This window comes from Lamprobacter modestohalophilus (genome assembly GCF_016583905.1).
Classification (GTDB): domain Bacteria; phylum Pseudomonadota; class Gammaproteobacteria; order Chromatiales; family Chromatiaceae; genus Lamprobacter; species Lamprobacter modestohalophilus.
Window position 1 is genome coordinate 1 of sequence record NZ_NRRY01000042.1, and the last position, 46,822, is coordinate 46,822.

The following is a 46,822-nucleotide window of genomic DNA, read 5'->3' on the forward strand; positions in this document are numbered from 1 at the left end:
CTCGCGGGTCGCTGAGGGGAGCAAAGTGCTCGACAAGACTGGCAGACATGGGAAACTCCTAGGGTTCGTTTCCCGATAGACTGCCGCAACTGATTCTATTCGCAAAATTTTATACGCGCTCGCCCTGGCTGCTCAGTGAATTGACCAGCACAGATGGGTCATCCTAAACAGCGCATTTGAACCGCAGATTGGGCTGATGGGCTGATGCGGCAAGCGCGATCTCGCGCTCATACGCCGAGCGGAATCGAGACGGTGCCTCCAAACGGAATCGCGACGGTGCCTCCAAACGGCATCGAGACGGTCCCGCGCTAGAATGGCTCGTCGGTCACGATCGGCTTACGCTCGATCTTCGCCCGCGCCTGCATCGCTGCGAGCACGGCGTCGACGTCAGCCGCCGCTAGCGCCCGCGTCAACATGCGCGCCTCGGCCTCCAGCTCAGTCGGGTCGAGCTGAGATGGATCACCCTCCTTGACCTCAGATACGACGACGACATAGGCGTCCCCGGAGTCGCTCGCGGTGGTACTGCCGACCCGTAACGCAGCATCGGCGGCGGGCGGCGGCAGCGAGAAGGCCAGCTGCGTCACCTCGGGCGGAGGCTCGGTCGCGACGCGTCCGATCTGGCCGGCATCCACCACATCGAAGCCTTCCGCAGCCGCGGCGAGTTCCTGTCCGCCCTCGACCCGCGCAACGATCGCTTCTGCCTCCGCCTTGGCCGCATCGGCCGCCTGCTGCGTCTCGAGCAGCGTGACGATCTCGTCGCGCACCTCCTCAAGCGGGCGCACCGATGGCTCGCGATGCTCGGCGACGCGCAGCACCAGCGCCTGCATGGCTTCAGGATCAGGCTCGAGCAGCTCACTATTGTTTCCGAGTGCCAGCACCTCCTCACTGAATGCGGCGCCAACCACGCGTGGATTGGCAAACAGACCTTCGCCGCCGCTCCGATCGATCCAATCGCTAAGTTGGACCTCTAGGCCTAAGGTCTCGGCCGCGGGGATCAGGCTGTCCGGAGACTCATAGGTCAGCGTAGCGAGCTGCTCGGCCTGCTCGAAGAACGCGGCCTCTGAACTGCCGCTGTTGAGATCGGCGATCAGTTCCTCTTTCACCGCCTCAAAGGGCTTGGGCTCGCCCCCGCGCACCTCCAAGACCTCGACCAGATGGTAGCCGAAGCGGCTGCGTACTGGCTCGCTCAAGGTCTCGGGCTGGATGGCGAAGACCGCCTGCTCGAAGGCAGGATCGAGCGCATCACGGCCGACCCAGCCGAGCTCGCCGCCCTGCCCGGCACTGCCGGGGTCCTCCGAGACCTCGGCGGCGACGGCAGCGAACGACTCACCCGCAGTGATCCGCTGCTGGACCTCTTGCAACCGCTCGCGCGTCTCATCAAGCGCATTCTGATCGGCATCGACTGGAACGCTGAGGAGGATATGCCGGACCTTACGCTCCTCGGGTGCCGTAAACGCATCGAGCTTGAGCTGATATTGCTCACGTAAGCTGGCCTCATCGAGCGACTGATCTGGTCTGGAAAGGTCAGCGGCATCCAAAAACAGATAACTGACCCGCACCTGCTCCGGGGTCGCGAACTGGTCTTGGTGCCCGTCGTAATAAGCAGCAATGGCCTCATCCGTCGGCGGCTCGACCGTCTCCGTGAACGTCGACTGCGGCACAGTGGCGTAAGCAACGATGCGTTCTTGATGCACCAAGCTCGCGCTTCGCTCGGCTAAGGCATCGGTAACGAAGGCAGTCTCACGGATCGCCCGCGGCAATTGACTGAGGAGTAACTCGCTGCGCAAGGAATCCTCATAGGCTGCCGGACTCAGCCCCTGCAGTCGGAGCACCCGCTCATACTGCGCATTGGAGAAGGCGCCATCCTGCTGGAATGCCGGCTCGCTGAGAATCGCTGCGCGAATCGCCTGGTCTGAGGTCCTCAGTCCCATCGCCGCCGAATCCTCCAGCAGCAAGGTTTCGCGGATCATCCGCTCGAGCACCTGCTGGCGTATTCGCTGATCATCGAATAGCGCCGGATCATAGGCATCGCCCAACCGATCGCGCAGTTGGATGCGCGTTCGATTAACGTTCTGATTAAAGGCGCGCTCGGTGATTTCGGCGCCGTTGACACTGGCGACAACAGGCTCAGCTCCGCCCCCAAAATAGGAGTCGATACCCCAGAAGGCGAACGGGATCGAGATCAGGATGATGATGGCCCAGGCGACCCAACCCTGTGCGCGTTCTCGAATCTCCTGCAACATAGCTCGTAGGACTCAACGTGCGAGGGAATGACCGGACAAACGAAAACGGGGTACCCAGAGTGGATACCCCGTATCGGAGAGATGGCGGAGTGGACGGGACTCGAACCCGCGACCCCCGGCGTGACAGGCCGGTATTCTAACCAACTGAACTACCACTCCACGAAACTGTGACGCCAAACTGACCTCGGGGTGCCGATGATGGTGGGTGCTGCAGGGATCGAACCTGCGACCCTCGCCTTGTAAGGGCGATGCTCTCCCAGCTGAGCTAAGCACCCCCGACGAAGCACTCCCGATACCAGGAGCCCAATCGCAGGGCAGTTGACGAGACTTTGGATAATCGAAGCATGCATCCGAAGGACGGCATGCAACTCATCCGAAGTAAGCGATCATTGTATCGCGTCCTTGAGCGCTTTACCAGCCTTAAAAGACGGGTTTTTCGATGCAGCGATCTGGATAGCAGCGCCGGTCTGCGGGTTGCGGCCGGTTCTCGCAGCACGCTCTTTGACCGCAAAGGTGCCGAAACCGATGATCGAGACTGTCTCACCATTCTTCAGGGTGGATGCAACGGAATCTGTCAACGCATCCAATGCACGCGCTGCTGCCGACTTCGAGATATCCGCCGCCTCAGCCATCGCGTCAACAAGTTCTGATTTATTCATTGTTCCCCCTGATTGGCGCCAGGCCTTGGCGCCAAGATATGTTGCGAAATTGCCAAAGATGCCACGACCCAGGCCTGAGGCCCGAGCCGTAACCGTTTAAACTACTGAGACGTCGACCTCAGCCGCCGATTGTTAAGGACCACCCAAGAGGTGTCAACCCGAAAACCAGCAACCACGCATGTTCGGCGCAAATGCTCAGTGCAAATGTCGGGCGCAAATGCTCAGTGCAAATGTCGGGCGCAAATGTCCTGCGCAAACCATCGACACAAACGCTCAACACGCATCGCGACGCCCTTGGCATCGCCATCAAACGCTCGAGCGCCGGTCAGTGGTGGGTGCGAACGCCAGATTCGACACTCTTGCCGTCCTCGACAGGGGGCGCGGCCTCTTGCGGCGCATCGTCTTCTTCCTGCCGCGGCGCAGGACGCGCGGCAAGCGCGAGCTCAAGCACCTCATCGATCCAACGGACCGGACGAATATCGAGGCTCTGTTTGATATTCTTCGGGATATCAACCAGATCACGCTCGTTCTCATGCGGAATCAGCACCTGCTCGATGCCGCCGCGATGCGCCGCGAGCAGCTTTTCCTTGAGCCCGCCGATCGGCAGCACTTCACCGCGCAGTGTGATCTCGCCGGTCATCGCCACACTGGAGCGCACCGGCACCTTGGTCAGCGCGGACACCAGCGCGGTACACATGGCAACGCCCGCGCTCGGCCCATCCTTCGGCGTCGCACCCTCGGGCACGTGAATGTGCATGTCGTACTTCTGGTGGAAGTCGAGATCGATACCCAGCGACTCGGAGCGCGAGCGCACCACCGTCATCGCCGCCTGGATCGACTCCTGCATCACGTCACCCAGCTGCCCGGTAAAGGTGAATTTGCCCTTGCCAGGGACCAGTGCCGCCTCGATGCGCAGCAGTTCGCCACCGACCTCGGTCCAGGCCAAACCGGTGACCTGGCCGATCTGATCGTGCTCGTCGGCGAGGCCGAAGCGGAACCGACGGACGCCCAGGTACTTGTCCAACAGTTTGGCGGTGACGGTGATGGTCTTCTCGCGCTTGGTGACCAAGATCTCCTTGACCACCTTGCGGCAGATCTTCGAGATCTCGCGCTCAAGATTCCGCACCCCGGCCTCGCGCGTGTAGTAGCGCACGAGATCGCGTAAGGCCGCCTCGCGGATCACCAACTCGCCGCTCTTGAGCCCGTTGTTCTTCATCTGCTTCGGGATCAGATAGCGCTCGGCGATATTGATCTTCTCATCCTCGGTGTAACCCGAGAGCCGGATCACCTCCATGCGATCGAGCAGCGCCGGCGGGATATTCAGCGTGTTGGCGGTAGCGACGAACATCACCTCCGAGAGATCGAAATCGACCTCGAGGTAATGGTCGTTGAAGGTGTTGTTCTGCTCCGGGTCGAGCACCTCGAGCAGCGCCGAGGCTGGATCACCGCGGAAGTCCATCGCCATCTTGTCGATCTCATCGAGCAAGAAGAACGAGTTCCGCGAGCCAGCCTTGGAGAGATTTTGGATGATCTTACCCGGCAGTGCGCCAATATAGGTGCGTCGGTGACCGCGGATCTCGGCCTCATCGCGCACCCCACCTAGCGACATGCGCACGAACTTGCGGTTCGTCGCCCGGGCGATCGATTGCCCAAGCGAGGTCTTGCCCACGCCAGGCGGTCCGACCAGGCACAGGATCGGTCCCTTCAGCTTACGCACGCGCTGCTGCACGGCGAGATACTCGGTGATGCGCTCCTTGACCTTCTCAAGCCCATAGTGATCCGTATCCAGGACCTTCTCGGCAACGCTGACGTCGTTGCGAATCCGAGTGCGCTTCTTCCAGGGCACCGAGACCAGGGTATCGACGTAGTTGCGCACCACGGTGGCCTCGGCGGACATCGGCGACATCAGCTTGAGCTTGTTCAGCTCCTGAGTCGCCTTGTCCTTCACATCCTTGGGCATCCCGGCCTCTTCGATGCGCTTGCCAAGGTCTTCGAGCTCGTTCGGCGCATCCTCAAGCTCACCGAGCTCCTTCTGGATCGCCTTCATCTGCTCGTTCAGATAGTACTCGCGCTGATTCTTCTCCATCTGCCGCTTGACGCGACCACGGATGCGCTTCTCCATCTGCAGGATGTCGTTCTCCGACTCCATCAGCCCCATCAGATGCTCGAGGCGCTGCTGTACATCGACCATCTCGAGCACGCGCTGCTTCTCATCGAGCTTCAGCGACATATGTGCGGCCATGGTATCGGCCAGCCGGCTCGGCTCATCGATGCTAGCCAGTGAGGTCAGCACCTCCGGCGGCACCTTCTTGTTGAGCTTGACGTATTGATCGAACAACGCCACCGCCGAGCGCATCAGCACCTCTTGCTCGCGCTCGTCGGCTTCAAGCGTTTCACCGAGCGGCGTGACCGTCGCGCTGAAGGTATCGTTAGTCGACAGATAGCGGCTCGCCTTGGCGCGCTGATGCCCCTCAACCAAGACCTTGACGGTTCCATCGGGCAGCTTCAGCAACTGCAACACGTTAGCAAGCGTGCCGATGTGGTGAAGATCTTTCACCGAGGGATCATCGACATCGGCGTTCTTCTGGGCGACCAGCAGGATCTGCTTGTCGCTGGTCATCGCCGCGTCCAGCGCCTTGATGGATTTGTCCCGGCCGACGAAGAGCGGAATCACCATGTGCGGATACACCACGACGTCGCGTAGCGGTAGCACCGGGATCACTTGCCCCGATGTCAGTGCGTCTAGCGCCTGAGAGTCCAAATCAGTCTTGCCCATATTGCTGTGCTCGTCATCTAACGCTCCTCGAGGCAACCGACCGCAGCGTTGAGGCGGCGGAATCGAGAAGGCGGGTTTCGCATAAACGCCCTACTGGGAGGGAGGTTAGGGCAGCGTTCAATCGGTTCAATCGCTGCGGCTCAGACAGCAGGCGCAGAACGGGCGCCTATCGAGGCGCCACCCCGGGAACTGCGCATCGAGCGAAAAGTGATCGTGAGCGACGCGGTTGGACCTCGCTCAGACTCAGCGGGCAAACGCACCGAGATGGCCAAGATACAGCGAGCTGGCCAAACGCACCAGAGTAGACGAGGGATCAGGCCCGCAGCGCATCCGCTCCGCCGCCGCTCGCCTTGATCGCGCATCGCCATCCCCGTGGATGAAGCGGCTGCTCCATGCCAACATTGATAGCGCGCCGCCACCTGTACGATGAGGCGGCGGTCTCACGCTAACCACGTCAGTACGACGCTCGTCAGTCTGACGCGGCGATACGGGGTTGCTCGCCACCATCGTAGATCACGAGCGGCGGGGTCTCGCCATTGACGACCGAGGCGTCGACGACCACCTTACTGACATCATCGATTGACGGAAGATCATACATGGTATCGAGCAACACCTGCTCCATGATGGTCCGCAGCCCGCGCGCGCCGGTCTTGCGCTCCATGGCCTTGGTGGCAATGGCGCGCAGTGCGTCATCGCGCAGCTCGAGCTCGCAACCTTCCATCTCGAACAGGCGCGCATACTGCTTCGTTAGCGCATGCTTGGGCTCGGTCAGGATACGGATCAGCGCCTCTTGATCAAGCTCTTCGAGCGTCGCCATCACCGGCAGTCGGCCGACGAACTCAGGGATCAGTCCATAGCGAATCAGATCCTCGGGCTCGACGTGGCTCAGCAGCTCACCGATGGCCCGATCGTCATTCTTACTATGAACCTCGGCCGAGAAGCCGATCCCGGTCTTCTTCGAGCGATCCCGGATCACCTTATCCAGCCCCGCGAAGGCTCCGCCGACAATAAACAGGATGTTGCTGGTGTCAACCTGCAAAAACTCCTGCTGCGGATGCTTGCGTCCACCCTGCGGAGGCACCGAGGCGATGGTGCCTTCAATTAGCTTGAGCAGCGCCTGTTGCACGCCCTCGCCAGACACATCGCGGGTGATCGAGGGATTGTCAGACTTACGCGATATCTTGTCGATCTCGTCGATGTAGACGATGCCGCTCTGCGCCTTTTCGACATCGTAGTCGCACTTCTGCAGTAGTTTCTGAATGATGTTCTCGACATCCTCACCGACATAGCCGGCCTCAGTGAGGGTCGTCGCGTCGGCAATCGTAAAGGGCACATTGAGCAGCCGCGCCAGGGTCTCGGCAAGCAAGGTCTTGCCAGAGCCAGTCGGACCGATCAACAGGATGTTGCTCTTCGAGATCTCGATGTCTTCCTTGGCGTCAGAGACCTCAAGTCGTTTGTAATGATTGTAAACTGCAACCGAGAGAACCTTCTTCGCCTTCTCTTGGCCAATCACAAACTCATCAAGCGACTCGTTGATCTCACGCGGCTTTGGCAGACGGCTGGTCGCCTCACCGAGACCTTCTTGCATCTCTTCCCGGATGATATCGTTGCACAGCTCGACACACTCGTCGCAGATAAAGACCGACGGACCCGCGATCAGCTTGCGCACCTCGTGCTGACTTTTACCGCAGAACGAGCAGTACAGAAGCTTTCCTTCGTCGCTCTTTCCATGGGTGTTGCTCATAGATCATCTCTCCGGGCTAGGCGCTGCGGGGGCCGGAAGGCAAGGTAATGGGATGGATCAGGCTGAAGCGAGTCGGCCACCGCGCTTAACTCGATCATAACCCGTCAAGTGGAGATGGCAACCGCACATCTAGACCTGCGTCACGATATAAGTCATTGCAAGCGGGATACCAACTCCTCACCAAGCCGCAGCGGATAAATATGTCCTTCCGCTACAGCAAGACGCTAAGGAGCCTGTCAGCCCCGACCTCAGTCAGTGGGCTTAGACCGCGTATCCAAAACCCGGTCGATCAGGCCGTAGGCGACGGCATCCTCGCCGCCCATGAAGCGGTCTCGCTCGGTATCGTCGGCGATGCGCTCGATGGGCTGCCCGGTATGGTGGGACAGGATCTGATTCAGCTGTTCGCGCGCATGCAGAATCTCGCGCGCGTGGATATCGATATCGCTCGCCTGACCTTGGAAACCGCCCAAGGGCTGGTGGATCATGATCCGCGAGTGTGGTAGGCAATAGCGTTTGCCCGCCGTTCCGCCGGCGAGAAGCAGCGCGCCCATGCTCGCCGCTTGGCCGATGCACATGGTGCTGACCTCCGGGCGGACAAACTGCATGGTGTCATAGATACCCAGCCCTGCGGTCACGGAGCCGCCAGGTGAGTTGATGTAGAAGTGGATATCCTTGTCTGGATTTTCCGACTCCAAGAACAACAACTGCGCAACAACGAGGTTGGCGACGTGGTCGTCGACCGGGCCAACCAGAAACACCACGCGCTCCTTCAGGAGGCGGGAAAAGATATCGAACGAACGCTCGCCGCGTGCAGTCTGCTCAACCACAATGGGGACGAGCCCTAGCGCATGCGGGTCGGTGCGCCGATCGGTATTGTCGATGTACATGTTAATCAGGAGCTAAGCTGGTTTAGGAAGAAACTGTTTGGGAATCAATAGGAGACGCCCCGGCTACTGCTGAGAGGTCAGCTCGCTGAAGCTGATCGGGTCGTCGGTCACCTCGATCTGCTCGAGCACGCGCTCAACGACCAGATCCTCGAGGACGACGGACTCAACCGTCGCCAGGCGCTGACGATCAGCGTAGTAATAGTCGATCACGGCTTGGGGATCATCGTAGGTCGCCGCCATTTCTTCAACCGATGAGCGAACACGCTCCGGGTCAGGCGTCAGTTCGTTAGCCTTCACGACCTCGCCGACGATCAGACCAAGCGCAACCCGACGCTGCGCATTATCGGCAAAGATCTCATCCGGCAGCTTGAACTCAGAGCCAGCCCCCAGGTTTTGGGTCATCTGCCGACGCAGCGACTCGATCTCGTCAGTGACGAGGGCTGATGGAACCGTGATGGGATTCGCCTCGAGCAGCAGATCCATGACCTGGTTTTTGATCCGAGCCTTAACCCGCTCCGATCGCTCACGCTCGAGGTTGGCCCGCACATCGGCGCGGAAGCGCTCGAGATCACCGTCGTCGACGCCGAACTCAGCGACAAACTCCGCATCAACCTCGGGCAAGCTCGGCTGCTCGACCGTTTTCACCCTGACCTTGAACTGCGCAGGCTTTCCGGCCAGGGTTTTCTTCGGATACGCTTCCGGAAAGGTGACATCAATTGAGCGCTCATCGCCCGCACTTGCGCCAACCAATTGCTCTTCGAAGCCAGGAATGAAACGGCCGGCGCCGATCTCGATCTGCACGCCCTCGCCCTGTCCGCCTTCGAAGGCCTCGCCATCAACCTGGCCGTCGAAATCCACAGTGAGGCGATCGCCGGTCTCGGCCGCACGCTCAACCGCTTCCCAGCGCTTACGCTGCTGGCGCAGGCGCTCGATCGTCTCCTCGACGTCGGTATCGGTCACCTCGACCTGCGGGCGGGCCAAGGTGCGACCTTCAAGTGACGTTAGCGTCACCTCGGGAAGCACCTCAAACTCGGCGACGTAGGCGTAGCGTCCGACGGCCTGGTCGAGGTCAGGCTCGATCTCTGGACGCCCAACTGGCCGCAGCTCGGATTCAGCGATGGCCTGCGGGTAACTGGCCTCGACGCGCTCACCGAAGACCTCCAGGCGCATCGAGTCTCCATAGCGCTGACGCAACACGCGCAGCGGCACCTTACCCGGCCTGAAACCAGGCATGCGCGCAGAGCGAGCGATGTTTTGCAGCCGTTTTTCGATCTCCTGCTCGATATCCTCAGCAGGGAGCTCGACCTTCAAACGTCGCGTGAGACCGTCCCCAGTCTCGACCGATACTTGCATTGTTAGTCTCCAGCCATGGTGCCTGCGGCACCAGGAAAACAGGCGAAAATAGCACTAAAGGCGCCATGAGACCAAGCTCAGACGCCACAACCCATGAACCCCGCTACCGCAGGGGTGAGAATCTTGGCAGGATCTGCCGCTGCCTGCCAGCGAACACCAACCGTGGTGGACGACGCGAATAACCGCTTGGACCAGCGCAGAACCAAGACCTAGCCGGGACCGACCACCTGAAGTGCGGGCCTAGCGCGTAGTCGCTTTGCCGCCTCGTACTCTTCATCGGTCATCTGGCTGCCAACGATATTGCGCAGCAGCTCGGCATCCCTGTCGCCCTGATCAATCGCAAGCGACAGCCAATAGTGCGCCTGTGCCAGGTCGATCGTAACGCCACGCCCTTCGGCATAGATCAGGCCAAGGGCATAGAAGGCGTCCACCTCGCCTCGCGCTGCCGCTTCTCGCACCCGCAGAACGGCGGCTGGGTCGTTGCGCAGTAGGATGAGATCTTTGAGGTAGCTATTATCTGCCATGGTCGCTCGCTGCCCGTCGATAAAGACTGAGCGGTGCACATGAAAAGCACATGAAAAAAGGCGGGGAAACCCCGCCTTACCTCGTCGCTCGCTTAGGGCCGGGCCCTGGGCCAGTCGCCCGTGTGCGGTGACCGGCCGCAAGCCCGCGGCGAGGTTTGCTCAGCCTTTAGCCCACTTCGAGAAGTTATCGGTACTCTTCTCCTCGCCATCGCTGTAACCAGCTTCATAGGCCTCAGTCAATCGCTGCTCCTCACGCTTCGGATTCTGCAGGAAACCGCATTGCCAGCCCTGAATGTATTCGTCATCGACGCCGAGCTGTTCCATCTTGGTGACAGCGTCGTAGTAAAACTGGTTCATCGTCCACTCTCCGGTCAGCTGTTGAGATTCGGTTGCAAATCTTATGGTTGCGGCAGCCATTAAACACTGGGCTGCCGCCTGATCCAAGCCCTTGACGGGAGCGCGTCGGACCGGTTGCCGAAGCGCCTCGCGCGCAGGGGATCTCCACAATGCGCGCTCGCCCGAATCTGGCTTAACGGATAAGAATACCGCTTATTTCTAATGCGCACCAGCACCAGAGGCCCGTCGGCCGGTGCACTGCGGATCCCCGCAAAGACACCTTAAGGCTCACCTTAAGGCTCACCTTAAGCGGAATCGCTTGCGATTAGGCGTTGGACAACCCAACCTCTGACAAGGATGAAGCCGCGCCGGGCGATGCAACGGCATCTGCCCGGACCTCTGCTCGCGGCACTGACCCCCGATTGACGACAGGAGAACCCCCAACGATGCGTCCCGCCCAGTTGTTATCCGTCCTCGAGCGCGAGCTCACCAGCGCCGCGGAGGGGCATCACACGCCGGTCATGCTCTGGGGCCCACCGGGTGTCGGAAAATCCCAGATGATTGCGCTGGTGGCGGAACGCCATCAGGTGCCAGTGATCGACATCCGACTCTCGCAGATGGAGCCGAGTGACCTGCGCGGCATCCCGTTCCGGGTCGATCAGCACGTCGAGTGGGCGATACCCGCGCTGTTGCCCAGCGTCGAACGTCACGGAGAAGCCGGAATCCTCTTTCTCGACGAGATCACCTCAGCGCCCCCAGCGGTTTCGGCCGCAGCCTACCAGCTGATCCTCGATCGCCGACTCGGCGAGTACCAAGTCCCGAAGCACTGGGCGATCTTCGCCGCCGGCAACCGGCAGGGCGACCGCGGCGTCACCTATAGCATGCCAGCGCCGCTGGCCAACCGCTTCTCGCATTTCGAGGTCGACACGCACCTCGACGACTGGGTCGCCTGGGCCTATGCGAACGGCATCGATGAACGAGTCATTGCCTTCCTGCGCTTCCGCCCCGAGCTGCTGTTTGATTTCGATCCGGCCCACAACCCAGTCGCCTTCCCATCGCCGCGCTCCTGGGAATTCGCACATCGCGCCCTGCAAAAGTTTCAGAATGATCCGCAGCTGCTGCAAGGAACACTGCAGGCCTGTGTAGGGCCGGCAGCCGGGATTGAGCTCGCCGCTTTCGTTGCGAGTATCGATCAGATGCCAGATCTCGACGCTATCTGTCGCGGTGAGGCAGTGCCCGTGCCGAGCGAGATCGATCTTCAGTACGCCATTGCCGCAGCACTGGTCGGCAAAGCAATCCGCGCCCGCGGCAGCGCTGATCAAGAGACCGTCATCGGCAACATCCTGGTCTACGCCGGTCGCTTTCCACAGCGGGAGATGGGAGTCATGTTGGTCTCTGATCTCCATCGCGCCATCGGCAGCGACCTGTTCGAGGTCCCAGCCTTTGCCGACTGGGCGAATGCCATCGCCGATGTCATGCTCTACAACTAGACCTTTAGAAACCGTCTATCAACTTCTTCCCGATTTGAGGGCCTGTGTTGGGCGATAATCAGGAAGTAGAAAATGGACAGCCACTTAGAATAGACCTCTAGAATTTAACGGCTTGTACCGGGACATCTATGGCTGCAGATTTCATCGGCGACATCCACGCGCATCCTCAGGGCGAATGCCCGAGCGAGGTCAGCCCGAGCCTCGACGCGCAAGACCTGCAAGCGATCGAGACCAAGCTCTCGTCCGCGCGCACCCGGCTGATCCTCGATAAGCCGTTCCTGGGCGCGCTCGTGCTGCGCCTGCCCATGCAGGCCGCTAGCCAGGACTGGTGTCCGACGACGGCCACCGATGCCCGCACCTTCTACTACAACCCGACCTATATCGATGCACTGACGCTCGATGAGACCCAGTTCATGCTAGCGCACGAGGCGCTGCACTGCGCCCTCTCGCACTTCGCGCGCCGGCAACATCGCATCAAGCATCGCTGGGATCTGGCCTGCGACTATGCCATCAACCCACTGCTGGTCGATGATGGCCTGAAGCCACCGCCCAATGCCCTGCTGATGCCGATGTATAAGGGCATGACTGCCGAGGAGATCTATCCGCTGATCGACGACAACGATCAGTCAGAGACCCTTGACACCCATGCCTATGATCGTGACGCCGATGGCCAGGGCCAACAATCCGGCATGGATGAGCGCGACCTCGATCGTCAACAACGCCAAAGCCAAGCCGAAGAGGGCGAGCAGGGCCAGGGTCCGCCGAAGTCCGCTGAACAGCGCCAGCAGGGTCGAGCGAACGGCGAGCAGGCGCCAGACCCGGAATCCAGCCCAGAAGCAAACTCCGCGCCCCCGCCGCTAACCCCGGACGAGCAAGAAACCCTGCAGGTGCAATGGCAGCAACGCATGGCCGGTGCCGCGCAACAGGCGCTGCAGGCGGGCCGTCTCGGCGGCGAGCTCAAGCGCATGATCGACCATCTGCTGCAACCGCAGCTGCCTTGGCGCATGCTCCTGGCGCGTTACATGAATGGCCTCTCGCGCCATGATTACAGCTGGTCGCGACCGTCACGCCGCGAGGGTGAGCACATCCTCCCGAGCCTGCGCAGTCAGCGTATCGACCTGGTCGTCGCCATCGACACCTCGGGCTCGATCAAGGATGCCGAGGTGGAAGAGTTCATCAACGAGGTCGACGCGCTCAAGGCCCAGGTTCAGGCACAGGTCACCCTGCTGCCCTGCGACAGCGTGCTCTGTCCGGGCTCGCCCTTCCGGTTCGAGCCCTGGGAGCGCTTCGAGCGTCCGCGCGAGCTTCAGGGCGGAGGCGGCACGAACTTTAGGCCGGTATTCCAATGGGTCGAAGATCAAGGACTCAGCCCAGACCTGCTGGTCTACTTCACGGATGCCGAGGGCGCTTTCCCGGAACGCGAGCCCGCCTATCCAGTCATCTGGCTGGTCAAGGGCCGCAGCCCGGTCCCTTGGGGTCAGCGGGTTCAGCTGAATTGAATGAAGAGCGAAGTGAAGGATGAAGGGTGAAGGATGAAGGATGAAGGGTGAAGGGTGAAGGGTGAAAATCATGGCCGCTTTGATGAGGAGAGGGCGAGTTGTTTCTCGACTGAAGCCGATGCTTGGGCGATATGACGAATCTTTTTGATAGGCGCCGACGCCAACTTGAGACGGCCCGACCTCAACATCGGAACCGCCAACATTGGTTCGCCCGACTGCGCGCCCGGTCACTAGCCATAGCCCTCTTGCTGGTTGTCTTGCCCAGCCTCGGACCCGCTGATCCTTTCGCGCTGCCGGATTTCGGCAGCTCAGCCGACACCATCATGTCGCGTGCCGAAGAGCGCGATCTCGGCCAGGAATTCATGAAATGGGTGCGCAAGGCGCTGCCGATCTCCGACGACCCCGTCCTGACCGATTACATCCAGACCCTCGGCCAGCAGCTGGTCGCCTCGAGCGGAAACCCAGGCCACTATGACTTCTTCCTGATCGAAGAGCCTACGGTCAATGCCTTCGCCGGACCCGACGGCCGCATTGGGATCTTTGCCGGCCTGATCCTCGCCTCGCAGACCGAGGGCGAGCTGGCCGCAGTGGTCGCACATGAGCTTGCGCACGTGAGCCAAGACCACCTGATGCGCAGCTTCGAGGCGCAGCGCCAAATGGCCCTGCCCGCCACGGCGCTGTTGTTGGCGGCGGCCGTGCTGGGCGCAACGGTCGATGCCAATATCGGCGCCGCCGGCCTGATGGGTATCCAGGGCGCAGCGGCCCAGCAGCAGATCAACTTCACCCGCGCCAACGAAGAGGAGGCAGACCGCATCGGTATCGATACCCTGGCTCGTGCAGGTCACAATCCCTATGCGATGCCAGGCTTCTTCCAACGCCTTGCCAAGTCCACCCGCGTCTCAGACAGCAAGACCCCAGAGTTCCTACGCACCCATCCGGTAACGACCAGCCGCATCGCCGACGCGATGAACCGCGCTCGCCAACACGGCCTGCGCCAGCGCCCGGACAGCCTGCGTTTCCACCTGGCACGCGCCAACCTGCGCCAGCGCAGCGAATCCAACCCGCAGCGCGCCGTGGATCACTTCGCGAAGACGCTCGAGCAAGGCCGCTACCGCGACGAGACCGCACAGCGCTATGGCTATGCATTGGCATTGACCCGCGCCGGCCAGCTCGAGGCCGCGCGTCGCCAGCTCTCGCCGTTACTCGAGCAGCATCCGAGTCAAACCGAATTCTTGGTGCTAGGCGCCGACATCGACCGCCGTGCCGGCAACCCCGAACAAGCCGTGCGCGACCTTAAGGCGCCGGTTGGCCTGGCACCCGGTCATTGGCCGCTGAATCAGGCCTACGCGGAGTCACTGATGGCGGCCTCGCGGCCAGCAGAAGCGTTGTCTGCGCTACAACGCTTTGTTGCGCTGCGGCCCGGCATCGCACCGATCTACGAGCTGATGGCTGATGCCGCAGGAAAATCGGGGCAGCGAGCCTTGAACTATCGCTACCGCGCCGAATATCTCTATGCCAGCGATGAGCTTGAGCCAGCCATCCGACAGCTCGAGCTCGCACTGCGTCTGGACGACATCGACTTTCATCTCGCCGCCCAGCTGCAGGCTCGCCTGAGTGAGCTGCAAGCCATGGAGCGAGCCCGCAAGGGCCGAGAATAAGTGCAATCGACTTGCATCGACTTGCGAGCACCTGACGATCAACTAGCGCACCGAGTCACAGATCCTTCGGGTTTTCCACAGTCAGCCAGGCCATAAATGCGGTTTTCAGTGTCCGACGGATACGCTAAGCTTAGCCGATCGACGATTTGGAAGACCTAAGCACTCTTCCGCCTCGTCTGGCCGCTCTCGTCATTGCACAGGCAACGGCTGGGAGCGAGACGCTCGATCGGGCATCGCCACAGGCAGGACGCCTAAGCACGGATTGCCAAAGCACGGATTCTTGGCGCGCCCATCGACGCAGAAATAAGATTGACGACCTCCAGCCCCAAAGGCTCCACCCCGTGTTCGATAGAGGAGATGTTCCATGATCGACGCAAAACGTAGAACCCTACTCAAGGGCTCCCTTGGTGCCAGCGCCATCGGCATTGCCGTCAGTGCCGGCCTGCTCACCCCAGGCACCGTGCTCGCGAACTGGCCCAAGGCCGCCTTCGCGGCTACCGAGACCGATGCCGCCCTGAACGATCTACTCGGTAGCGCGTCCACCGAGACGAGCGACCAGGTCAAGATCAAGGCTCCCGACATCGCTGAGAACGGCGCCGTGGTTCCGGTCACCGTCGAGAGCGACGTCGCAGGTGCCAAGTCGATCGCGATCATCGCCGCTGGTAACGGAACCCCGCTGATTGCCTCGTTCGATCTGGGAGCGGATGCCATTCCGTTCGTATCCACCCGCATCAAGATGGCCAAGACCGCTGACGTGATTGCCGTTGTGCAGACCGAGAGCGGCCTACTCAGCGCTGCCAAACCAGTGAAGGTCACCATTGGCGGCTGTGGCGGCTAACGCCAACGCAATCTGGCTTCAACCATCGGATAACGAACTGAGGTAAGACAATGGCAGGTAATATCAAGATCCGCGCCAAGAGCAGTAACGGTGTCACCACCGTGAAGGCGCTGATGAGCCACGAGATGGAAACCGGACTGCGCAAGGACAAAGCCACCGGCGAGCCGATCCCGGCGCATTTCATCCAGGAAGTCACTGGGAAGTGGAATGATCAGGTCGTCATGACCGCCTTCTGGAGTGGTGGCGTCTCGAAGAACCCCTATTTGTCGTTCAAGTTCAACGGCGGCGAGAAGGGTGAATCGGTCGAGATCAGCTGGGTCGACAATCAGGGGCAAAGCGAGAGCGGCACCGCTGAGATCAGCTGATTGCTGAGGAAGCGTCGGGTCGTTCGCCCGACCGCTTTAGAAGATCAGAAAGCCCCGTCATTGACGGGGCTTTTTTTATGCCCTTCGGTTTCACTCAGGCCGCTGATTGGGCCTGACGCTGGCGGCGCGCAATCTCGATTGCAGACGCATCCCGCAAAGATCCGGTGTAGAGCTTCCGCTCGCCAGCAGGGCGGCGACGAAAGCGCCGATAGCTCCATAGATACTGCTCTGGGCACACCGCGATACACTGCTCGATGCCACGATTGAGCGCCGCTGCGGCGGTCACATCGTCCTCACTATCGATGCCCTCCGGCGCCCTCAGGCAATGGATGCGATAGCCACTTGCACGCGGCAATCGCTCCGCGATCATAAAGATCACCGGCGCGCCGCTACGGCGTGCGAGGCGATTCACCAAAAGCATCGTGTAGGCGGACACCCCGAATAGCGGCGCGAACACCGCACCCTTTTCCTCGCGCGGCTCCTGATCCGGCAGAATACCGGCGGTTTCGCCGCGCTCCAGCGCCCCGAGCAGAACCCGAATGCCACGTGCGGTGATCGGCGCCAGGGTTGCGCCGCCACGTCGTCGAGCCTCGACGATCAGGTCATCGAGCAAGCGCTGCGGCTTGTAGAAGATCGCCGTCGGCCCGCAGGTCGAGAGGTAGAGCCCGGCCAGCTCCCAAGCGCCTAGATGCGGCGACAAGACGATCAGCCCCTGCCCCGGCTCGCGCTCAAGCAGTTCGATGCCGCGCACCTCGCGAATGAGTGACAGCGCCTCCGCCGAAGGCCGCAGCCAAAGCGGCGCCGTCTCGAACAGGGTCTTACCCAACTCACGCAGGCTCCGATTGCGCATCCGCACCAGCTCGACTGCTGGCCGCTGCGGTGCGTAAAGGCCAATGTTGATGAGCGCATTACGGCGCTGACGGTTCGGGATCAGTGCGATGCCCCAGCCCACCGCGGCACCCAGACGATGCAGCACCGGCAACGGCACTCTCGCCAGTGCATGCACCAAGGCACGCGCAGCCCGCTCGCGCCAGCTCAGGGCGCGGGCCGGTGTGGCGGTCAGGGTCGAAGGGGACGCAGCTGCGGGGCGCTTCGCTTGCTGACGGCGTTTCACAGTGGCTTCCAATACGTTTCCAATACCGGGTGGGGACGTAGGTCGTTTATCGTAACCTGACAACCAACGCAGGACAGCAGATCAAGATCAACAACCACCAACCGCTGGAGAACTACTCATGGGCGAACGCCTACCAACCCCTCTCTCGCCTGAGCAAGCACACCGCCTACTCCAAGACGACCCCCAGAGCTTACTCGTTGATATTCGATCAACCATGGAGTTCTTGTTTGTTGGCCATCCAACCGGAGCCGTGCATGTACCCTGGATCGATGAGCCGGATTGGACCGTCAATCCGCAGTTCCTGACCGAGATCCGCAAGCGGCTACTCGGCGGTGCCGTCTGTACCCCGGACGATACCTGTGCCTCGGTGGTCCTGATCTGCCGCAGCGGCAAGCGTTCGCTCGAAGCCGGCAAGGCATTGCTAGAGGCCGGGCTGCCGAACGTGTTTCACGTTGATGAAGGCTTTGAAGGCGAGCTCGACGATCAACATCACCGATCAACCATCGGCGGCTGGCGGTATCACGGTTTGCCTTGGGAGCAGTGTTAACGTGAATCTCACGCGAATCATTGTCCGGGGTGGCGCCACGCCATGTACGTTAGGCGCGCCAAGTCACGCCCCGGCTCAGCCAATGCCAACTCAGGCGTTGACCTGATCCACCGGGAGCAGCGAATCGAGCTGGACCTTGGTGCCCTTGACGGCCGCCGCGCCCAAGGGCCGTTTGGCACGGCGAGCGGAGTCAGCCTCGGTCCCTCGCTCGACGAGATCCTGCAAACTGATGTTGTTGAGGTAGCTGTAGATGCGGTCGCTGAGATCCATCCAGAGGTCATGGGTCAGGCAGGGGCCGTCGCTCTTGCAGTTGTGCGCGCCACCGCAACGCGTGGTGTCGACGTTTTCATCAACCGCGGTGATCACCTCAGCGATGTAGATGGAGCGCGCCTCCCGTGCCAGGTTATAGCCACCGCCCGGGCCACGCACGCTGATCACCAGCCCGCGCTTGCGTAACTTGGCAAACAATTGCTCCAGGTAAGACAGCGAAATGCCCTGCCGCTGCGCGATATCCGCAAGCGCAATCGGTCCTTTGCCCTGATGAATGGCTAGGTCGAGCACGGCCGTCACCGCGTAGCGCCCTTTTGTTGTCAATCTCACCTCAACTTCCCCCGTTGATAGTCTCGTTCACTGGCCTTGCTACCTGACATCCTATGATAGCCGACGAATACCATCAATTTTTCTCGGGCTCTGTACTCAGCTCGGCCGGATCGAGCACGCAGTCGTCGAGATCATTGAGATGCTCGAAATGCCGAGTAATGCCCTGCTCCTCGAGCGCCCGCGACATCGCCTCCATGCGCCGGTCCATGATATGGATGTGATCGAGCATCCGATTCACCGCATTCGCGACCGGGTCTGGCGCATCACGAGTGGCACCGTAGGCATCGAAGCCCATCCGCTTGGCGGTGTCCGCACGCCGACGACTAGCCGCATCGGCGGCATGTTCGATCACACGTCCCGGCACACCGACGACCGTCCCACCGGCCGGCACGGGCTTCACCACCACCGCATTCGAGCCGATACGCGCACCGTCGCCGATTGCGATCGGCCCCAGCACCTTGGCACCAGCGCCCACAACCACATCACGCCCTAGGGTTGGATGGCGCTTGCCCTTCTGCCAGCTCGTGCCACCTAGGGTGACCCCGTGATAGAGGGTGCAATCATCGCCCACCACCGCGGTCTCGCCGATCACGACCCCCATACCATGGTCGATAAAGAAACGTCGACCGAGTTCGGCCCCAGGATGGATCTCGATCCCAGTCAACAGCCGCGCCAGATTCGACAGCATGCGCGCGAGCCATTTGAAACCTCGCAGCCAGAGTGCATGCGAGACGCGGTGCATCATCACCGCATGCAGCCCCGGATAGGTCGTCAGCACCTCGAACGCGTTGCGCGCGGCTGGATCGCGCTCGAACACGCAGGCGATGTCTTCTCGCAGCCGCTTAAACATCAGGCGATCTCCTTAAATCTCAGCGTTCCGGTCCCAGCGTTCCGGTCCCAGCGCCCCGGCCCAGTATTCGCGCACCGATCAGCGGCGAAACCGGTCTGGTCGTTTGCGCCCAGCGGCCGCAGACAGAATGCCGCGCAGGATATTCAGCTCGGTCCGATCCGGGCGGGCGCGGTTGAACAGACGGCGCAACCGCAGGCGCAGGGTGCCCGACTGCGCTGGATCAGCGAATCCAATCTGCGCCAACGTCTGCTCCAGATGCCCATAGAAACCGGCCATCTCATCGGCGGTCGCAAGATCCGCTCTCTCGTCTGTCTCGTCTGTCTCGTCTCTCTCGGCTCGTGACAGCTCGAGAGCCGGATTTCGTCCTGGAGCCCTCGCCGGGATCTGTGCCTCGGCCTGCCATTGCAGCGCCGTGCGCCGAAGCTCATAGGCAAAGACTTGGGCTGCGGCGGCGATATTCAGCGAACTGTAATCCGGATTGGTCGCGATCCGCGTTAGGAAATGGCAATGCGACAGCTCATCGTTGGTCAATCCTGAGCGCTCTCGGCCCAACAACAAGGCCACCTCACCCTGCACTGACTCCTGCAACAACTGCGCTGCGCAGCCGGCCGGGTCCACCTCAGGCCAGGCCAGCGAGCGTGCTCGCGCGCTCGAGCCGATGACCAGGCGACAACCGCTCAGCGCCTCGGTCAGCGAGTCGCAGACCATGGCCTGAGCCAGGAGATCATCAGCACCCGCCGCGCGCGCCAGCGCCTCAGCATCGATCGCCTGCTGCGGTCGCACCAGCACCAGTTGCGTCAGCCCCATGGTCTTCATCGCCCGCGCAACCGCGCCCATGTTGGCGCTGAGACTGGGCTCGACGAGCACGAATCGAACGCGGCTCAGCCGCATCTTGCTCGGACGTTCCTCGCTCAGGCCAGCCTCGGGCAATCCACTCTCGCTCAGCCCAGTCTGGTGCAGGCCGCTCTCGCTCAGGCCAGACTCGGGCAGGCCACTCTCGCTCCGCGCAACCTCGTTCAGTCTAGCCTCGCTCAGGCCCATCTCGCTGTTCAGCGCGGCCGACTCCGGGATCGGACGATCAGTCGCTGGCCGCGGCACCAAAGCGGTCTCAGCCATGGGATCTTGGGGTATATTCTGCTCGTTTGCGTCCATCACATCAGTTCTTCAGACTTTTCTTAACTTGTCAATCTACTATCCATGACGCAGATGCATTATCGTTAGCGCCATGGATGCCATGTTAAATATTGCCGTACGTGCCGCCCGTCAGGCTGGACGCATCGCCGTGCGCTCTTATGAGCGCGGCGTCGACCTCCGGGTGAACGAAAAAGGCCGCAACGATTACGTCAGCGAGGTCGACCGCGCCTGCGAGGCGGCCATCATCAACGAGCTGCGCGGCAAATTCCCGAACCACGCCATCCTCGCGGAGGAGAGCGGCAGCAGCAAGGGCCGCGACGGCGGCGACGAGTTCCAGTGGATCATCGATCCGCTCGACGGTACCACCAATTACCTGCATGGCTTCCCGCAATGGTCGATCTCGATCGGCCTGCGCTATCGCGGGCTAATGGATCAGGCCGTGGTCTACGATCCGCTGCGCGAAGAGCTGTTCACCGCCAGCCGCGGCAGCGGCGCCATGCTCAATGACCGGCGCATCCGCGTCAGTGATCGGCGCGGGCTGACCGGCGCCCTGATCGGAACCGGCATCCCGTTTCGCGATCAGTCGCATCTCACCACCTACCTGAGCATGATGGCGGCCATGATCCGCGATACCGCCGGCATCCGTCGCCCAGGCTCGGCGGCGCTCGACTTCGCCTATGTCGCGGCTGGCCGGCTCGATGGCTTCTGGGAGCTTGGGCTCTCGCCCTGGGACTTCGCGGCCGGGGCGCTGCTAGTCGCCGAGGCTGGCGGCACGGTCACCGACCTCGCCGGCGGCGACCGGTTCTTCGAGACCTGCAACCTCGTCGCCGGCGGTCTCAAGGTGCACCAGGCCATGATCGAGCGCCTCAAGCCCTTCCGCAGCGCCGAGCTGGCCGCCTAGGCGATTACTGCGGACGCCTGTGCGCCGACCGACGGCCTCGATGACCCTGAATCTCAGGCGATTCATCTTCCGGGGCGGCAACGCGCCATGAGCACGCGCCATGATGGGATGGTCCGCCCCGCTGCTCCAACGCACACTGAGCGGGCACAATAAGCATTAGCACTGATCTAATCCGGGCAGTCGGCATTCCATCCGCTATCCTTTGACTGGGGCCGCCTACCGCGGCCCTGATCGACTCGCCGCGCTGGCCAGGTCGATGTCCCGGCGGAGAGGCGAATGATCTGGCAGAACCATAATCAACAATCCATCACGGTCGCCGTCAGCGGCTCCGGCGGCTCCGGCGCGCTGACGGCGGGATTCATCCTCCTCGCCGCAGCCCAACGTTGCGGCCGTTACGGCCTCATGATGCGCTCCGCTGGCCCCCAGGTGCGCGGCGGCGAATCGGTTGCAATCCTCCGCGTCGGCCCGAGCACGGTTACCAACATCGGCGATCGAGTCGACCTGCTCGCCGCGCTCGATTGGCGCAACATCGAGCGATTTCAGGACGAACTCGCGCTTGACGCCAACAGCCTGATCCTCCACGACAACGAAGCCGGCGCGGTTCCGAGCGGGATTGCGGCCAGCGGCGCCGAGCAACGCCCCATCGATTTCGGCCGCCGTGCCGCCGAGCACAACGGCGGTCGTGCAAACATGATCGCGGTTGGGGTCTTAGGCGGCGAGATGGGACTGCCCTTACAGGCCCTCCTAGACGCCACCGACGCCGTGCTCGGCAAAAAGGCGCCGGCCGCCGTCGACGCCGCCAAGGCCTGCATCGCAACGGCCCATCGTGGCACGGCGGGGAAAACCGAGAGCGAGCCGAGCACAGCACCGGCAGCCGCTCAACGGTGGCGGCTCAGCGGCAACGCGGCAGCGGGCCTTGGCGCGCTTCGCGCCGAGGTCGGCTTCGTCGCCGCTTACCCGATCACCCCAGCAAGCGAGATGCTGGAATGGCTGGCACCTCGACTCGAGCGCGCCGGCGGCACATTGCTACAGGCCGAAGACGAACTCGCCGCGGTCAACATGCTGATCGGCGCAAGCTTTGGCGGGGTGCCCGCCGTGACCGCCACCTCGGGTCCCGGCCTCAGCCTGATGACCGAAGGGATTGGTTTGGCCGTCGCTAGCGAGACACCGATCCTGGTCGTCAACGTCGCCCGCGGTGGACCCAGCACCGGACTGCCTACCAAATCCGAGCAGGCGGACCTGAATCAGGCCCTGTACGGTCTGCACGGCGATGCGCCGCATCTCGTGCTCGCGCCGCTCGACGTCGGCGACTGCGCCTATACCGTCGAATGGGGCAGCCGGCTCGCCGAGCGCCTGCAGACCGCGGCCATCCTATTATCGGATCAAGCGCTTGGGCAGACCCATGCGGTCATCGATCCGCCGCCACGCTGCCCCCCGGTGCTTGGGCGCAAGTGGGCCAGTGCGACGTCCACACAAGCGCAAACCGATCGGCTAACCGATCGGCGACCCAATCTGCAACCCGATCTGCAACCCGATAGCACGACGCCGACCAACGCCTTCGCACGCTACGCACCCAGCGCCGATGGCATTTCACCCATGCCGTCACCCGGAACCCCCGGCTTTGAGTACACCGCTGACGGACTTGCGCACAACGCGCAGGGTACGCCGTCAAGTAGCGCCAGCGATCATCGCGAACAGCTCAGCAAGCTCATGCACAAGCTAACCGCGCATGACTATGGCGACGCCTGGGCGCGAATCGATCGCGGCAACCTTGCCGATGAACCGGCCGACACCGCCATCAGTCTGCTGACCTGGGGCTCGAGCTGGGGCGCGGTCCAGGAGGCGACGACCAGGTTGCGCGAGCAAGGCCTGCAGGTACAAAGCATCGGGCTGCGATTGCTCGCCCCGCTGCAGCACGACCAGTTGAGCCTCGCGATCGCCGGCACCCAAGTCCTCGTCGTCGAGATCAACGCCACCGGCCAGCTGTTCCGCTATCTCAACGCCGAGCGCGTGCTGCCGCCCAGCGCCCGCGCATTCGCGAGACCGGGGCCGCTTCCGCTGCGCCCTGCTGAGGTCATCGCTCAGCTGCAACGGCTACAACCCGATGCCGACAAAAACCACGCGGGCGGTGGCGATGAGCATGCCGGCGAGTCGCTCCAGGCTGCGGATGTTGGAGGAGGATACTGATGGCCCCGGCAATGATCCCCAGCCTGCGCGCGCGCGACTACCTCTCCGATGTCAAGCCGATCTGGTGTCCGGGATGCGGCCATTTCGGCGTGCTCTCGGCGTTGACCAAGGCGCTTGCCTATCTCGAGCGCCCCAAGCATGAGATCGCGGTGATCTCCGGCATCGGCTGCTCATCGCGCGTGCCCGCCTATCTCGACTGCTACGGTTTCCACGGCCTGCATGGGCGCGCGCTGCCATTGGCGACCGGGCTCAAGGCCGCCCGACCCGACCTGACCGTGATCGCCACCGGTGGCGATGGCGATGGCTTCTCGATCGGCGGCAATCATTTTCTGCACGCCTGCCGACGCGATATCGACCTCTGCTACATCGTCATGGACAATGCCGTCTATGGCATGACCAAGGGGCAGGCCTCCCCGACCACCCCTCCAGACTGGACCCAGAGCGCGCTGACACCCCACGGCACCGGCATCCCAGCCTTTCGACCAGCGGCCATCGCGCTGGCGTCCGGAGCCAGCTTTATTGCGCGCGGCTTCAGCGGCGATCCGCACGGGCTGAGCGAGCTCATCACGCGCGCGATCCTTCACCCTGGCTTCGCCTTCGTCCATGTACTGAGCCCCTGCCGCACCTACCGGCCTGATGACCAGTCGAGCTGGAAGCAGGCCGTGCACCCCTTTGGTGAGCACATCCTGTCCGCCGCAGAGGCTGTCGCGGAGACCGCTGTCGACACCAAGCCAGGGGCCACTCCCGCTCTCCATGTTCAGGATGACGGCCTTGGCCTCGGCATCCTCCACGAGGTTGCCCGCGGCCCGGCCTCGACAAGCTCGACGGCGGGCACCAGCCCAGATCGCCAGGCTGCCCTCGATGCAATCGAAGCGGAGTTGGAGGCCTAAACCTGATGAATGACCCCTCGAACGCACCCCGAGACATCGGCGCCATCAGCGCGGCCGAGGCGCTAGCGCACGCCTTGGAGCTGACCCACGATTCAGCCTCCCGCTATGCCCAGCTCCAGGCCTGCCTCGAAGCGCACCACAACCAGACCGCGGCCGATCTGTTGGGCCGCGTGGTCGAGCTGACGCTCGCCACGGCAAGCTCGATGCCGGGTCTCACAGCGCCCGAGCAGCTCCCGCGCATCGCACCTTGGGAGCTGGTCTGGCGCTGCCCTGACCTGCTCGCGATGCGTCTCGGCGACAGCGCGCCAACCGCCTGCAATCATCAGATCGATGGGGCCGAGCTGCTGCGACTGGTCCTCAGGCGTGAGCGCTGCGCGCACGACTGCTATGCAAACGCCTGCGAGCAGGTCGCCTCGCCAGCAACGCAAAAGATGCTGACCGCCATCGCGACGCGACAGCAGGAGCAGATCGCTCGTCTCGAGGCCCTGCTGGCCAGCAGCGAAACCGCAGCGGGCGGAGGCACCCCTGCGCCCGGGGATCTCGACCCACCCAACCGGCCCGAGTGATCCCCTTCGACCTATTGTCAAACGCGCGCGCTGTCACCAACAACTCACTTCAAACCGTCAACTAACAGGCGCTAATCAAGCACCCAATGAGCATCATTGTCGTCGTCGGCAACAAGGGCGGGACCGGAAAGACAACGCTGGCGCTGAACCTGGCCGCTGGTCTATTACCTGGTGGCCCTGTCGTGGTGATCGATGCCGATCCGCAGCAGTCCGCCTATCAATGGCGCCTGGTCGGCGGCGATCGACCGGGGCTGCCGGCGGTCGTCGCCGCTGCGCATGGGCTCGAGCAAACCATCACAGCCCTGCGCGAGACCCATCGCCATGTGATTGTCGACTGCCCGCCGTCGATCAAGGCGCCACAAACCGAGGCCGCGCTGCGACTTGCCGAGCACGCCCTGATCCCGGTCCAGCCGTCGCCGATGGACCTCTGGGCAACCACCCATATCGCCCGCACCCTCGAGCGTGTGCGGCCGGAAAACCCGAGCTTGCGGGCGATGATCGTGATGAGCCAGATCGAGCCGCGCACGACGCTTTCGCGGCTGATGCCGGAGGCCGCCGCGGAGCTGGACCTGCCGGTCGCAAGCACAGCGTTGCGCCGGCGCTCCATCCATCGCCACTGCGTACTCGAAGGGCGAACCGTCTTCCAAGCCGGTCGGCGCGGGTCCGAGGCCGCTGCCGAGATCCAATCCTTGATTGCTGAGATCTTTGCTGATGACTGACAAGACCCGCACCGAGCGTCGCTTGCTCGCCTCCATCCGCCAGGTCAAAACCGGCGACGAGACGGCCCACAACGGCATCCCTGACAGCACAGCTGAGCAAGCCACCGTTGCCGCGAAGCCGGCGGCCCGAGCCAAGCCTAAAACAGCCACAAGCAAGGCATCGCCCACGTCGGTGCCGGCAGCGGCATCGGCATCCAGACCAGCCAAGCCTGCGGCTTCAAAACCGCGTCCGTCGGTGCCGGCATCACGAGCCAAGCCGCGGCCAACCGAGCCTGAGTCGACCATTCGCCAGGACGGTTATCAGAGCTCAAGGAGGGTCTGGCCAGACTAACCGCACCGCGACCCCGGGAAAACCCGAATAAGGGACTTCCCTTATTCGGGATTTCCCGTACAATGCCGTCATCGATTCGCAACAGGTGCCCGAGGCTCAGCGCCCTCGCACCCTCAGACCAGCGGTTTAACGATGACGAACACACGCAAATTCCTCTTCATCGGGCTTTTTTTGCTCACCGGCGTTACCAGCCCACTGATGGCCGCTCAACCAGGCCAGGTCATGACCGGCGTTGCCTCCTATTACCACGACAGCCTGCACGGCAATAAGACCGCCAGCGGCAAGATCTACAACAAGAACAAGCTCAGTGCAGCCCATAAGACGCTGCCGCTCGGCACACGTGTACGCGTGACCGAACCTAAATCGGGGCGTAGCGTCGTCCTCGAGGTCAACGATCGGGGCCCGTTCGTCAAGGGCCGCATCATCGACCTCTCGCGTCGCGCTGCCACCGAACTCGGCATGCTCAAGAAGGGCCTTGCCAAGGTCAAGGTCGAGATCGTCAGCGTCCCCGGCCGAAGCGGCGCCTAACGCTCATGGCGCCTATCGCTCATGGCGCGACGCCACCTGGAACATGAATCGCGTGAGATTCACGGTAAGCTTCTCGCAAGCGTTGCGCTTTTCTATCGCATTGAACCTGCCTCCTGATCCATAGTCTTCCCTTGTGCGTGGTTGGATACTGGCCATCTCGGCCAGATCTAGTCACCGCGAAACTTTGGATCTTCTTCGGAGACTACCTCGATGCTTAAGATGACACTCTACTCAGCCGCAGCTCTGATCATCGCGGCCCCGGCCCTCTCTGCCGCAGAGACCACATCCGGCGCCAACGACGAAGCCCATGCGCTCATCCAGCAATACGCCTCCAGTCTGCAGGCTGAGCTGGTGAGCGCGATCAAAGCAGGCGGACCAACCAACGCCATCGCGGTCTGCCAGGAAAAGGCGCCCGCGATCGAGGCCAGCCTCTCTGAGTCCTCAGACTGGCAGATCGGCCGAACCAGCCTCAAGACCCGGAACGCCAGCAACAAGCCAGACGCGTGGGAGAAACGGGCACTTGAACAGTTCGAGGCTCGCAAGGCAGCCGGCCAACCGGTCAAAGGGATGAGCTATGCCGAAGTCGTCGAAACCGATGGCCAGAAGGCCTACCGATATATGATGGCGATCCCAACCCAAGAGGTCTGCCTGGCCTGTCACGGCAGCGATCTCGATCCTGAGCTAGCTTCCACGATCGACGCCGCCTATCCAGAGGATCAGGCGCGTGGCTATTCAGCTGGAGATATTCGCGGCGCCTTCACCCTCACCAAGCCGCTGTAGTGAGCATGCAACCCAGCCTCAAACGGCTTGAGGTCAGCAAACCTGTCCAGTTGAGTTGACCTGCTGCAGCAGGGGCACAATTGTTCAGTCGATGACCGAGACACGCTATCAGCTCATCTTCTCAGGCCGCCTGCAGGCTGGCGTCTTACCTGAACAGGCGCAGCAGGCGGTCAAGGAACGCTTCCGGCTCAGCAGTACACAGCTCGATCATCTGTTCAGTGGCCAGCGGATAACGGTCAAGCGCGGCATCGATCAGGCGAACGCTGAGCGTTATCAGCGCGCCTTCGCTGCCGCAGGTGCGCTGATCGATATCGAGCCGGCGCCAGCAGCCTCCCGCACAACGCCAGAGCGCGTGCCGCCACCAGCGCAGCCTAGGCCGCCACCGGCGCAGCCCGAGCCGGCCAGCATGAACACCGTCGCTGAGCCACGCTCGTCCTCCGCAGATCAGGATTTTCGAGAATCCGCTGAGGGCAAAGCAGCTGACCTGAAGACGACAGCCAATACGCCAACCGAGGTCGTCGACAGCACACCCATGCAAGTCCTACCCGCTGGTACCCCCATCGACGACCAAGTGCTGCTGCCCCAGCCACCGCCAGATACCAGCCATCTGCGGCTTGCGCCAAGCGAAGCCACCAGCCTTGAAGACTGCGCGCCACCGCCACCGGCGCCGCCTCAGCTTGATCTCAGTGCCTTGGAGCTGGCTCCGATCGATCCACCCCAACGGCAAGAATGACTCGCGTAAGATAGGGGGCTTAATTGCACCGCTTCTAGAGAGAATCCTGACTCATGGCCGACCACGCTCACATCGTCATCGGCGGCGGAATTAGCGGACTGGCGTCCGCGCACTACTCGCTGCATGCCGGCGTCGATACCCTCCTACTCGAGGCCAGCGAACGTCCCGGTGGCTGCATCCATAGCAGCCACTTCGAGGCCCTCAATGACTTCTGGGTCGAGGCCGGCGGACACACCTGTTTCAACAGCTACGGCAATCTGCTTGGCATCATGGAGCAGATCGACCTGCTCAAACTGACCACAGCAAAGGAAAAAAAGAGTTACAAGCTGTGGTCGAAGGGCAAGCGCAGCGGCATCCTCTCCGCGCTCCACATCTTCGAGCTCATCACAGCGCTACCGGGTCTGTTCCGGGTCAAGAAGGCGGGCAAGACCGTCGCCGAGTATTACGGCAAGGTCCTCGGCCAAAAGAATTACCAAGCGTTATTCAGCCCGGCCTTCCGCTCCGTGGTCTGCCAGGACGCTGATGACTTCCCCGCTGAAGCCCTGTTCCGAAAAAAGCCTCGGCGTAAGGATGTGCTGCGCGCCTTCACCATGCCCAGCGGCCTCGCCGACATCCCAAGCGCGATTGCCACGCAGCCCGGTTTCAACGTCCGCTATGGCGCGCAGGTCCACCGCATCAGCGCGGCCAACCAGGGCGAGGGCATTCGCGTCGAGCTTCAGGACGGCACCCACCTCAGCTGCGAACGGGTCACGCTCGCGGTACCGCCTGATGTGGCGCGAACGCTGCTCAGCGAGGCCGTACCAGAGGCAGCCAAGGCCATCGCAGGCGTCGGCGTCGCCGAGATCGACACCCTGGTGCTGGTCTTTGAACGCTCGAAACTCAAGGTCGAGGAGATCGCCGGACTGATTAGCGTCGATGGTGCCTTCCTCTCCGCGGTCTCGCGCGACTTCCTACCCGACGATCGCTACCGCGGGTTCGCCTTTCACTTCCCCGGCGGCCAGCTCAGCGAGACCGAGCGCGAGCAAGCCGCCTGCCGGGCCATTGATGCAAGCGTCGACGACATCGTCGCCAAGGCTCAGGTCCACAACCGCCTACCGGCCCTCCGCCGCGACCACATGGAGCGGATTCAGGCGCTTGATTCAGCACTCGCCAGCGGACAGATCGCCGTCACCGGCAACTGGTTCCTCGGCGTCTCGATCGAGGACTGCGTCACCCGCAGCCGCAGCGAGCACGAACGGCTGTTCGGCGCCGTGCCGACGGCTCCAGTCGCTCAGTAGTCGCTCAGTAGTCGCTCAGTAGCCGCTCAGTAGCCGCTGCTGCGGCCGCAGCAACAGAGCGTGACCATCAAAGGCGGTTCATCCTAGAAACGGCAGTTGACCGCCTCGTCACAGGTATCCGTGTCTGAACACATCAGCACTCTGAGCAGGTCGCAAGCTGACCTTCTAGTGCGGAGCATAGGCTAGAGGCCGTTCAACTGGCGTTTCTAGGCTCATCCCGAGGTGCCGATGCCGGGTGGCGGCACGGCGTAAACGTGAGTATCAAACCGACATGCTAGCGAGCAGCCTCATCATCGCCTGCGACTATCCTCAGGCGGCAGCGATCAACGGCCCGCTGGAGCGCGCCTTCACCGAACTGAGCGACAGCGACTTCGAGCGCCGCTCGCATTTCATCGGCGGCCGTTTCGAGAACCTCTACCTCAAGGCCGAGCGCCTGCCCGGCCTATCGGATCTGCTCCGCTTCGGGCTCGAGCAAGCACGCGTCTTCTTGAGCAGCGGCCGCACCGATTGGCTCGACGAGCCAATCACGGCCGACCAGCCCCTCCGCGTTGGCTTCTGGGTCAATGCGATGCAGCCGGGCCAGAGCACCAGCCGCCACAGTCACGAAGAGCATGACGAGCTGTTATCCGGGGTCTATTACGTCAGCGCCCCGCTAGACTCAGGCGACATCCTCTTCCACGACGCCCCCTTCGAGACCCGCGTGCGGCCGCGACCTGGCCTCATGCTGCTGTTCGCACCCGCGCTAGAGCACTCCGTCGAGATCAACCGCAGCACTCACCAGCGACTCTCGATCGCCTTCAATATTGGCCCAATGCCCTAGTTTTGCTTGGGGTTGAAACTCAGTGTCCAGATTCTCGCGCAGGTCCATCGGCAGGTCGCTCAGCGCGCCGGCCAGATGCGCCTTGGGCGCTATGTCCAGTTCCTCGCGCAGATTGCAGAACAGGGGTGCGGGAGGAGGAGAATTGGCGACATCGAAATCCGCCAACCGCCGCTCGCCGGGCCATTCGCACCGCAGGAGTCCGTAGCCATCCTCGGTCCGCGATCGGGGTATCGGTCTCCGTGGCCGAACCCGAATGCTATCGCCTTCCAGCTCGAAATCGCGCTTGCTGCCCCCCACCAGCTCGGCAAACTGTTTCAGGGCATAGCCGTCGCCGGACGTTGTTCTTTTCTTGTTGTTCCTCATTAGGGCTCGATCTGGATCAGGCGCTCCATCTCGGCGATCTGTATCCGTCGCCCATCGAGGGTGACAAAGCTGCGCTGCGAGATCTCGCTGCGTTGCGCTTCATAGCGTTCAACCTGGCCGCTGTAGACATTCACCACCTGCAGCTGAACGATCTCGCGCGCATGCTGCCAATCCTGAAACAGGTAGAGTGCCGTGCCAACCAACATCAGGACCACCACCCCGTAGGCGGCGAGCTTGACGGCGCCCCGCGGCATCAGCGGCCCCAAGGCGGCTGAGCGTTGGGGAGACCGGGCACTCGGCTCAGCGCTGGACTCGGCACCGGGGCGCAGGCGCTCATCCTCATCAGCCCGCCAGCGGTTGCGGACGACTAGCCAGGCCACCAGAATGACGGTGGCGGTGAATAGGAGCTTGGTCAACATGATCCGATTACGCTATCACGAGCACCAACGGGGAGTCATGGCAAAGATGGAGCGGTATCGGCTTGACAGCCTATTCCCTGCACAGCGAACAACAACGCCTTGTCCGATCTCGGGGGCGCGGCTTAACATCCGCTGTTCGGTCGTTCCAGCTGAGTCCGCCATCCACCAGCCTATGTCGTTGCCTCGGTCATCGCCTCGGTCATTGTTGCGCGCCTTGGTCATCGCGCTCGCCCTCATCGGCCTGTTGACGGGTTGCGACGAGCCGCCGCAGCCGACGGTCAATCTGTACCGAGCAGTGCATTCCGGTGACCTAGATCAGATCAAGCGGCATCTGTTCTGGAAGACAGACATCAATCAGCCCGGCCCCGATGGCGATCATCCCCTGCATGTCGCCGTCAGCCAGGGTCGCGTCGTCATTGCGCGTGAGTTGCTCAGCCATGGCGCACGCATCGATGCCCGCGATGCGCTCGGCCGCACGCCGCTGCATGTCGCACTGGCCAACGGCAAGATCCAGGCAGCCCAGCTGCTGTTGGAGCGGGGTGCTGACGATGACCTGCAAGCCTTGCTGCTGGACCTGGCCAACGCGCAGGCCCTCGACCGCGATAGCATCGAGCTGCTGTCGGCCCGTGGCGTCGATCTCAATGCCGCCAACTCCAAGGGCCAGACACCGCTGCATCTTGCCGTCGCGGCTGCTAATCTGAAGCTCGCCAAGCAGCTGATCAGCGCAGGCGCCAAGGTCAACCTGGCCGACAACAGCGGCAAGACCGCCCTCGAAATCGCCGAGGAGCAAGGCGAGCCGACCCTGGTCACCCTGCTCGAACAGTATGGGGCTGAGCGCTGATGCTGAGATGCCAACCTGTCGTCAAGCGCAGATTGGGGCAGATGCTGCAGCGCAGCCTGGCGCCAAGCAAAGCGCATCCGCCATCGCCGCGATGATCGGCGTGATGATCGACATAGCCATCAACGATCAGGCACAGCAGTGTTGCGATACCCCGCGCACTGACCACACTCGATAACCAGAGAACCAACGACAAGGAGCCCAGCATGGCCGAAAAGGTGGAAGATCTGACCGTGACCTACACCGAGGGAGACCTCGAGACGGTCAAGGAGCTTGATAAGGTCATCCTGTCCAAGGGCAGTTGGGCCACAGTGCTCTTTCGCTACCAAGACTGGGATCGGGCCAAGGAGATCTACGGACCCGAGCGTTACACCATCCGACGCTACCAGAAGCGCGGTGGCGAGTACCGGCAGCAGTCAAAGTTCAATATCTCCAGCCGAGCCCAGGCGCAAGCACTGGTCGACGCGCTGCAGGGCTGGCTGGCTGACGAGCCCAGCTGAGTCTGATGGCGAACCGCGCTGAGACGCTGCTCACCCCCACTGCGCCTGACGCGCATGGCGCGGCGCCACCCTGGAAAATGAATCGCGTGAGATTCACGTTAAACCGAGAAGGTTCCTGAATGATCGATCTCGCCAATAAGGTCGCCCTGATCACTGGCGCCAGCCGCGGCCTCGGCGCTGGCCTCGCCGAACGCTTCATCGAGCACGGCCTGCGGGTCGCGGTCTGCGCCCGCACCCAGCCCAAGATCGAGGGTGACAGCGCCAAGATCCTCAGCGTCGCCGCTGATGTCACCGACGCCGAGGCCATGCAACAACTCTGTGATACGGCCGTCGACCGCTTTGGTCGCATTGATCTCTGGATCAACAATGCTGGGCTGCTGGCGCCCATCGGCCCACTGCGTGATAACGACCCTGCCGAATTCGCCCGCCACATCCAGGTCAATGTGGTCGGCGTGTTCAATGGCAGCCGCGCCTTCATTCGCCATCTGCGCCAGCGCGGCGGCGATGGGGTACTGCTAAACATCAGCTCAGGCGCGGCCCGCAATGCCTATGCTGGCTGGTCCGCCTACTGCGCCGGCAAGGCTGCGGTGGACCGGATGAGCGAGTCGATCGCGCTCGAAGAGTCTGATACTGGACTGCGGGTGCATGCGGTGGCGCCCGGCATTATCGACACCGACATGCAGGCGATGATCCGCAACTGCTCGCCGGAGCAGTTTCCTCGCGTGCAAAAGTTTCTCGACCTCAAGGCCAACGAGGGCTTTAGCTCACCCGCCTTCATCGCCGATCGGCTGCTGGATCTCGCCTTTGATCCCAGCGCAGCCGAAGCGGCCGTCGCCATCAGCCTGCCGCTCGAGAAGGCCTAACCTGCGGCTGGCTCATCCAGTATGCACTGGGCTTATCCAGCATGAGCCGGTTCGCCTAGGGCCGCTCCTTCTTAGCCTAGGTATCGGTGGGCGATCATAAACGCCCTGCTGTCAGAGACTCGAGGATGACGACGATGTCGATCTGGTCACGCTTATCGAATTTTTTCCGGCCGCTAGCGCTGGTGATACTGCTCTTTGCAGCCCTGTTTTTCATCTACTTTGCACTCTCACCGACCATCGAGCTGCTGCCCGGCGGGATGGATCTGCTTGTCGGACTCCTGTTCGCTCTCTTCATCCTCATCTTGCTCATCAGCCTCAGCAGTCAACACCGGCGGCGCTGAGTCCCCAGAAACGCGCACAAGCCAGACCAGAGCAGATCAGGCAAGGCAAGGCGCAAGGCAAGGCAAGACGCAGGGCAAGGCGCAGGGCAAGGACAGGCAAGGCAAGACGCAAGGCAAGGGCAGGCAAGGCAAGGCAAGGCAACAAGGCCAAGCAGCGGACATAAAAAAGGGCCCGCCGAATCGCTTCGGTCGAGCCCTCGAGGCGCGACGATCGGCCGGCATAAGCCGGCCCGACCGTCTTGATCAGGAAACGACTACTGTGGCCGGTGCTTCAGCGCCGCCTGTGCCGCTGCCAGTCGCGCGACAGGAACCCGCGGACCCGAGCAGCTGACATAGTCGAGTCCCGCCTGGTCGCAGAACGCGATCGACGCCGGATGGCCACCATGCTCACCGCAGATGCCAACATGCAGATCGGCGCGCACACCGCGGCCCCAATCCACGGCCAACTGCATCAGCTTGCCAACGCCCCTCTCGTCGAGCACCTCGAACGGGTTGTCTTGCAAGACGTTCGACTGGTTGTAGAGCGGCAGGAACTTGTTCTCGGCATCCTCGCGTGAGAACGAGAACACAGCCTGGGTCAGGTCATTGGTACCGAAGGAGAAGAACTCGGCCTCGGCGGCCAAGGACTCGGCGCGCATGCAGGCGCGCACCACCTCGATCATGGTGCCGAACTTGAACTTGACCGGCTGGCCATGCTTGGCCTGCACCTCGGCATGGGCCTCATCGACATAGACCTTGACGCGCTTGAGCTCCTGCACGGTACAGACCTGCGGCACCTTGATCTGCGGCTGGATCTCGATGCCCGCTTGCGCGCACTCGGCCGCCGCTTCCAGGATCGCGCGCACCTGCATCTTGTAGATCTCCGGGAAGGAGATACCGAGACGCACGCCGCGATGCCCGAGCATCGGGTTGGTCTCGTGCAGCGCGCGGACCTTGCGCAGCATCGCTTCCTTCTTCGCGATCGCCTCCTCGACCATCATCGGGTCCATCACCCGACGCACCGCATCGAACTCGTCGCGTGCCTTATCGGGCGTATGCAGCAGGCCCATCGAGCCGGCCAAGGCGGTCATACCACGGGTCGCGCCAGCCAGTGCCCGCAGATCGGCCAGATCTTGCTCCAGCTGATGCTCATCAGGCAGGAACTCATGGATCGGCGGATCGAGCAGACGAATAGTCACCGGATTCGGCGCCATGACCTCGAACAGCTCGCGGAAGTCCTGCCGCTGCAGTGGCAGCAACGCCTCGAGCGCCTCATCGCGCTTTTCTGGGGTCTCCGCGACGATCATCTCGATCACCAACGGCAGACGATCGGTGGCGTTGAACATGCGCTCGGTGCGCGCCAGACCGATGCCGACCGCGCCATACTTGCGCGCGTTGCGAGCATCCTCTGGCGTATCGGCGTTGGCCATCACTTTCAGCCGCGCGACCTCATCGGCCCATTGCAGCAGGGTCGAGAGCTCGGGCGTGAAGTCCGGCTCGACAGTTGCAATCTCGCCCAGATAGACACGCCCCGAGGAGCCGTCGATGGTGATGGTGTCACCCTCCTTGAAGCTGGTCGCACCAACGATGGCCACACGCCGCGAGACATCGACGCTGATGCCCTCGGCACCGGCGACACAGGGCTTACCCATGCCGCGCGCCACCACCGCCGCGTGCGAGGTCTTACCACCGCGCGCGGTCAGGATGCCCTCGGAGGCAAAGAAGCCGTGGATATCCTCAGGCTTGGTCTCCTCACGCACCAGGATCACCTTCTGGCCGAGATCATGACCAAGCTGATGGGCACGATCGGCATCGAACACCGCGATACCAGCCGCGGCACCGGGCGAGGCCGGCAGCCCCTGAGCGACCGGCTCCACCTTCGAGCTCGGGTCCAGGCGCGGGAACAACATCTGCTCGAGGCTGATCGGATCGATGCGCTGCAAGGCTTGCTCCTTACTGATCAACCCCTCTTGCTCCATCTCCACCGAGGTGCGCACCATGCCGTGCGCGTTCATCTTGCCGTTGCGCGTCTGCAGGCAATAGAGCACACCGCGCTCGATGGTGAATTCGAAGTCTTGCACCTCGCGGTAATGCGTCTCAAGCTTGGCGCGCAGCTCGGCCAGTTCTTCGGCCATCTGCGGCATCTCGACCGTCAGCCGATCGAGCGGCTTCGGGGTGCGGATACCGGCGACCACGTCCTCGCCCTGGGCGTTGATCAGATACTCGCCGTAGAGCTTGTTCTCGCCGGTGCCTGGGTTACGGGTGAAGCCAACGCCGGTGGCGGAATCGTTACCGCGGTTACCGAACACCATGGTGCAGATGTTCACCGCGGTGCCGTTGGCCATCTCCGGCGTGATGTGGAATTGCTTGCGGTAGTCGACGGCACGCCGCCCCATCCAACTGTTGAAGACCGCCTTCACGGCAATCTCGAGCTGGATCATCGGGTCCGCCGGGAACGGCTTGCCGGTGTGCTCTTCGACCACCTTCAGGAAGCGCTCGCTCATCTCCTTGAGATCAGCGGCGGAGAGGTCGACGTCTTGCTTGGCGTGGGCAGCCTCTTTGACCGCGTTGAACTCCTTGTCGAAGGCCTCGTCGGAGACCCCTAGCGCGACCTTGCCGAACAGCTGGATGAAGCGGCGATAGGAGTCGTAGCCGAAGCGGTCGTCGCCGGTCGCCTTGATCTCGCCCTGCAGCGTCTCTTCGTTCAGCCCCAGGTTGAGGATGGTGTCCATCATGCCCGGCATCGACATCGCCGACCCAGAGCGCACCGAGACCAGCAACGGGTTTTCCGGATTGCCAAAGCCCTTGCCGGTCTTGCGCTCCAACGCCGCCATCTGATCGCGCACCTGGTCCATCACACCGGCCGGCAGCTGCCGATCGGGCGTCTCCAGATACGCGAGACAGGCGTCGGTGGTGATCACAAAGCCCGGCGGTACATTCAGGCCGATCTGCGTCATCTCGCACAGATTCGCGCCCTTGCCGCCGAGCAGCTTCTTGTTCTTGCCATCGCCTTCATCAAAGGCGAACACCCACTTGGTCGTCTCGGTCATGTTTTCAGTCCTCGGGTTAGGGATAGAGGTAGGGTCAGGGTGATCAATGCTGTGTATTTGAACGAGCACAGCTGCAGTTGGGAAGTGTCCGAAATCAATTGGTCACAGAGTAACATGCCATATTCTGATATTGACTGACATAAGGGAGTCAGACACCATTGAAAAAATAGGTTTACTCTGCCCCTTTTGGTAGAAGTCTCCTATCCTGAACCCTTCACCCTTGATCGCCATCGCCATCGCCGACTTCCTATGGCCATTCGCCCTGACTTCCACACAGGCTGAGCCGATCAATCCTGATATTTTTAGCGCGTTTTATCAGCCAACCAGGTGGAACGGCTATCACAGCGCAAACCCCGACTAGGGGCGTCGAGCCGTTTATACTGCAGGCCTTCGCTTCAGGCCTGGTAACCCCCTTGTCATGCTACCAGGCCGACAAAGACATCGACACCGCATCAGCGCCACCTCTAGACGCGCAGGATCTCCGCCATGTTGGATAAGACCTACGACCCCAAAACCATTGAAACCCTCTGGTATCAGCGCTGGGAGCAAGCCGGCTGGTTTGCACCAGACCTAGGCGCTGGAGCCGAGTCCGATGTCCGCGGTGGTGGCGGCGAGCGCGGCCAAAACGACACCGCACCGCCGTTCTGCATCATGATCCCGCCGCCCAATGTCACCGGCAGCCTGCACATGGGCCACGGCTTCAATAACGCCATCATGGACGCCCTAGTGCGCTACCACCGCATGCGCGGCGAGCCGACGCTCTGGCAGCCGGGCACCGACCACGCCGGTATCGCCACCCAGATGGTGGTCGAGCGCCAGCTCGAGGCCGAGGGCCAGACGCGTCACGATCTGGGCCGCGAGGCCTTCATCGAGCGCATCTGGGAGTGGAAGGCCGAATCCGGCGGCACCATCACCCAGCAACTGCGCCGGCTCGGCTCATCGCTCGACTGGCAGCACGAGCGTTTCACCATGGACGAAGGCCTCTCCAACGCCGTGCGCGAGGTCTTCGTGCGCTTGTTCGAGGAGGGACTGATCTACCGCGGCAAGCGGCTGGTGAACTGGGACCCGGTGCTGCACACCGCGATCTCGGACCTGGAGGTGATCGCCGAGGAAGAGGCCGGCCATATGTGGGATCTCAAATACCCACTGACCAACGGCACCGGCGCCATGATCGTCTCCACCACCCGCCCGGAGACTCTGCTCGGCGACTGCGCGGTGGCCGTAAACCCTGAAGACGAACGCTACAAACACCTGATCGGCGAGACCGTGGAGCTACCGCTGACTGGCCGGCGCATCCCGATCATCGCCGACGAGCATGCTGACCCCGAGCTCGGTACCGGTTGCGTCAAGATCACCCCAGCGCACGACTTCAACGACCACGCGGTCTGGCTGCGCCATCGCGACGAGACGCCGATCGCCGATCAACCCCATGGCGGCCTGATCAACCTCTTCACCATCGATGCCGCCATCCGCGCCAATACACCTGAGGAAGGCGAGCTGATCCCCAGCGCCTACTGCGGCCTCGACCGCTTCGTTGCGCGCGAGCGCATCCTCGGCGACCTCAAGGCCCAGGGCCTGCTGGTGCAGGTGCGCGATCATCGCCTGCCGGTGCCGCGCGGTGACCGTTCCAACGCCGTGGTCGAGCCCTACCTCACCGATCAGTGGTACGTGCACATCGAGCCGCTCGCCAAGCCCGCCATCGAAGCGGTCGAAAAGGGCCAGATCCGTTTCGTCCCCGACAACTGGAAGAACACCTATTTCGAATGGATGCGCAACATCCAAGATTGGTGCATCAGCCGCCAGCTTTGGTGGGGCCATCGCATCCCGGCCTGGTACGACGACCAAGGCAACATCTACGTCGGGCGCTCCGAAGCCGAAGTCCGCGACAAGCATGGCCTGAGCGCCGACTACCCGCTGCGCCAAGACGAGGATGTGCTCGACACCTGGTTCAGCTCCGCACTCTGGCCCTTTAGTACGCTGGGCTGGCCGCCTGAGGACAACGCCGAGCAGACGCAGGACAACCGGCAGGCGCAGGACAGCCAGCAGGCACAGAACAATCAGCAGAGACAGGACAGCGAGCGCCGGCACGCCGAACAGCTCGATCGCCTTGCCACCTTCTACCCCACCTCCGTGCTCATCACCGGCTTCGACATCATCTTCTTCTGGGTCGCCCGGATGATCATGATGGGGCTCAAATTCATGGACGATGTGCCGTTCCGCGACGTCTACATCCACGGCCTGGTGCGCGATGCCCAGGGCAACAAGATGTCCAAGTCCAAGGGCAACGTGCTTGACCCCATTGATCTGATCGATGGCATCGAGCTCGAGCCCCTGGTCGCTAAACGCACCAAGGGCATGATGCAGCCGCAGCTCGCCGACAAGATTGCCAAGCAGACCCGCAAGGAGTTCCCCGAAGGCATCCCCGCCTTCGGCACCGATGCGCTGCGCTTCACCTTCGCCGCGCTCGCCACCACCGGCCGCGACATCAAGCTCGACCTCGGCCGCGTCGAGGGCTACCGCAACTTCTGCAATAAGCTCTGGAACGCCTCGCGCTATGTCCTGATGAACACCGAGGGGCAAGATTGTGGGGCTGGCCCAGAGATCGCGTTACTCAGCCAAGCCGAGCCGGCTCAGAGCGAAGAGCCCGATGCTGGCCTCGATAGCCGTGGATCGAGCACTGACACGGCAGGCGCTCATACTGCAACGAATCAGGCACTCGGCCAAGATGGCCAACGACAGCCGTTGGAGCTGAGCGCCGCCGACCGATGGATTCGGAGTCGATTGAACCAGACCATCGGCAACGTGCGCGAGGCGCTCGACGCCTACCGTTTCGACCTCGCCGCCCAAGCCATCTACGAGTTCACCTGGAGCGAGTTCTGCGACTGGTACCTCGAGCTTGCGAAGCCGGTCTTAACCAGCGAAACCGCCTCAGACGCGGCCAAGCGCGGCACCCGCTGGACCCTCGTGCAGACGCTGGAAGGACTCTTGCGCCTGACCCACCCCTTCATGCCGTTCATCACCGAAGAGATCTGGCAGAAGGTACGACCACTGGCCAGCCCAGTCGCTGCGACTGCCGATGTGGATACTGGAGCCGCGACCATTATGCTCGCGCCCTACCCGACGACCGACAGCGCCCTTGACGATGCCGAGGCCGAGGCCGAGATCCGCTGGGTGCAGCAGTTCATCCTTGGCGTGCGCCGCATCAAAGGCGAGATGAACATCGCGCCCTCCAAGCAGCTCCCCGTGCTGATCGCCAACGCCCAGGAGCGCGATCTGCAATGGCTCGAACAGGCCCGCCCCTACCTCGACTTCCTCGCCCGCACCGAGTCGGTCCGCCTGCTCAACGACGAAGCAGAAGCGCCCGAGTCAGCCATGGCCCTCGTCGGCGCCATGAAGATCCTGATCCCCATGGCCGGCCTGATCGACAAAGACGCCGAGATCAAACGCCTCGACAAAGAGATCACCAAGCTGCGCGCCGATATCGAGCGCATCGAGACCAAGCTCGCCAACCCAAGCTTCGTCGACAAGGCCCCAGCAGCGGTCGTTCAGAAAGAGCGCGACCGATCTGCCGAGCAACAGGGCGCGCTTGCCAACCTCAGCCAGCAGCGGGAACGGATCGCAGCGTTGTGAGCAACGTTTTCGGGGTAGCCATCGATCAAAAGAGCCATGAACAGAATGGGCTATTCAGGATCTGCTATCGCTCATCCGAGCACCGATCCGCGCTGCGGATCGAAGAGCTCGATCCAGTGCAAAACCGGTCTATCGGCTGCCGCGGCCAGGTGCGTCTGACAGCCAACATTGGCCGTCGCGATCAGCGCTGGCGCGCCCGCCTGCAAGGCATCAAGACGATCGGCCTGCAGCCGCTTCGATAACTCGGCCTGCAGGATCGAATAGGTACCGGCCGAGCCACAGCAGCTATGTGCATCCCGCACCGGAGTTAGCTCGAAACCGACGCCTCTGAGCAGCGCCTCAACCCGGCCCATCAGCCGCTGGCCGTGTTGCAGCGTGCACGGCGGATGGAAGGCAATCCGCCGCGGCACGTCACGCGCGAATGGACTCGGCAGCCGGGCTAGATCCTCAGCGCTGAGCAGCTCGCTCAGATCGCGCGCAAGGGCTGATACACGAGCAGCCTTCTTGGCGTAGGCTGCATCATCGCGGAGATGCCACCCGTAATCCTTAACGACCGCTCCGCAGCCGCTCGCCGTGATCAGAATGGCCCCAGCCGGTGTTTGCTTAGGATCGCTCGGCTCGATCTCCGACCACCAGGCATCGATGTTGCGGCGCATGAAGCGCTTGGCCTCGTCTGGCGCGGCCAGATGCTGGCTGATCGCACCGCAGCAGCCGCCACCGGTAGGCTGAACAACCTCGATACCGAGCGCTGCAAGCACGCGTCTCGCCGCCGAAACCGTTGCCGGCGTCAGCGCTGGCTCGACGCAGTTATCAAGCATCAGCACCCGCCGGGGTGCGAGGCCTACCGGTGTCGCTTCTCTCGCTGCGGCGCCTACCACAGTGCGCGGCCGTCGCGACAACGCAACCGGAACCTTGCTACGCAATCGCTGCGGCAGCAACGGCCTCAGCCATTGCCCAATGCGCAGCAGCGGCACGAACCGGCTCGGATAAGGCAAAACCTTACGCAGGCCCCAGCGCATGAGCCGCTCATGAATGGGTCGCGGCACCATACGCTCAATCCGCTCGCGGCCGATCTCGACCAGCTTGTGATACTCGACCCCCGACGGACAGCTGGTCTCGCAGTTCAGACAGGTCAAGCAGCGATCAAGATGCTGCTGCGTGCTCCGCGTCGGCGTCTCGCCCTCGAGCGCCAGCTTCAGCTGATAGATGCGCCCGCGCGGGCCGTCCAGTTCATCGCCCAGTAACTGATAAGTTGGGCAAGTGGCAGTGCAGAAACCACAGTGCACGCAGCTACGCAGGATGCGATCAGCCTCACGTCCGTCAGAGGTCGCCAGTAGCTCAGGGATCAGTCGGGTCTGCATGCTTGGCTCACTGGTACAGCCGGCCGGGATTGAAGAGGCCGTCTGGATCAAAGGCCTGCTTCAGATTCTGATGTAGCCGCAATGCGACAGGACTCAGCGGCGCGAAAACGCCGTCACTCGGCAGTGGGATGCTTGCCGCCGCGCGGAACAGCGTCGCATGCCCACCGGCCGCTGCGGCTAAGGCCCGAACCGCTTCTGCCGATACGCCATCAGCCCCAACGTCGCCGCCGGTTGCAACACAGGCCCTTGCACTGGAGACAGTTCCGCGTCCGGCTCCGGCTCCGGCTTCCGATTCCGATTCCGATTCCGATTCCGATTCCGATTCCGAGCCAATTCTCGCTCCAGCATCACTGATGGCACCTACAGTACTGGCATGATCAGCATCAACCGCCGTGCCAACCTCGCTGCGCAACCAGCGCAAGGCGCCGCCCCATTCGATCAGGTCAGCGCCCGGAATCGCATCCGCTGCCGTTGCCGGCGGCACCGAGACCCGCCACAACGCTCGCTCACCGACAAAGCAATCCAACTGCTGCTCGCGGATCGCAGTCCAGAAGGCATCGGCCTCTTGATTCGCCATCGGGGTACCGCCGAGGATGCGCTGCGTCTCGCTCAGCGCCTCCTCACTCCCGGCCACCCGCACATACAGCCAACCATTCAGCCAGGCCGTGCCCGTGATCGGCAGCGCCTGCCCAGCCCAGCGCTGCATCAACGCCAGCGCACTCGGCTGATCTTGTTCCTGTACCAGGGTGATTCGCCCTAACGGCCGCGGCATCACCTTGATCGACACCTCCAGCAACACGCCTAACACCCCGAGCGAGCCCACCATCAAGCGCGACAGATCGTAGCCGGCGACGTTCTTCATCACCCGCCCGCCGAAGTCCATCACCTCGCCCTTGCCATTCAGCACCCGAACGCCAAGCACCGCATCGCGGACACTCGCTGCATAGGGCCGCCGCGGCCCTGAAAGCCCCGCCGCCACCATCCCGCCGATCGTCGCCTGATCGCCAAAATGCGGCGGCTCAAACGGAAACTCCTGTCCCTGCTCGGCAAGCAGCGCCTCGACCTCGGCCAGCGGCGTGCCAGCTCGAACGGTGATCGCTAGCTCAGTCGGCTCATAGGCCATGACACCGCGGTGAATCGAGCAATCCAGCTCAGCATCAGCCGACACCGGATTGCCGTAGAAGGCCTTGGTCTTGCCGCCATGAATCGTCAGCGCAGTTCCCGCCGAGCGCGAGGCAGTGACCTGCTCGACGATCGCCTGCTCAGTGTTCGCATCTAATTGTTCAGCCATCGAATTCATGCGCCATGTTTCTGTCAACTCTTCCCATCAATCGAAATCGAGCATTTCAGAGATGCACGTCATCGCTCAGCGCAGGAATGGTCTCAACCGCAACTGAATCCAGCCAGTGACCCATCTGCTGAACTCCTTCAACGACGTCGATCTCTTTCACTGCAGCGCCTCGAACTCAAAACCTTGGCAGCTCGGGAAACTTGAGCTCACCGTGATGGACGTGCATGGCGCCGAATTCCGCGCAGCGATGCAAGGTCGGCACCGCCTTTCCCGGATTCAACAGCCCTTTCGGATCAAAGGCCGCCTTGACCGCGTGCATTTGCGTCAATTCCGCGCTATTGAATTGCACGCACATCTGATTCAGCTTCTCCACGCCCACGCCGTGCTCGCCCGTCACCGTGCCGCCCACCGCCACGCATAACTCAAGGATGGCGCCGCCGAGCTCCTCCGCCTTCTCCAGCTCGCCGGGGTTGTTCGCATCGTAGAGGATCAATGGATGCAGATTGCCATCGCCGGCGTGGAACACATTCGCCACCGCCAGCCCAGATTCAGCCGACAGCTCAGCAATACGGTTCAGCACCGGCCCCAACTGCCGGCGCGGAATGGTGCCATCCATGCAGTAGTAGTCGGGCGAGATCCGGCCGACCGCCGGAAACGCCGCCTTGCGTCCCTTCCAGAATCGCAGGCGCTCGGCATCATCCGCCGCGGTGCGCACATCGGTCGCCCCCGCATCGAGCAACAGCTTGCGCACCCGCATCACATCCACAGAGACCTCGGCGTTGAAGCCATCCAGCTCACAGATCAGGATCGCCGCCGCATCGACCGGATAATCGGCATGGACAAAGGCCTCGGCCGCCCGGATCGCAGGATTGTCCATCATCTCCAAACCGGCCGGGATGATTCCGGCCCCAATGATTTCGGCCACCGCCGCCCCGGCCCGCTCGACGCTATCAAACGACGCCAACAGGGCCTGCGCCCGCTCTGGCTTCGGCAACAGCTTCACCGTCACCTCGACGATGATGCCTAGCATCCCCTCCGAGCCGGTCATCAAGGCCAACAGATCCAGCCCCGGCGAATCCAGCGCCTCGGAGCCCACCTCGAACAGCTCACCCTCAACACTGACCAGCTTCAGCTTGAGAATGTTGTGCACCGTCAACCCATACTTCAGGCAATGCACGCCACCTGAGTTCTCGGCCACATTGCCACCGATCGAACAGGCGATCTGCGATGAAGGGTCCGGCGCGTAATAAAGCCCATGCGAAGCCACCGCCTCGCTAATAGCGAGATTGCGCACACCTGGCTGCACCTTCGCGCTGCGGTTTGCAGGATCGATATCGATGATCCGATTGAATTTCGCCAGCGACAGCAGCACCCCATCGGCGAGCGGCAGCGCACCGCCGGACAACCCAGTGCCCGCGCCACGCGCGACCACTGGCACCTCCAGGCGATGACAGAGACGCATGATCTGCTGTACCTGCTCCACCGTCTCCGGCAGCGCCACCACCAGCGGCCGCTGCTGGAAAGCGCTTAGTCCATCGCACTCGTAAGGCGCTAGCTCGGCCTCGGTCGCGAGCACACTTGCCGCGGGCAACAGCCGACGCAGCTCCGTGATGACCTCAGGTTTCGGGTTTAGCGGGCGTTCGTCAGGGATTCTGGACATGAATGGTCTCGGCGATTCAAGCAGCAGCCCGAGTGGTCAGCGTCTGATACACCTCGGTCAAGGTCTCATCGCCACCCACATTGCCCGGAAAGATCACCACCGGCAGATTTGGGAAACGCGGATGATCCTCGGGGCAGCGCACCACCGAGCAGCCGGCATGCACCTGCCCGAGCACGCGCGCGGTGCGCAATGCCAAGGCCTTACTCAGGGTGTCGTTCGAGGTGATGCCGCCTTTGCTGATCAAAAAGCCGATGTCGGCTGGCAATTGCTGACCAATCCGCACCAGCAGATCCGCGACCTGATCACCAAAGGCCAAGCGCTCTGCCTTGGTCGCAAACTGCCGCTCGCCACGGCTGGTGTAGAGCACCGCGCCGCGGCCTTGCTGCAGTGCCGCTTCAACGGATGCGATCAAGTCGGCCACTAAAGGGTAAGGCCCGTCGGTCTCGTCAAGGTGATCGAGATCGATCTCCAAGCCCACCGCATCGGTCTCCGCCAGCAGATGCTGCAACTGCCGCGTCGACTTGCCGACATGCGAGCCCATCAGCACCACACCCGGCCGGCCACCGCGCACAAAGGTCGCCATCTCGGCCGCCGGCACCGGCTGCGGTGGCAGGGCGGCTAGGGCAGTCAACAGGCTCGCCGCGCTGCGAAACAGAAACCGCTTGCCCTGCCCCGCCGCCGCCACGAGTTGCCGCGCGAAGCCGTCTAGGTCGGACTGCTGCTCGGCATCCACCACGCAGCAGCGATTGCCGTCCAGGTTCATTAAGCGATCCGTTAAATCGCCGCGCACATCGGCGAGCGAGAATCGCTCGACCTCCGCCGCGCTGATCCGTCCGCTGGTCTTCTCCTGCACATAGTCGGGCAAGAATGCAGTGCTGAAGCCGAACACCGAATCGCGCGCAAACTCGGTCTCATGCACCGGCACCGGCTCGCCATCGACGATCAGATAATGGATGCCATCGCGGGTCACGCGCCCACCTTCGAAGAAGGCAGGCACCAGGAAGTGGGCATCGAAGGGGCCGAGCTCTTCGGCGATCACATCGGTTTCGACCGGATAATGACCGCGCAGGGTACTATCCGAACGGCTCAACAGTAGCGGCTGGATCGGCGCTCCGCTCTCGTCCATGCGCGTCAAGGCGGTGCGCAGATTGACGCAGATCTCCCGGGTGATTCGCGCCGCCGACTCGGCATCCATGCCGCGCGTGTTGCTCAGCACAAAGAACAGCGGCGATGCGTCCCGCAGCCCCTCCAGCAGCGTCTCCACATCCCAGCGCGTCAGCAGCAGACAGCCATGCACCGTCTGCGAGCCCGTGGGGTCGTCATCGATCGCAATAATTTTTGTCACAGCGTCCGTCATAGCTAGCCTTGTCAACCTTGTCAGCTTTCGCTGATGTGAAAACCATCCCCGCATTCGTCAAGTCACCCGCAGCCTGTGGGACACTCTGTAAAAACCACACCAGAGGCCCCGTTCCGTTCATCCAATCGCATCGCAGGCCACAGCATGCTAGCGTGATCGTTTTACAGCAAGGCTTCCCGGCAACGCCATGATCCACAGCGAACACCCCAGCGGGCAGCGAGCGATCCCGACGATTGAACTGAAGCGCTACCCCAATCTCCGCCTACTCGCCTGGCAGCTCCATCAAGACTGGATGCCCGAGGACGAGGCATTCTCGCTGTACGAACGAGAATGGCGGCACGTTGATACCGCCAACCTGACCGCCGACGAGCAAGCCCTGATCGAGCACCTCACCGCTTGCTACGGGCAGGGTGTCATGAATGTTTGAACGCCCGCACCATCGCCGCATCCTTCAACTGCTCGAGATGATGGATGATCGCTTCCTGGCCGACGCCGGCTGCTGTTTCGGCGGTGGCACCTGCGCTGCGCTGCTGCTCGACGAATACCGCGAATCAGTCGATATCGACTTCCTCTGCGCCAGCGGCCCAGGTTATCGACAACTGCGCAGCACCGTCACGAATCAATCCCTCGGCGCTCTGTTCAGGACAACTCCTCAGCTTATGCGCGATGTGCGCGCCGATCGCTACGGCATCCGCATATATGGTCCGCCCCGCGATGCAAGAGCCACTTGACTGTTCAGCAGAAGGAAACGTTGCGGCCATATATCCGGCGTCGTGATGAGGTGGCGTGATCGCTCCTCGCGCCCTGATGGAATCCGCGCG

Annotated in this window: 43 protein-coding genes and 2 tRNA genes; 24 read left to right on the forward strand and 21 right to left on the reverse strand. The window is 62.5% G+C overall.

Translation table 11 applies throughout. The features are described from left to right. Positions 1 to 308 precede the first annotated feature (308 nt). From CKO42_RS19230 to CKO42_RS19275, 10 genes are all read right to left on the reverse strand, one after another. Positions 309 to 2,243, reverse strand: a complete 1,935-nt coding sequence (locus CKO42_RS19230; RefSeq protein WP_200247580.1) for a SurA N-terminal domain-containing protein — start codon at positions 2,241 to 2,243, stop codon at positions 309 to 311. An 82-nt stretch (positions 2,244 to 2,325) separates the two neighbouring features. After that, a tRNA-Asp gene (locus tag CKO42_RS19235) sits at positions 2,326 to 2,402 on the reverse strand. Positions 2,403 to 2,442: 40 nt separating this feature from the next. Next, positions 2,443 to 2,518: transfer RNA gene (locus tag CKO42_RS19240), tRNA-Val, on the reverse strand. 111 nt (positions 2,519 to 2,629) lie between these two features. Then, complete coding sequence (locus CKO42_RS19245; protein ID WP_338034960.1) at positions 2,630 to 2,962, reverse strand: HU family DNA-binding protein; 333 nt, start codon at positions 2,960 to 2,962, stop codon at positions 2,630 to 2,632. Positions 2,963 to 3,227: 265 nt separating this feature from the next. Then, on the reverse strand, positions 3,228 to 5,678 hold the full coding sequence (gene lon, locus CKO42_RS19250) for an endopeptidase La (protein ID WP_200247584.1): 2,451 nt from the start codon (positions 5,676 to 5,678) through the stop codon (positions 3,228 to 3,230). A gap of 469 nt (positions 5,679 to 6,147) precedes the next feature. Then, positions 6,148 to 7,422, reverse strand: a complete 1,275-nt coding sequence (clpX, locus tag CKO42_RS19255; protein ID WP_200247586.1) for an ATP-dependent Clp protease ATP-binding subunit ClpX — start codon at positions 7,420 to 7,422, stop codon at positions 6,148 to 6,150. Between the two features lie 248 nt (positions 7,423 to 7,670). Next, positions 7,671 to 8,309 carry an ATP-dependent Clp endopeptidase proteolytic subunit ClpP gene (clpP, locus tag CKO42_RS19260; RefSeq protein WP_200247588.1) on the reverse strand — a complete coding sequence of 213 codons (639 nt, stop codon included), beginning with the start codon at positions 8,307 to 8,309 and terminating at the stop codon, positions 7,671 to 7,673. 63 nt (positions 8,310 to 8,372) lie between these two features. Next, positions 8,373 to 9,662 (reverse strand): trigger factor, encoded by a 1,290-nt coding sequence (gene tig / locus CKO42_RS19265; protein WP_200247590.1) that lies wholly within the window; start codon positions 9,660 to 9,662, stop codon positions 8,373 to 8,375. Positions 9,663 to 9,871: 209 nt separating this feature from the next. After that, a complete protein-coding gene (locus tag CKO42_RS19270) occupies positions 9,872 to 10,186 on the reverse strand; it encodes a sel1 repeat family protein (protein WP_200247593.1) in 315 nt (104 codons plus the stop codon). Between the two features lie 159 nt (positions 10,187 to 10,345). After that, on the reverse strand, positions 10,346 to 10,543 hold the full coding sequence (locus CKO42_RS19275; protein WP_200247595.1) for an Alvin_2107 family globule sulfur oxidation protein: 198 nt from the start codon (positions 10,541 to 10,543) through the stop codon (positions 10,346 to 10,348). A gap of 425 nt (positions 10,544 to 10,968) precedes the next feature. Between CKO42_RS19275 and CKO42_RS19280 the strand changes: the two genes are divergently transcribed. From CKO42_RS19280 to soxZ, 5 genes are all read left to right on the forward strand, one after another. Further along, positions 10,969 to 12,012, forward strand: a complete 1,044-nt coding sequence (locus CKO42_RS19280; protein ID WP_200247597.1) for an AAA family ATPase — start codon at positions 10,969 to 10,971, stop codon at positions 12,010 to 12,012. 128 nt (positions 12,013 to 12,140) lie between these two features. Beyond that, the gene (locus CKO42_RS19285) at positions 12,141 to 13,511 is read left to right on the forward strand and encodes a vWA domain-containing protein (protein ID WP_200247599.1); all 1,371 of its coding nucleotides are present in this window, start codon (positions 12,141 to 12,143) and stop codon (positions 13,509 to 13,511) included. Positions 13,512 to 13,768: 257 nt separating this feature from the next. Then, the gene (locus tag CKO42_RS19290) at positions 13,769 to 15,169 is read left to right on the forward strand and encodes a M48 family metalloprotease (protein WP_242479544.1); all 1,401 of its coding nucleotides are present in this window, start codon (positions 13,769 to 13,771) and stop codon (positions 15,167 to 15,169) included. A gap of 364 nt (positions 15,170 to 15,533) precedes the next feature. Beyond that, positions 15,534 to 16,007, forward strand: a complete 474-nt coding sequence (gene soxY, locus CKO42_RS19295) for a thiosulfate oxidation carrier protein SoxY (protein ID WP_200247601.1) — start codon at positions 15,534 to 15,536, stop codon at positions 16,005 to 16,007. Between the two features lie 50 nt (positions 16,008 to 16,057). Further along, on the forward strand, positions 16,058 to 16,372 hold the full coding sequence (gene soxZ, locus CKO42_RS19300) for a thiosulfate oxidation carrier complex protein SoxZ (protein ID WP_200247603.1): 315 nt from the start codon (positions 16,058 to 16,060) through the stop codon (positions 16,370 to 16,372). Positions 16,373 to 16,466: 94 nt separating this feature from the next. Here the strand turns inward: soxZ and CKO42_RS19305 are convergent, their stop codons facing one another. Beyond that, complete coding sequence (locus CKO42_RS19305) at positions 16,467 to 17,486, reverse strand: lysophospholipid acyltransferase family protein (protein WP_338034957.1); 1,020 nt, start codon at positions 17,484 to 17,486, stop codon at positions 16,467 to 16,469. 118 nt (positions 17,487 to 17,604) lie between these two features. On the opposite strand from CKO42_RS19305, the gene CKO42_RS19310 reads away from it, so the two are divergent. Continuing rightward, positions 17,605 to 18,033: a rhodanese-like domain-containing protein gene (locus tag CKO42_RS19310; RefSeq protein WP_200247605.1), complete on the forward strand. Its 429-nt coding sequence runs from the start codon at positions 17,605 to 17,607 to the stop codon at positions 18,031 to 18,033. A gap of 90 nt (positions 18,034 to 18,123) precedes the next feature. On the opposite strand, the gene iscR is transcribed toward CKO42_RS19310, so the two are convergent. From iscR to CKO42_RS19325, 3 genes are all read right to left on the reverse strand, one after another. Then, positions 18,124 to 18,633 carry a Fe-S cluster assembly transcriptional regulator IscR gene (gene iscR, locus CKO42_RS19315; RefSeq protein WP_200247607.1) on the reverse strand — a complete coding sequence of 170 codons (510 nt, stop codon included), beginning with the start codon at positions 18,631 to 18,633 and terminating at the stop codon, positions 18,124 to 18,126. A 73-nt stretch (positions 18,634 to 18,706) separates the two neighbouring features. Continuing rightward, complete coding sequence (gene cysE, locus CKO42_RS19320; protein ID WP_200247609.1) at positions 18,707 to 19,483, reverse strand: serine O-acetyltransferase; 777 nt, start codon at positions 19,481 to 19,483, stop codon at positions 18,707 to 18,709. A gap of 78 nt (positions 19,484 to 19,561) precedes the next feature. Then, complete coding sequence (locus CKO42_RS19325; RefSeq protein WP_338034958.1) at positions 19,562 to 20,599, reverse strand: RNA methyltransferase; 1,038 nt, start codon at positions 20,597 to 20,599, stop codon at positions 19,562 to 19,564. Between the two features lie 109 nt (positions 20,600 to 20,708). On the opposite strand from CKO42_RS19325, the gene CKO42_RS19330 reads away from it, so the two are divergent. The 11 genes from CKO42_RS19330 (at position 20,709) to CKO42_RS19380 (ending at position 30,349) form a co-directional block, all read left to right on the forward strand. Beyond that, positions 20,709 to 21,518, forward strand: coding sequence for an inositol monophosphatase family protein (locus CKO42_RS19330; protein WP_200247611.1), 810 nt, complete (start codon positions 20,709 to 20,711; stop codon positions 21,516 to 21,518). A gap of 276 nt (positions 21,519 to 21,794) precedes the next feature. Continuing rightward, positions 21,795 to 23,705 carry a 2-oxoacid:acceptor oxidoreductase family protein gene (locus CKO42_RS19335; RefSeq protein WP_200247613.1) on the forward strand — a complete coding sequence of 637 codons (1,911 nt, stop codon included), beginning with the start codon at positions 21,795 to 21,797 and terminating at the stop codon, positions 23,703 to 23,705. After that, positions 23,705 to 24,595, forward strand: coding sequence for a 2-oxoacid:ferredoxin oxidoreductase subunit beta (locus CKO42_RS19340; protein WP_200247615.1), 891 nt, complete (start codon positions 23,705 to 23,707; stop codon positions 24,593 to 24,595). Before CKO42_RS19335 ends, CKO42_RS19340 begins: the two co-directional genes overlap by 1 nt. 5 nt (positions 24,596 to 24,600) lie before the next feature. Continuing rightward, a complete protein-coding gene (locus tag CKO42_RS19345) occupies positions 24,601 to 25,161 on the forward strand; it encodes a hypothetical protein (RefSeq protein WP_200247617.1) in 561 nt (186 codons plus the stop codon). An 86-nt stretch (positions 25,162 to 25,247) separates the two neighbouring features. Then, entirely contained in the window at positions 25,248 to 25,880 is a 633-nt protein-coding gene (gene parA, locus CKO42_RS19350) for a ParA family partition ATPase (RefSeq protein WP_200247619.1), read from the forward strand. Next, the gene (locus tag CKO42_RS19355; RefSeq protein WP_200247621.1) at positions 25,873 to 26,211 is read left to right on the forward strand and encodes a hypothetical protein; all 339 of its coding nucleotides are present in this window, start codon (positions 25,873 to 25,875) and stop codon (positions 26,209 to 26,211) included. The genes parA and CKO42_RS19355 overlap by 8 nt, the downstream gene beginning before the upstream one ends. Positions 26,212 to 26,343: 132 nt before the next feature. Continuing rightward, the gene (locus tag CKO42_RS19360) at positions 26,344 to 26,739 is read left to right on the forward strand and encodes a septal ring lytic transglycosylase RlpA family protein (protein WP_200247623.1); all 396 of its coding nucleotides are present in this window, start codon (positions 26,344 to 26,346) and stop codon (positions 26,737 to 26,739) included. A gap of 210 nt (positions 26,740 to 26,949) precedes the next feature. Further along, positions 26,950 to 27,519, forward strand: coding sequence for a Tll0287-like domain-containing protein (locus CKO42_RS19365; protein ID WP_200247625.1), 570 nt, complete (start codon positions 26,950 to 26,952; stop codon positions 27,517 to 27,519). Between the two features lie 91 nt (positions 27,520 to 27,610). After that, positions 27,611 to 28,252, forward strand: coding sequence for a hypothetical protein (locus CKO42_RS19370; protein WP_200247627.1), 642 nt, complete (start codon positions 27,611 to 27,613; stop codon positions 28,250 to 28,252). A 53-nt stretch (positions 28,253 to 28,305) separates the two neighbouring features. Further along, positions 28,306 to 29,529 (forward strand): protoporphyrinogen/coproporphyrinogen oxidase, encoded by a 1,224-nt coding sequence (locus CKO42_RS19375; protein ID WP_200247630.1) that lies wholly within the window; start codon positions 28,306 to 28,308, stop codon positions 29,527 to 29,529. A gap of 271 nt (positions 29,530 to 29,800) precedes the next feature. After that, on the forward strand, positions 29,801 to 30,349 hold the full coding sequence (locus CKO42_RS19380; protein ID WP_200247632.1) for a putative 2OG-Fe(II) oxygenase: 549 nt from the start codon (positions 29,801 to 29,803) through the stop codon (positions 30,347 to 30,349). On the opposite strand, the gene CKO42_RS27510 is transcribed toward CKO42_RS19380, so the two are convergent. Then, the gene (locus CKO42_RS27510; protein ID WP_242479545.1) at positions 30,272 to 30,712 is read right to left on the reverse strand and encodes a hypothetical protein; all 441 of its coding nucleotides are present in this window, start codon (positions 30,710 to 30,712) and stop codon (positions 30,272 to 30,274) included. The two genes, CKO42_RS19380 and CKO42_RS27510, sit on opposite strands and share 78 nt — an antisense overlap. Continuing rightward, positions 30,712 to 31,131: a hypothetical protein gene (locus CKO42_RS19390; RefSeq protein ID WP_200247634.1), complete on the reverse strand. Its 420-nt coding sequence runs from the start codon at positions 31,129 to 31,131 to the stop codon at positions 30,712 to 30,714. Before CKO42_RS19390 ends, CKO42_RS27510 begins: the two co-directional genes overlap by 1 nt. A gap of 205 nt (positions 31,132 to 31,336) precedes the next feature. On the opposite strand from CKO42_RS19390, the gene CKO42_RS19395 reads away from it, so the two are divergent. From CKO42_RS19395 to CKO42_RS19410, 4 genes are all read left to right on the forward strand, one after another. Beyond that, the gene (locus tag CKO42_RS19395) at positions 31,337 to 31,972 is read left to right on the forward strand and encodes an ankyrin repeat domain-containing protein (RefSeq protein WP_242479546.1); all 636 of its coding nucleotides are present in this window, start codon (positions 31,337 to 31,339) and stop codon (positions 31,970 to 31,972) included. A 203-nt stretch (positions 31,973 to 32,175) separates the two neighbouring features. Then, a complete protein-coding gene (locus tag CKO42_RS19400; RefSeq protein WP_200247638.1) occupies positions 32,176 to 32,469 on the forward strand; it encodes a hypothetical protein in 294 nt (97 codons plus the stop codon). Between the two features lie 119 nt (positions 32,470 to 32,588). Continuing rightward, positions 32,589 to 33,332 (forward strand): SDR family oxidoreductase, encoded by a 744-nt coding sequence (locus CKO42_RS19405; protein WP_200247640.1) that lies wholly within the window; start codon positions 32,589 to 32,591, stop codon positions 33,330 to 33,332. Positions 33,333 to 33,466: 134 nt separating this feature from the next. Beyond that, the gene (locus tag CKO42_RS19410; protein ID WP_200247642.1) at positions 33,467 to 33,673 is read left to right on the forward strand and encodes a hypothetical protein; all 207 of its coding nucleotides are present in this window, start codon (positions 33,467 to 33,469) and stop codon (positions 33,671 to 33,673) included. A gap of 254 nt (positions 33,674 to 33,927) precedes the next feature. Here the strand turns inward: CKO42_RS19410 and ppdK are convergent, their stop codons facing one another. Next, positions 33,928 to 36,702 (reverse strand): pyruvate, phosphate dikinase, encoded by a 2,775-nt coding sequence (gene ppdK / locus CKO42_RS19415; RefSeq protein ID WP_200247644.1) that lies wholly within the window; start codon positions 36,700 to 36,702, stop codon positions 33,928 to 33,930. Between the two features lie 486 nt (positions 36,703 to 37,188). Between ppdK and CKO42_RS19420 the strand changes: the two genes are divergently transcribed. Then, positions 37,189 to 40,332, forward strand: a complete 3,144-nt coding sequence (locus CKO42_RS19420) for a valine--tRNA ligase (RefSeq protein WP_242479547.1) — start codon at positions 37,189 to 37,191, stop codon at positions 40,330 to 40,332. Positions 40,333 to 40,403: 71 nt separating this feature from the next. Here CKO42_RS19420 and glcF read toward each other — a convergent pair whose 3' ends face one another. From glcF to CKO42_RS19445, 4 genes are all read right to left on the reverse strand, one after another. Continuing rightward, positions 40,404 to 41,693, reverse strand: a complete 1,290-nt coding sequence (gene glcF / locus CKO42_RS19430; RefSeq protein WP_200247647.1) for a glycolate oxidase subunit GlcF — start codon at positions 41,691 to 41,693, stop codon at positions 40,404 to 40,406. A gap of 7 nt (positions 41,694 to 41,700) precedes the next feature. Beyond that, a complete protein-coding gene (glcE, locus tag CKO42_RS27515; RefSeq protein ID WP_242479548.1) occupies positions 41,701 to 42,984 on the reverse strand; it encodes a glycolate oxidase subunit GlcE in 1,284 nt (427 codons plus the stop codon). 175 nt (positions 42,985 to 43,159) lie between these two features. Next, on the reverse strand, positions 43,160 to 44,644 hold the full coding sequence (locus CKO42_RS19440; RefSeq protein WP_200247648.1) for an FAD-linked oxidase C-terminal domain-containing protein: 1,485 nt from the start codon (positions 44,642 to 44,644) through the stop codon (positions 43,160 to 43,162). A 16-nt stretch (positions 44,645 to 44,660) separates the two neighbouring features. Further along, on the reverse strand, positions 44,661 to 45,989 hold the full coding sequence (locus CKO42_RS19445) for a four-carbon acid sugar kinase family protein (RefSeq protein WP_338034959.1): 1,329 nt from the start codon (positions 45,987 to 45,989) through the stop codon (positions 44,661 to 44,663). Positions 45,990 to 46,188: 199 nt separating this feature from the next. Here CKO42_RS19445 and CKO42_RS19450 point away from each other — a divergent pair, with 199 nt between their 5' ends. Both CKO42_RS19450 and CKO42_RS19455 read left to right on the forward strand, forming a co-directional pair. Then, positions 46,189 to 46,428 (forward strand): hypothetical protein, encoded by a 240-nt coding sequence (locus CKO42_RS19450; protein WP_200247653.1) that lies wholly within the window; start codon positions 46,189 to 46,191, stop codon positions 46,426 to 46,428. Then, the gene (locus CKO42_RS19455) at positions 46,421 to 46,732 is read left to right on the forward strand and encodes a nucleotidyl transferase AbiEii/AbiGii toxin family protein (protein ID WP_200247655.1); all 312 of its coding nucleotides are present in this window, start codon (positions 46,421 to 46,423) and stop codon (positions 46,730 to 46,732) included. The genes CKO42_RS19450 and CKO42_RS19455 overlap by 8 nt, the downstream gene beginning before the upstream one ends. Positions 46,733 to 46,822 lie beyond the last annotated feature (90 nt).

Bases quoted from the DNA above. Each gene is read 5' to 3' on its own strand.
- CKO42_RS19230 (WP_200247580.1), bottom strand. From the start codon at position 2,243: ATGTTGCAGGAGATTCGAGAACGCGCACAGGGTTGGGTCGCCTGGGCC.
- lon (WP_200247584.1), bottom strand. From the start codon at position 5,678: ATGGGCAAGACTGATTTGGACTCTCAGGCGCTAGACGCACTGACATCG.
- clpX (WP_200247586.1), bottom strand. From the start codon at position 7,422: ATGAGCAACACCCATGGAAAGAGCGACGAAGGAAAGCTTCTGTACTGC.
- clpP (WP_200247588.1), bottom strand. From the start codon at position 8,309: ATGTACATCGACAATACCGATCGGCGCACCGACCCGCATGCGCTAGGG.
- tig (WP_200247590.1), bottom strand. From the start codon at position 9,662: ATGCAAGTATCGGTCGAGACTGGGGACGGTCTCACGCGACGTTTGAAG.
- CKO42_RS19270 (WP_200247593.1), bottom strand. From the start codon at position 10,186: ATGGCAGATAATAGCTACCTCAAAGATCTCATCCTACTGCGCAACGAC.
- CKO42_RS19275 (WP_200247595.1), bottom strand. From the start codon at position 10,543: ATGAACCAGTTTTACTACGACGCTGTCACCAAGATGGAACAGCTCGGC.
- CKO42_RS19280 (WP_200247597.1), top strand. From the start codon at position 10,969: ATGCGTCCCGCCCAGTTGTTATCCGTCCTCGAGCGCGAGCTCACCAGC.
- CKO42_RS19285 (WP_200247599.1), top strand. From the start codon at position 12,141: ATGGCTGCAGATTTCATCGGCGACATCCACGCGCATCCTCAGGGCGAA.
- soxY (WP_200247601.1), top strand. From the start codon at position 15,534: ATGATCGACGCAAAACGTAGAACCCTACTCAAGGGCTCCCTTGGTGCC.
- soxZ (WP_200247603.1), top strand. From the start codon at position 16,058: ATGGCAGGTAATATCAAGATCCGCGCCAAGAGCAGTAACGGTGTCACC.
- CKO42_RS19310 (WP_200247605.1), top strand. From the start codon at position 17,605: ATGGGCGAACGCCTACCAACCCCTCTCTCGCCTGAGCAAGCACACCGC.
- cysE (WP_200247609.1), bottom strand. From the start codon at position 19,483: ATGTTTAAGCGGCTGCGAGAAGACATCGCCTGCGTGTTCGAGCGCGAT.
- CKO42_RS19325 (WP_338034958.1), bottom strand. From the start codon at position 20,599: ATGGCTGAGACCGCTTTGGTGCCGCGGCCAGCGACTGATCGTCCGATC.
- CKO42_RS19330 (WP_200247611.1), top strand. From the start codon at position 20,709: ATGGATGCCATGTTAAATATTGCCGTACGTGCCGCCCGTCAGGCTGGA.
- CKO42_RS19335 (WP_200247613.1), top strand. From the start codon at position 21,795: ATGATCTGGCAGAACCATAATCAACAATCCATCACGGTCGCCGTCAGC.
- CKO42_RS19340 (WP_200247615.1), top strand. From the start codon at position 23,705: ATGGCCCCGGCAATGATCCCCAGCCTGCGCGCGCGCGACTACCTCTCC.
- CKO42_RS19345 (WP_200247617.1), top strand. From the start codon at position 24,601: ATGAATGACCCCTCGAACGCACCCCGAGACATCGGCGCCATCAGCGCG.
- parA (WP_200247619.1), top strand. From the start codon at position 25,248: ATGAGCATCATTGTCGTCGTCGGCAACAAGGGCGGGACCGGAAAGACA.
- CKO42_RS19355 (WP_200247621.1), top strand. From the start codon at position 25,873: ATGACTGACAAGACCCGCACCGAGCGTCGCTTGCTCGCCTCCATCCGC.
- CKO42_RS19360 (WP_200247623.1), top strand. From the start codon at position 26,344: ATGACGAACACACGCAAATTCCTCTTCATCGGGCTTTTTTTGCTCACC.
- CKO42_RS19365 (WP_200247625.1), top strand. From the start codon at position 26,950: ATGCTTAAGATGACACTCTACTCAGCCGCAGCTCTGATCATCGCGGCC.
- CKO42_RS19370 (WP_200247627.1), top strand. From the start codon at position 27,611: ATGACCGAGACACGCTATCAGCTCATCTTCTCAGGCCGCCTGCAGGCT.
- CKO42_RS19375 (WP_200247630.1), top strand. From the start codon at position 28,306: ATGGCCGACCACGCTCACATCGTCATCGGCGGCGGAATTAGCGGACTG.
- CKO42_RS19380 (WP_200247632.1), top strand. From the start codon at position 29,801: ATGCTAGCGAGCAGCCTCATCATCGCCTGCGACTATCCTCAGGCGGCA.
- CKO42_RS27510 (WP_242479545.1), bottom strand. From the start codon at position 30,712: ATGAGGAACAACAAGAAAAGAACAACGTCCGGCGACGGCTATGCCCTG.
- CKO42_RS19390 (WP_200247634.1), bottom strand. From the start codon at position 31,131: ATGTTGACCAAGCTCCTATTCACCGCCACCGTCATTCTGGTGGCCTGG.
- CKO42_RS19400 (WP_200247638.1), top strand. From the start codon at position 32,176: ATGGCCGAAAAGGTGGAAGATCTGACCGTGACCTACACCGAGGGAGAC.
- CKO42_RS19405 (WP_200247640.1), top strand. From the start codon at position 32,589: ATGATCGATCTCGCCAATAAGGTCGCCCTGATCACTGGCGCCAGCCGC.
- CKO42_RS19410 (WP_200247642.1), top strand. From the start codon at position 33,467: ATGTCGATCTGGTCACGCTTATCGAATTTTTTCCGGCCGCTAGCGCTG.
- ppdK (WP_200247644.1), bottom strand. From the start codon at position 36,702: ATGACCGAGACGACCAAGTGGGTGTTCGCCTTTGATGAAGGCGATGGC.
- CKO42_RS19420 (WP_242479547.1), top strand. From the start codon at position 37,189: ATGTTGGATAAGACCTACGACCCCAAAACCATTGAAACCCTCTGGTAT.
- glcF (WP_200247647.1), bottom strand. From the start codon at position 41,693: ATGCAGACCCGACTGATCCCTGAGCTACTGGCGACCTCTGACGGACGT.
- glcE (WP_242479548.1), bottom strand. From the start codon at position 42,984: ATGGCTGAACAATTAGATGCGAACACTGAGCAGGCGATCGTCGAGCAG.
- CKO42_RS19440 (WP_200247648.1), bottom strand. From the start codon at position 44,644: ATGTCCAGAATCCCTGACGAACGCCCGCTAAACCCGAAACCTGAGGTC.
- CKO42_RS19450 (WP_200247653.1), top strand. From the start codon at position 46,189: ATGATCCACAGCGAACACCCCAGCGGGCAGCGAGCGATCCCGACGATT.
- CKO42_RS19455 (WP_200247655.1), top strand. From the start codon at position 46,421: ATGTTTGAACGCCCGCACCATCGCCGCATCCTTCAACTGCTCGAGATG.